Source organism: Kineobactrum sediminis (assembly GCF_002868715.1).
GTDB classification, from domain to species: domain Bacteria; phylum Pseudomonadota; class Gammaproteobacteria; order Pseudomonadales; family Halieaceae; genus Kineobactrum; species Kineobactrum sediminis.
The window spans coordinates 1-57,671 of record NZ_PKLZ01000001.1 but is presented as its reverse complement, the minus strand read 5'-3'; the positions used below and the strand labels follow the sequence as shown (position 1 = coordinate 57,671).

Here is a 57,671-nt window from a genome sequence, read left to right as displayed (position 1 = left end):
GGTGTTGCTGACGGTCAACCCCGACCAACTGCCATTCAATCTCCCCCGTTTGTAGCTGTGTATGGCGCAGAAACTGGCACAGGGACTGTAGAAGGTACTGTACCGCGGGCAACAGTTCCGTATTGGCTTTAACTTCGTAACCAAACCAGTACTGGTCACTGAAACGAGTCGGCGGCTTATAGTTCGGCTGCAGGTCGGCCTCCCGGCCAAGGATCTGTCGCAGGCAGCGGACAAAGTTCTTGCCACAGCGCCTGCCCAGGGCGGCTTCCGGCAGCGCCAGAATATCGCTGAATGTATGCAGGCCGGCACTGTTGAGGTTTGCGATCTCCTGTGGGAATTCGTCCAGCAGGGTTAGCGGCAGCTGCGCCAGCCGTTCGGCCAGGTCTCCTTCCACCAGGGTTGCATGTTCCTGTTCGGCAAAAGACAGTAGCCACGCTCCCCTGGGAGTGGCCGCCAGGCCTGTTTGCACCCGATAGCCACGGTAGTTCAGGCCATGGTGTACCTCTTCCAGCAAGGCATCCAGGCCCCGGAACAAGGCCAGGGAGCCGCCGATTTCCAGCTGCAGGCAGTCCTCCCGCCAGGGATGCAGCGTGGGGGTAATGCCATAGGCCCAGCAGCACAATTGCTGCAGGCAGCGTTGCTCGGCAGCCTGGTCGCGCTGCAGTAATTGCAGGGGGCCCGAGCCTGCCAGGGCGCGTACGGTTGCAGCCGACATGCCTTCCCGGACCCCCAGGCTGGCTGCGCAGTCGTTGCCGCGCAGCACCCGTTGTTTTGCCAGCACGACCACCGGCTGCTCTTCAACCAGGGTCTGGCATTGCAGCGGCAATTGGCTGAAACGCAGGCATAGCCACAAGCTCACCGCCAGGCCTCCCGGCAGGGGACATCGGCGACGGATGCTTTTTTACTGGCAGATAAACTGTACATACATACAGTATCGCGAAGCCGTTTGAACCTGTCCAGCCTGAGAGTGTCTGAAAGTGGACCCTGCCACCCAATTACGACACAATGCCGCCGGTTTTCGGTGCCATTGCGTATCGTAATATCCCCATTTAATAGTAAAGAGGACTGAATGTTGTTGAACCTAGTAAAGATAATTGCCATTTCGGGACTGGCTACGGGCTTGCTCACCGCCTGCTCCAATGAGCAAACCCCCACAGATACCAGTGCCGCACCCTCTGTTTCAGGCTCAGTGACAGACTCGGGGCAGGCATCCACTGATGAGGCGGTAACCGTTGCGTTTCGCACTTTTCTCAAGGAAAACTACGCGGTCGATATGGCCCGTTTCCCTTACACAGCAAGTTATCGCGGCATTAAAACCAACCATGATCAGTGGAATTCGGTAACCGAGGAATTCCAGGATGAAACCCGTGCGATTAACGAAGCCAGGCTGCAGCAGCTGGCACAGTTTGACCGCGAGTCCCTGTCCAGCAGTGATCGTCTGTCCTATGACTTGTACCAGGCTGAATTACAGCGCCTGATCGCCAGCGACGAGTTCCGCCATCACAAGTTTGTTGCACACCAGTTTCGTGGGCCACACACCCAGGTGGCCAGTAACCTGATCAACGTTCACGGAATTGCGGACGTCGCGGATGCAGAGGCTTATATTGGCCGCCTCGATAATGTCGGTACCTGGTTTGAGGGGGTGATTGAACAGCTGGCCATTCGCACCGAAAAGGGCTTGTTACTGGCGGACTGGCAGTATCCGCAGATGATTGAAGCCTCACGGAATATCATCATGGGCGTACCCTTCGATGCGGAAGGTGAAGACTCTACGCTGTGGCAGGACTTCCAGGCCAAGGTGGCTGCGCTGGAGATAGAGGATGCCACTCGCGAACGCTTGCTGGCCGATGCCCGCACAGCCCTGGTTGAAGTGGTGGAGCCCGCTTATGAAAGATTGATTGCAGCCCTGTCCGCACAGGCGGAGCAGGCTCCCGATGCAGATGGTGTCTGGAAGTTTACTGACGGCGACAAGTTTTATGCCGAGCGCCTGCGCTGGTTTACCACCACAGACTTGACTGCCGACGAAGTACACAATATTGGTTTGCAGGAAGTGGATCGTATTCACGACGCCATGCGCACCATCATGGAAGAAGTGGGTTTTGACGGCAGCCTGGCGGAATTCTTTGAATTCATGCGCAACGATCCGCAGTTTTACTACCCGAATACCGACGAAGGCCGCGCTGCCTACCTGGCTGAAGCCAATGCGGCGATTGACAGCATGCGTGCCCGGCTGGGTGAACAGTTTGGTGTTTTGCCCGAGGCAGAAATGATCGTGAAGCGGGTTGAGGCGTTCCGTGAAAAATCCGCCGGTAAAGCCTTCTACCAAGGGCCGCCCGCGGATGCTTCCCGCCCCGGTATCTACTACGCCAACCTGTATGACATGAACAGCATGCCGCGCTATCAGTTGGAGGCACTGGCTTATCATGAGGGCGTGCCCGGGCACCATATGCAAGTGGCGATCGCGGTGGAGCTGGAGGCAATTCCCGAATTCCAGCGGCACACTACCTTTACCGCTTACAGTGAAGGCTGGGCCCTGTACACCGAGGAAGTCGCCGCGGACATGGGATTTTATGAAGATCCCTATTCAGACTTTGGTCGCCTGGCGATGGAACTGTGGCGGGCCTGCCGCCTGGTGGTTGATACCGGCCTGCACAGCAAGCGCTGGACCCGGGAAGAGGCAATTGCCTACCTGATAGAGAACACGCCCAATTCCGCAGCGGATTCCACCAAGGCTATTGAGCGTTATATTGCCATGCCCGGCCAGGCGACAGCTTACCTGATCGGCAAGCTGAAGATCATGGAGCTGCGCGAGCGTGCACAGACCGCACTGGGCGAGCAGTTTGATATACGCGCTTTCCACGACGAAATACTGGGCTATGGCCGGGTACCACTGTCATTGCTGGAAGCCAATATCGACCGCCTGATTGCGGAAACCCTGGCGGCAAACGCGTAAGGATCTATGCTCCGGCGTTGATTGCTTTCTCTCTGCCGGCGTCGTTCAGACGCCGGTGTTTTCCAGCAAATAGGTGATAATGACCTTGATCAGGAAGCCGAGGATGCCCATCGCCAGGCCGATATAGAGAATCAGGGTGCCGAACCTGCCGGCATTGCTGCGTTTGGCCAGATCCCAGACGATAAAGATCATGAACACGATAAGCGCGCCCACGCCAAGGGTGACACCGTAGTCACTTAACCATTGATCCATTATCTAGCCTGTTACGCTCTTCATTGCGTTATATCGGCTCATCATGCCAATAGCTATTCCGGCTCAGCTGATCTCACCGACGGTGGCTTTCAGGTGGACAGTACTACTGAGCGAGTTGCTGATGAGGCAAACGGATTCCGCCTTCTCCAGCAGTTGCTGTGCTTTTTTCGTATCTGTGCCCGCCGCTACACTAAGGTGTGCGGTAACCGTCAGCTCGGTAAAGCGGTTAACCCGCTCAACACGCTCAAGTGTGCCTTCAGTGCTGCATTCAATGTTTATCCAGTCCAGTTTCGAGGCTCGCGCAACGGCGCGAAAGCTCAGGATAAAACAGTCGGTAACCGCACCCACCAGCATGGCCTCCGGTGACCAGTAGCCCCCGGGCCCGCCAAATTCGATGGGTGGCGCCGTTTCCAGTGGCGGCAGGCTATGACCTTCCAAAGTGACGGTGCCCTCGGCACCCGCTGTTGCCGACACCTGGTAGTGGTGGGGTAACTCCTGCATATCTGTGCTCCGTAGTGACAATGATCCTGGTGCTGTACGTTAGCCCAAGCGGTAGCCAGAATGCTATCCCTTTAGTGGTGCTGGTAATTGATCCTGCTCAATGAAGCCCCAGTGCGCTGGTTGCGACTGTAGCCGGTGGCCATGCAGGCAGTTCCCACAATTGCGGTTGGTGTGACAATTCTTCATCCGGGGACAGGTTGATATCCACCTGTTGCCTGCCGCCGCGCTGCTTGAGAATGTGTACCTTGCGGTATTCCCGCATGTGCAGGCGCAAGCCCGCAGGCGCGCTGGTAGCGGCGGCCTCGCTGGAGCGAAACAATACCGCCAGGGTATCGCTGCCTGCCGCCGCCAGTTGCAACTTACGCAATTCACCGTAACTGTAATTGCCCGCCCCCAGCCAACTGAATACGGCGCTGCAGGTGGTGCTGCGCAGGGCCTGCTCAATACTCCAGAGCAGGTCTTCACGGTTTTGCGGGTGTACCAGCAGGACCTGCCCGGTGTCGATGCCACGAGCGGCCAGTAGCGGCGCATAGGGCGTATTGGGTGGTGCAATGAAAGCCTGCCAGCGGCCCTGGGCGCTCAGTTTTTCCATGGCCGGTAAAAACAGCCCCATGGCGCCCATACCGCAACTGTCGCTCAACACCTCAATAGTGGTGGCTTCGGGCCAGCCACCCTGCTGCAGTGCAGCATCCAGCGGCCGATAACCGGTGCCCAGGCCACCCTTGTGAGAGTCGCTGTTGGCTGACGAATGTGAGCCATTGAAGTGCCGTGATGTGCCGCGCCAGGTGTCGTGACGAAGAATAACCTGTTCCAGTGCCTTGTTCATGATGCTGTGCCTCCGGATATTGCCTGTGCTTTTTGCTGTATGTATATACAGTATTCGCGTCGGTGGCGGAATGCAAGTGGATATAGGCATGGGCAAAGCGGAGTCGTCAATAACCTGTCTGTCCAGGCGACATATCTTCCGGGGAGTCGCCGGTATCACCAGTATCACGAGCTGTCACCGGTATTTTTTCCAGTACCAGGTCCATCCATACCAGGCGGTGATCCGATGAACTGTGCCGGTCTTTGGCCAATCGCGCCAGGGGATCGCCGGCGGCGGGCCAGAAGACCCCGGCAGCCGTTGCCCGCAGGCCGGTGACAGACGGCAGTACGTAGTCTACCCGCAACTTGAAGTCGGCCGTATGGCTGGCGGCATGCGGATTATCCGGCTGGTTTTCCCGACCGCCTGCGCTGGTTGGTACCACTGTGGCATTAACTTGTGGGTGATTCAGCAAACTGTCGATGGCGGCAGGCCAGGCATCCCCCTCCACCGGTGACGCATTGAGGTCACCCAGGATGATAAAGCGATTCCCGCGCAGGCCGCCAGCCCCACCCGCGTCGTCGCGGATGTAATTGGCACTGACGCCGCCGTCCAGGTAGTCCACCCAGAAACGGATTTCATCGTGGTTACGCTTGCCGTTACGGTTCTCCGGCCCGTCGAACACCGGCGGTGTGGGGTGGCTGGCAAGAATGCGCAGCAGCTGCCCGTTAACGCGCACCGGAATGTCCCAGTGGGATTTTGAGGACAGCCTGAGTACCTGCTGCATGGCCTCGGTGTACCAGGGCGAGCCCTCGCTGTCCCTGATATCCACCAGCAGGTTGCCTGGCATATCCCGCCACAGGAGCTGCTGGAATGTGCGCGCGGCGCCGTGCTCTATCGGGTAGCGGCTTAGCAGGAGCATGCCGTATTGGCCGGGATACAGGCCATAGCCAAGCGCATCCTGGCCGCGGCCCGAGGCAATGCCGTCACCGTCCAGGTCAAACCCTGAATCAATACCGGCATTAACCGGGGCCAAGTAATAATAAGGGTAATCAATCGCATCAGCGCCCTGCCGGGATTGCAGCAGAAAGCGCCGGCGGAAGGCATCAACGCCCCGCGCGGGATCGGCGCTGAAGTCGAATTCATTGAGCAGGAGGATATCCGGTCGCACCCGCTGGATGGTCTCCGCGATGGTTCGAATCTGCTGGTGTGTGCCGGTCGCCAGTTGTTCAAACAGTTCATTACCGGTGACGGCCTCGCCGGGTGCAGTATAGTTGTCGCCGGTCATGCTGACGTTAAACGTGGCCACACGCAAAGACATTTCGGTATTGCTCCACACGGTATTGGAGGTACTTAATACCAGTATGAACAATAACCGGTTTACAGTGTTGCGCATCGTGAATTTATCCTCGATAAAAAAGCCGGCACATGGCCGGCTTCAACTGTTCCATGCGCTACGGTTTAGAAGTCGTAGCTTACGCCGATACGCACCTGCCACAGGGAAGCGCTGGCAACCCGACTTTGCTGTGCCGGCTCGAAGAAACGCTCAAACACATACTGCCCCTGGTCATTGATAGACGCGTCCACCAACTGTTGCGAGCGGGGAAAGCTGGCCTCGTTCATCACGCCCCAGTCGTCGTTGAGCAGGTTGCCCAGGTTCTCTACGACAACAAACGCCTTGCCGCGATGTTCGGCCATAAACCCGGGCACTTCCTGCTCAACCTTGAGGTCAAACTTGACCCACCAGTCGCTGTTGATACTGTTGCGGTCCATGATGGAGCCGCGTGAAAGCTCCTCGCTACTGACCAGTGCATCAAAGGCCGCCTTGTCGAAACCATCGGCATAGACCACCAGCGGGTCATTTGCAGTGGGGATGTAGACCAGGTTCTGGTCGATAAAGCCTATTGAACTACCCAGGGCGCCACCGAGGTCACCGTTGAAGACATAGCTGTATGGGCGGCCTTCATTGGCGCTACCGAACAGGGTAAAGCGCGTGCTGTAGCCGGGCACAAAATCACGGGCATAGGACATGCGTAGTGTGAAACGGTGCGGAACTTCGTAGTTGGATGTTGCGGCACCGGGATTCTCGGAGTCGGCCACTGCGGCGTTGGCATAATTCGAGAAGGCTACCGAACTGGTCATCGGGTTGACATCTTCCGCCTGGGTGTAAGCATAGGCCAGGGTCCAGTCGAGCCCGAAGTCATGCGATTTACTCAATGCCATGGACAGGGTAGTGGACTGGCCGGAATCCCCGCTGACATTGGTGAGCATGAAGTCCTGCGAACGTCCATTGGCGCTGGTGTAAATGGGGCGACCATCCGGTGCGGTAGCGCCACTGGGCACACGCGTCAGGTCACGAATAATGGCTGCATCTTTTTTCTCCGAGTGCAGCAGGTCGCCCATGACTATGTAGTCCATGGGCAGGGTATAGGTGAACCCCAGTGCATACTTCCACTCCGAGGGGATATCGAAGTCCGGATCCAGGACGTTAATGCCCCCGAGCCTGCCTTCGCCACGTGCAACCGCGTCAAACAGGTCCTGGGGCACATCGTAGACCGGCCTGCCTTCGCCGGTGAACGGCATATCAAAAACCGAGGTGCCGGAGCGGTCCTGCACTTCCTGGAGAATGATGCCGTTGTTCTGGTAATTATTGCCGATCCAGACATTGGGGTTGCCACCGGAGTACAGGCCAAAGCCGCCGCGTACTTCCAGATCGTCGTTTACGCCCCAGTTAAAGCCGACCCGCGGTTGCAACAGGTCCTTGCCGTCCAGGTTCTGCTGATTGGAAAACCCGTAGAGCTCTTCAATCAATGGGTTTTCCACTGGCTTGTCACTGCTGGTATACCAGTCATAACGTACACCAAAGGTAAGACTCGCGTTCAAGCCCGCATGGTAGTACTCATCTTGCAGGTACGCGGTGTTGGTGCGGTAGGAAAACTCGGCCGCGCCATCATTGGGATTGTTGCTGCCGCTGGCGTTTTCATAAATGATCCGCGACGGCGTACCGGCGCGGAAATCATCAATGGAGTCGAAGCGGTATTCACCTTCGGCTTCCTGCACGAACAAGTTGAAAACATCCAGTTCTTCAAATTCAAAGCCGCCGGTAATCACGTGATCACCGGCAACCCAGGTACCCGCCAGCTTGAAAGTGTCGGTGGTGTACTTCAGCTTGTTGGCATGGCGAGAATCATCAGCACCCAGGTATACGGTTGCCTCGGACCCGTTATTTTCGGTGGTAATCTGGACCTCGCCAAACTCGGTGCCACCCAGCGGATCAACGCTGGCTTCGAAATCTGAAGTGCCGATGCGCAGCTCGGTCGAGAAGGTGTCACTCCAGTCAGAAAATACTGAAGCTACGTAAGACTCGAGCTCACCACTTTGGTCATAGTAGTGGTTGGAGAATTCAAATTCGTCGGCATCACCGTCCGATTGGCGAATAACATTGCCATCGTTGTAATTATAGATAAAGGACGCGCGGTGGTAATCATTGATCTGCCAGTCCAGGCGCGCGAGAATTTTTTCGTCTTCCACCGGCAAGCTGCTTACCAGTTCACCCGGCTCATAGTTGTACAGGTTACGCGCGATGTCGATGATTTCATCGGACTGGGCCTGGGAGAAACCCAGTACCGGTACTGCCGCATTGGAGTCCGAGGGGCCGCGATCAAACAGCGAGGCGCCTTCGAGTTTTTCGTAGGCTGTGAAGAAGAACAGTTTATCGGCAATCAGCGGACCGCCGACGTTGAAACCGTACCGCTTTTCTTCAAATTCACCGACCAGGATGTCGTCGCCTTCGAGGGTGTCACCGCGCAGCGAGTCATCAGTGTAATCGTAGAAGACGCTACCACTGAACTCATTGTCGCCGGACTTGGTTACTGCGTTGATGTTACAGGCAGTAAAGCCGCCGTACTGCACATCGAAGGGCGCCAGTTCAACGGATACCTGGGATATCGCATCATAGGAAAACGGCATGCGTACGGTAGGGTAGCCATTGCTGTTGAGACCGAAGTTGTCGTTGGTACGAATCCCATCCACGGTGAGACTGTTAAAGCGCGAGTTGGCGCCGGCACATTGAATGGAGTCGGCAAAGGCTTCGTCAATGTAGACGCGCGGATCAATGCGGATCAGATCCTTGATGTCGCGGTTGACCGCGGGCGCTGATTCAAGGTCATTGAGGTTGAAATTGGCGGTTGGGCCCATGGCGCCATAGGTACCGGCGGCATCCCGGCTGGCGGTTACCAGCACTGATTCCATCGCGCGTTGTCCATCAAGGCTGATGGTGATGTTGGCCGTCTCACCCAGGTTCAGGTACACATCCTCGAGTGTGCTTGTACCTGTAGTATCGCGTACGGTAATTGTGTAGGGGCCGCCCACCTGCAGCCCGCGCAGGGAAAAGCTGCCCGTTGTGCCCGCGGTAAGTTCCCGGGTGGCGCCGGTACGGTTATCCAGCACTGTCACTTTTGCTCCGGGAACCAGCTCTCCGGCTGCGGTGGTAACGCTGCCCCTGATTGCCGATGACGTTTCTTGCGCCAGTGCAGATGCCGACAGACCTATGGTCATTGCAACTGCCAGTGCCAGTTGTTTGCGTGTAGACAATAAAGCCATGATTATTTCCCCAGAGAATTAAAAACCGGGGGTGAGGCTAGAGCTGATGTGTTACAGGTATGTTGCGACCGTGAGTAAGATTTATGACCGTTGCGGTCAATCAATCGCTACAGTTTTGGGTGTAACGATGCTCGCACCCTGCTCGATTGATGAAGGACTGGGTGGAATATTCGCTATAGACAGGCTTTGACAGTGATTTACCGATCTCATAAAGCGCGCTTGTGTAAGTGATAAAAGCCTGTGCGTATTCAGTGAAGGTATCCGTGTACTGATTGTTGTCGTACTTTTGACCAAGTGTATGGTAGCCATCCTTACCCGAGGCAATAAAATCATTGGTCACCACACGGTAACGCTGCGTTGCCTCAAGTGGCAGCCACTGCCGATTCAGCCCCGCATTCACTTCCAGCCCTGATACCCGGTTGCCGGCAGTTCTTGAAGCATCGACATGGAAGCGCAGGCCAGACGCATAGGGGTAGGCGCCACTGGTGGCGGGATTGTCGAGTGACTGCGCTACCGCTTCCTCGATAACCGCGGCAACTTCGGCGCCGGTCAGCTCGAGAGTAACCAGCGTATTGTTAAAGGGCAGTACACTGAATACGTCGGCCACGCTGATGGCACCAGCAGCGAGGTCACTGCGTACGCCACCCGCATTCTGCAGCGCAATATCTGCGGTGGGGGTGGCGGCGAGAAAGCTGCGAGCGACCAGTTGTGCCATGTCGCTGCCGTGAAGCCATGTGTCTGCAGTGGCGCACAATAATGAGCGGCCCTGCCCTGGAAGGTATTCCCGACACAGGTGATCCCGGGTGTGGCCGATAAGCTGCTCACCCAGTAGGCCCAGCTGGGCCTGAAAGCCACCGACAAGTGCGCCAGCGGCGGGGTCTGGTGCTACTGCCAATGCCGGTTCGGATTTCAGCGCAGCGGTGACTTGTGCCGCCGTCGCAGCGTCCAGCGTGCGTTCCTGTCCGCCTGTATCGCGATAGTAATAGTCGCCGGTGAAGGGTAGTACCGGGCCGCCAGTGCATCCGGTCACCACACCCTGTTCATCAAACCCGATACTGAGCTTGCCCAGCAGACGGCCATACTCCCATGCCTGGACCACGCACACCGGTTGTCCCAGGGCATCGGTGGTGCGCGCCGGGTAGTCTGCCACTGGCTTCAACCCCAGCCGGGTGAGACTTTGGGGACCCAGCAGGGTGTGGGAGTCGCCGCCCACAATCACATCAACATTACGCAGTGCCCCGGCCAGGGCCATATCGTTGCGATAGCCGAGATGGGTCAGCAGTACGATCTTGTTTACTCCCTGCCGGGAAATCTCATCAATATAGCGCTGCGCTGATGCCTGTTCGTCCAGTAACCGGGTCTGGGGGTCAGGCCGGGACGAGTTGCGGGTTTTGCCGGCTATGTTGATACCTACAATGCCGATCCGTTCCCCGCTGCGCTCGACAATGGTGTAGGGCTGCAGATAGCCGTTACGCAAGGGCGATACTGGCCCTGGTATCACATTGGCGGCCAGCACCGGCGTTGCGCAATCGCTGGCCATGAGGGCGTCAATAAAGTGTGCGAGGCCGGCATCGCCATTGTCGAACTCGTGGTTACCCGTAGTAAAGGCATCAAAGCAGATGGTGTTCATCAGGGCTGCATCGGCAACGCCCTTTAGCAGGCTGTAATAGGCCGTGCCGCTGACGGCATCCCCGGCATGCAGCTTGAGTACATTGGGTGCCTCTGCAGTGAGTTGCCTGAAGGCCGCGGCCAGCAGGGCAAAGCCGCCATACTCTATTGCGACCTGGTCAACGTCGAGATCCGCGCTGCCGATGTTGATTGCCAGGCGAGTCGGCTCAAGGTGAGAGTGGTGGTCGTTGATATGCAGGAGGGTAAGTTCGAAATGGTCTGCTGCTATTGCAGGTGTATTGGCGGTACAGCCTCCCAGAAGAAAAAGCAGGAGGGCGGAACAGGTGAATGATCTGGTCAGGTAACGCATGAGGTCTCACTGCCGGGCAGGTGGTGTGATGCTGGTCGAAAGCAGGATAATGCCCGGGTGTGACGTTTTTATTTACCGTGACGTCACGGTGGGTCAGGCAGCGGCGTAGCCGCCAGCGCACCGGCGGTGCGGTCCGCCAGCCCCATTCCCGCCTGGTACATAGTGAGGTAGGTGTGGGTGGCGCCGGCCTCGGTAATGCGGGCAATATGGTCCTCGTGCAGGGCATGGGAGACAATGGGACCGGTAAAGCCCCTGGCGCGCAAACCGCGTGCCGCAATCACCTTTGCCTCAATGTCATCCATCGCCAGAATGGCTGCCTCTATTTTTGACAGGTCGACACCGCGCCAGAAATTGGAATCCTCGGCGTCGGCAAAAAATACGTTGCGCCCGGCCTGCTGATGGGCACTCGCCTTATAGGTATCGGAATCCAGGCCCGCAATAACCTTGCCCAGGGGGCGCAGATGCTCATAAGCGGCGGTGCCGGTGCGGCCCATGCCAAAAATCAGGATCCGGGCATCGCCCAGGCTCTGCGGCTGCTCGTCCGGGTGCACGGTGCTGCGCTCAAAGCGCTGCAAATAGTTTTCCCACCGTGCAAAAAGCGGGTGTGCCAATCGATTGAGCGGGGCGGCGATAACAAACGATACGGATAGCGCGATCGCCAGCGGTACCAGCCACTCAGGCAGCACTATGGCGGCGACGATAAGACCGAACTCACTGTAGGCGGTAAGGCTTAACGCGGCCAGGAATGAGGTGCGTGCCCGCAGGTGGAATGCGGTTAACAGGAAGAAAAACAGCAGGCCCTTCAATGGCAGCATTGCCCCGGCAACCAGCGCAAACACCAGGGCGTTCATATCCGGCAGGCCGGACATGCCGATTTGCAGGAAAAACCCGACCAGGAAAATCTCCCGCAGTGACCACAGTGACTCTGCCAATTCCACTGCTCGCCGGTGGTTGGATAGCAGCACGCCCATCAGCAGGGCGCCGATTTCAGAACTCAGGCCCATGGCCTCGAAGCCCATGCCGCCAACCACCAGCGCCAGCATCATGCCCATCAACACCAGCAGTTCATCGTGGCCGGCAAAGTCCAGCAGCCAGTAGATTGCCGGGCGCAGCAGTGGCAGTGTGAATACCGCAAGAGCCCAGATATTGGGTGTCTGCCCGCTCCAGATGGCCAATACCACCAGTGCGATAACGTCCTGCACAATCAGGATGCCGATGGCGGTGCGACCGTGAAAAGCTCCAAGCTCGCGTTTGGCTTCCAGTAACTTTGCCGCCAGGACGGTGGAGGAAAAGGACAGCGCGATAGCCACCAGTAATGCGGTATTCCAGTCAAGCTCGGCAAAATAGCGTATGCCCGGCGCAAAGACGGACACACTGATGGCGAAATGGAGCAGCGCGCCACCCACTACCTGGGGCTGGGCCAGCTGCTTCAGCTTGAGCTTCAGTCCCACCGTGAACAGCAGGATCAACACCCCGAGATGGGCGATATGGTGCAGGATTTCGCCACTTTCCGTGGGGAGACCCAGTTGCGCGCCAAAGATATTGATGGCAAATCCGGCGGCGAGAAAGCCGACCAGTGGTGGCAATCCTACCTGACGTACCGCGAGGCCAAAAAAGAACGCAAAGGTAATGGAGATAACTTCGAACACGCAGCAGCCTTGTTGAACGGGGGTTACAGGAACGCAGGACGTGATCTTACCCCACTTTCAGCAGGCCGCGCTCCTCCAGGTCCAGAAGTAGCAGTTGCTGGATAATAAAATCCTTGCTGCTGTCCGGGTGCACCAGGTGGATGCGCTCAAGATAGGGGCGCGCGGCTTCCTTGTCGCCGTGATGAAACAGGGCCCGGACAGCCTGGCGCAGGAACTGGGCCGGTTCCTTGCTCAGCGCCTTGATCTTGCGCAGGCTGGCGGCCAGGGCCTGTTCTTCCGCGGTCAGGTCCGTACCAAAGGGGTAGCTCGGTAACAGGCCGTCGGCAATATGCCTGCCGAGCGTGGAGGCAATACGGTAGGGCGTATTGTCCCGCGCCTCGGCCGGAACTTCGTAGTCTGCCGGCAGCTTGCCGTTGTCCTTGGCAAAAGTGACCAGCTCCTCCTGGAAGCGGCTGTCCGCAATGGCGATCAACCGTTTGATGACCTCGGCATCACTGCGACCGCGCAGGTCCGCAACGCCGTACTCGGTAACAATAATGTCGCGCAGGTGGCGGGGAATGGTGGTGTGCCCGTAAAAGGGCACAATATTGGATTTGAGTTGCTTGCCGCTGCCCCGGGTGCTGCGAATACAGAGTATGGAGCGCGCACCGGGCAAATCGTGGGCCATGGCGACAAAGTTGTACTGTCCGCCCACACCGCTGATGACGGTGCCATTCTCCAGGGCATCGGACGCTACGGCACCACTGAGGCTGACGATCATTCCCGTGTTGATGAAACGGGCGTGTTGGCGTTGGGCGCAATACAGGGGGTAATCCTGCAGCAGCTGGTTGGTGCGCAACACGCTGGTCATGCAGATTTTTTCCTGGCCGGCGGCATCCAGGTCTCGCAGCTTCTGGTAGAAATCCCGCGGGCCCAGGAAAAAACCGCCATGCAGTATGCGGCCATTGCGCAGGTGGGTGCCGGCGGTGGCGCTGACCAGTGCGGCCCGGGTAGCACTGTCGTCCATATCGTTGGGCAATAGCTCGCCATCGATTCGCACGGATTCACCCGCCAGCTCAAGTTCCGCGGGCAGTAGACCCCAATAGCGCAGTTCGCTGATTGCAGCGGCGTCCAGCGCCGCCGGTAGCAGGCCGCAGCTGCGCAGATGGCGGAACATGGTTTCATCAATGGCGGTGGTAATGGCGCCGCTGTTGAGCCCCTGTTGCAGCATCAGGTTATCGAATACCTGCCGCTTGATGACACCCGCTTCCATCAACTGCATCATGCCGTTCACAAACATCTCGGTGGATGCGTAAAGGCCCTGCTCAAACACACCGGGTTCAGCAGCGCAGTCGCTGTCCCCGCGGGTGAGTTTCTGCAGCATGCTGCACCAGGCATCGTAGTGTCGGTGACGCAGGATGCAGGCGTGGGCCACGGCATCGCCCAGCGAACCGATGCCAATCTGCAGGGTGCCGCCGTCGACCACGAGGCTGCTGACATGCAGGGCGGTGGCGTAGTCGGTTAGCGGCACGGCCGCATTGGGCACCGCAAACAGTGAGCGGTTATAGTCGGGGTTTTGCAGTACCCCATCAAACATCGTAACCGGCACTTCGGCATCGTGTTCCATGAAAGGCAGGTCATCGTGTATCTGGGCGAAACACAGGAAGCTTCCTGGCCGGGTCTCGCGCATCTCCCGAACCACATCCAGTGCCACATCCGGATTACAGGACAGGCTCAGGGACTGGCCCTCGCCGGATTCCCTGGCCGCGACCATCTGTACCAATACATTTACGCCGAGCGCGCACAGGTCGCGCCCGATATGGGTGTAATTGCTGGAGATATAATTTTGTTGGGCCGATGCCACGCCCTTCATTGAGCCAGCCTTGAAATACAGTTCGCTGACCTGTACGTTGCGCGGCAAGGTGCCTGCCCGCAGGGCTTCCAGGTAGCGCAATGGTTCGTAATCACCGAACAGCCGGGCGATGATCGGGCCGGCAAGCTCCGCCTCAAGGTCGCTGGCCGGAGCGGGTTTCTCCAATGACAGGGCGGTATAAATGTGAAGTTCCAGAGAGGGGTCATCCACCGCTCGCTGGAAAAACGCGTTCATCAGCTGCACCGGTTTGCCCAGCCCGAGGGGAGCCCCGAGTTTGATCTGTTTGCCGAGGGTGGCGATAGCGTGGTCAACACACGCCTCGGCGAATTCGAATCTCAACGTCATGTTATCCCCTACTGTATCGCCCTGCTGATTTCATCCTGCCCCTATACAACCACAGTACAAAGCAGGTTGCGTTGATCTGGCGCAATCGAGCTATTGCAGCTCAGTTATCGCCATCCAGTATGCCGTCGTTATTGCGGTCAATAGCCATGCGCAGGCCTGCGCCCGGGGGCACACAGGTGAAAGTCAGTTCCTGTCCTGGCTGGCCGGCGAGAGTCAACAATTGCTCCAGACTCACGCTGTCTTCTGCCGTGCGATCAGTCCGGAAGCGGCCGTCGGCCAGGCGCAGGGCACCGCGTGCGTTGCCATCCAGCACCCCTTTGGCGATAAGGTCGCATTCCTCACGTGGACTGGTGACTGCGGCACGTGTCACCAGCAAGTCCAGGCGTGCCAGTGCAGCGGCAGAGGGCTCGGCGCCAACGGTGAGCTGCTGGCCTACAATCGGTGCCAGATTACCATCGAAGGCAAACATGAAATCCACCACTTGCTCGCGCTGGGCGTCACTGGTGAAGCCGAACACGCTACTGCCCAGGAAGTTACTGATGGTGTCGATGCCACCGTCGTGAAGCACACCGAAGCCGCGCACCTGGTCGCCCATGAATTGCGCTTGCTGGCCCGGTCGCGGAACGCTCGCTCCGAACATGCCGACCTTGGTGTAGAGATTACGCAGGTGTACCACTTTGAAGTCCTCGGTAATCCCGGGGCCTTCATTGGTCATCAGACCGGCGGTGCCGAAGTGGCGCGCCTCCACATCCAGCACATGGCAGTGGTTGCAGGTGAGCGCGCCGCCGGTGGTGTTGTCCTCGAAAAAAACCCGTCGACCCTCGGCCTGGTCCGCGCTCAGGCTATTGTCCAGGGCACGAATGGCGTTGGGAGGCGGCGTCATGGCCAGGGAAAAATCGGTAAAGTCCTGCAACATGGCGGCCGGTAGCTCACTCTCCCGGCCCAGTAGTTCCACGAACGCAGGGTTGAACTCTTTGAATGCAGCGGCCTCAAGGGTTTCCCGTTCGCCGTTTACCAGGGCGCGGTCCTGGCCGCCGCGATCTCCGCGCCAGTGCATGGGGCCGCTGTCGGCAATGCCACGCAGGGTCTGGGTGGTCATGGGGCCTTTCATGGGGTGGAATACACCCTGGGTCGGGCTGCGCAGGGGGACAAATTCATTACGATTCGCAATACTGTTGCCATCGGGGTTACCCAGGTCCCAGGCCAGGCCGTCGAGATCGCCGAAGATGTGGCAGGAACCACAGCTGGCGGTGCCATTGGCGGAGGTGAGATCGGCGTCATAGAGCAGTCGTCGTCCGCGCTGCAGCGCGGCTGGCTCCGGGTTGAACAGGGTACGGGTAATCCGGGTTTCGCCGTTGACGAGATCAATGGCGCTGACCGAATTGGCATAGCGGGACACGGTGTAGAGCGTGTCTCCATCGGCACTGAGGACCAGTCCACTGGGGCCACCGCCCGGCACAGGGATATGCACCGTGGCGGCTGGGTCATACTGACCGGCTTCCAGCGCGGCGGTGGCTGTGGCCGCAATACGATTGGAACCGAAGGCGGCTACGTAGAGTGTGTCACCGTTGGCACTGACCACCATATCCTGTGGTTGCGCGAGGCTCTTTGCTTTATCTGCGGATGCAATGGCGGCGCCCTCGGGTAGCGAAAAGTCCACGTGGGGGTTCAGGTGGTTACCGATGACAGCATCGCCCAGCAAAACGCTGATACGATTTTCGGCGATATGGCCGCGTACCGTGCTGGCATTTTCCCCCGGGCCCTCAAAGCGCACCCGGTTGCGCGCATCGGTGTTGCTGACATACACGGCACCGGTCACCGGATTGACGACGGCATTGAACAGGATGGTGCCAAGGCCGCTGTGGCTGCGCACCAGTTGTGGCGGGCTCGCGGTTGCGTCAATCTCAAACAGGTCCCGGTCCGGCAGGTTGAAGTGTACTTTTGCCGACCAGTCGCGGCCGGTTTCATCCACCCAATGTTCCCCATCGTAGCCGACAATCAGGCCCGTGTCCGGCTGCCGGACACCCTCGTGATTGCTGGTGGGAAGTGGCTTGGCATCGGCAACAGCGGACTCATTGAGCAAGGTGGTAGTCTGGTTGCCTGACATGAATGCCGCTGCATACACCCGGCTGCCGTCAGCGCTGGCCGCCAGCCCGCGGGCACTGTCGGCAAACAGGTTGATAATGGTGATGGGTTCGCCTCCCGCTGCCGCGCCGGTATCAGCGACATCAAATACCCAGACATCGGCCCGGCCCAGTCCCGGTGTTTTCAGGTCTGCCGGTTTAAAGCGCGGATGGTTCTGGCCGCGGAACGCGGCGCTGATAAAGGCCCGGCCACGGGAGTCGCCGGCGAATACGATATCCCTGGGCTCGTCACCGGTCAGCAGGGTGCGCACGACCCTTGGCGCCGCTCCCTCCAGGCGCACGATACTGACACTGTCGGAGAGGTGATTGACAACCCATACTTCCTCATTGGACAGCGCAGCAACCGCCACCGGCTCGAGGCCTACGGCAACACTGCCCGTGGGGGTGAGGCCCCCGTCGCTGATATCAAACAGCTCCAGGTGATTGTCCGTGGTGTTGACCACAAACAGGCGCTGGCCATCCGGTGAACGCGCGATTGGCCGTACCTGCCCGCTTTCAAACAGGGTGTAGGGGCCTGCCCCGGCGGGTGATGGTTCTTCCTGGGGTGATTCCGGCTCCTCCAGCGGCGGCTCCTGCGGGATGCCCAGCTCGGGCTCTTCTTCCTGGGGTTGCTGTGGCACCTCCGGAAAGCCGTCCGCGGTATCGCCACCAGCGCCGCCACAAGCCACGATATGAGTTAAAATCAGAGCAGCCAGTGCGTAGCGACATAGGTGCATGAGGTCGTACTCCCTGTTCAGGCCGCCAGACTAAACAGCAGCCGATCCAGCCTGTCCCAGGGGTCTCCCCGGGCATAGCCCTTGAGGCAGCCATCCACCTCCAGCGCAAGTTGCAGCAGCTCGCCCAGGGACTGACTGCTGTGGCGCTTCAGCGCCGCCTGTACCAGCGCCGTTCTGCTGGACCACACGCGGTGCGCACTGAGCACTCTTGCCGCGGGCTGCCCGGCCTCGCAGTCCACTTGCATGGCGTACAGGCTGCGCAGCTCGCGGGTAACCCCCCATAGCAGCGGAATCAGCTCGGTACCCTCGGCGCGCAGGCCGTGCACCATGCGCAGACTGGTGGCGGCATCGCCACGTAGTGCGGTATCGACCATATCAAACAGGTTATAGCGGGCGTTGTCCAGCACGGCCATGGTGACAGTATCAATAGTGACTCGCTGGTCACTGGCCAGCAGCTTGAGCTTTTCGACTTCCTGTACGGCGGCCAGCAAGTTGCCTTCCAGACGCTCGGAGAGCAACTCCAGGGCATCGTCGTCAATGCCCAGCCCGGCAGCTTCCAGCCGCCGACGCAACCAGCGGGGCAACTCCTGTGCCTTGACCGGCCAGATCTGCAGGGTGGCACCCGCCTGATCCAGGGTTTTGTACCATTTGCTGGACTGGGATTGTTTATCGATCTTGCCGCTGATTACCAGCAGCACATCATCACCGCTGGCCCGCGCCACATACTCACACAGCGCCTTGCTACCCTCGGCACCGGGCTTGCCGCCAGGCAGATGCAATTCAATCAACCTGCGGTCGCCAAACAGGGACATCTCCGCCGCGCAGTTGAGCAATGCCTGCCAGCTGAAATCCTTGGGTGAGGTGTCGATGATTTCCCGCTCGCTACAGCCCGTACGCCGGGCCGCGGCGCGGATCTGGTCGGCACACTCCTGCACCAGCAGGGTTTCCTCGCCGTGCAAAAGATAGACTGGCAGGCACTGCTGTTGCAAATGCTGGCGCAGTTGCTCGGGCTTGAGTTGCATTACTGTGCCGCGGCGTGAAAACCGATCCGGCGCAGAATTTGCCGGGACAGTTCCTCGCGCATTTCGTTCTGGATAAGGCGGATTTCCTCCGCCTTGCCCACCACGTTGCGAGGGTCGTTTTCCATTTGCTTGACCACCACGGCGTCCGCGGGTTCAATCACATAGTTGCCCTCCTTGTCGCGTACCGCAAACTGCGCCTGCATGGTCAGCTCGAATTCAGCCGCCCGCGCCTGGCTGTTGATGGACAGGTTGCGCTGGCTAAAGCGCTCCGGACCCAGTACGAGGATGTATGCGGCCTCGCTTCGCTCGACCCACTCAATGCCATTGGCGGAAAATCGTGATTGCAGGTCGCGGCTGAATTCGCTGTTGGGGTTGCCGGTTGCCAGGTACAACTGGCGCCAGCCTTCCGGCAGGCCGGTGGCACTGGCGGCGCCCCGCAGGTGGAAGCCACAGGCGCTCAGCATGGCCGGCAAGGCCAGCGCCAGCAGCAGGGTGGTAACAGAGCGTAACATCCGGTCTCTCCAGATCATCAGTTGGCCACTATATTAACCAGTTTACCCGGCACCACAATCACCTTGCGCAGGGTGACGCCCTCGAGGAAGCGCTGCACATTGTCCTGTGCCAGGGCCAGCGCTTCAATGGCCGGCTTGTCGGCGTCAACCGCTACCGAGATTTGCGCGCGCACCTTGCCATTAACCTGTACGGCCATATCAATGGTGTCTCTCACCAGGGCCGCGCTATCTACTTGCGGCCAGGCGGTATCCAGCAATTCACCGCGGCCACCCAATAGTGGCCACAGGTGATGGCAGATGTGGGGCACGATCGGGCTCAGCATCCGGATCACGGCCAGCAGGGCTTCGCGCACCACCGCCCGGCCGGCGGCATCAGCCTGGCTTAGCCGGGCGACATCATTGCTCAGCTCCATGATCGCGGCAATGGCGGTGTTGAAGGTCTGCCTGCGGCCGAAGTCATCGCTGACCTTGGCAATAGTCTCGTGGGTTTTGCGTCGCAATTGGCGCTGCTCTTCATCCAGGGAGTCCTGTTCCAGGACGACGGCAGGCTCGCCGGCTTCCAGATGGCTGTGAACGGCCTTCCAGAGCTTACGCAGGAAGCGACTGGCGCCCTCGACACCGGCCTCGTGCCACTCCAGAGTCTGTTCCGGTGGTGCGGCAAACATGGTGAACAGGCGCACGGTATCGGCGCCGTATGTCGTTACCGTGGCATGGGGGTCGATGCCGTTATTCTTCGACTTGGACATCTTGGTGACCCCGCCGGAAACCACTTCCTCGCCGGTGCTGCGTTCCACTGCGCGTATGATCCGTCCGCGTTCATCGCGTTCAACATCGACTTCGGTGGGCGCAATCCAGTGCTTGTGGCCGCTCTCGCCTTCGCGATAGAACGATTCCGCCAGCACCATGCCCTGGCACAACAGGCTCTCGAAAGGCTCGCTGCTGTTGACCAGGCCCTCATCGCGCATCAGCTTGTGGAAAAAACGGGCATAGAGCAGGTGCAGGATGGCGTGTTCAATGCCGCCTACATACTGGTCCACCGGCAGCCAGTAGTTGGCGCGCTCAGGGTCCAGCATGCCCTCGTCAAAGTCGGGACAGGTATAGCGGGCGTAGTACCAGCTGGATTCCATGAATGTGTCGAAGGTATCGGTTTCCCGCTCCACCGGCTGGCCATCCAGTTCATCCCGGCGCCAGTCGGGATCCGCCTTGAGCGGCGATATCACGCCATCCATCTGTACATCCTCGGGCAGGATGACAGGCAGTTTGTGTGCCGGCACCGGAATTTCGCCGCCCCCGGGCAGGTTGAACATGGGAATCGGTGCACCCCAGTAGCGCTGGCGCGACACACCCCAGTCGCGCAGCCGATAGTTGGTGGTAACACGGCCATTGCCCTCGGCCTGCAATTGTTCTGCAATGGCGGTGAAAGCGGCATCGGAGGTCAACCCGTCGAAGCTGCCGGAGTTGACCAGGGTACCCTTGCCGGTGATCGCTGCCTCGTTGATGTCCGCGGGTTCCTCGCTCTCCACGGCGACAACCTGGCGGATGGGCAACTGGTACTTGCGGGCGAATTCCCAGTCGCGCTGGTCGTGACCGGGCACCGCCATGATCGCGCCGGACCCGTATTCCATCAGCACGTAGTTGGCCACCCACACAGGCACTTCCTCACCGGTGAGCGGATTGAGCGCCTTCAGGCCGGTATCCAGGCCTTTCTTTTCCATGGTTGCCATGTCCGCCTCGGCGGAGGACTGGGTCTTGCAGGATTCGATGAACGCCTGCAGTTCCGGATTGCCGGTCGCCAGCGCCCGGGTGATGGGATGTTCCGCGGCCAGGCACATGTAGGTCACGCCCATCAGGGTATCCGGGCGTGTGGTATAGACCTCAATGTGGTCGTTGCCGGCGATGTGGTCGGCCAGCGCAAAGCGAACTTCCACGCCCCGGCTCTTGCCGATCCAGTTGCGCTGCATGGTGCGCACCTGCTCGGGCCAGTGTGGCAGCTGGTCGAGGTCGGCGAGCAGTTCTTCGGCGTAGGCGGTAATCTTTATGAACCACTGGGGGATTTCGCGCCGCTCCACCAGCGCACCGGAGCGCCAGCCGCGGCCATCAATCACCTGCTCGTTGGCCAGGACCGTCTGGTCTACGGGGTCCCAGTTGACGGTAGCCATTTTTTTGTAGACCAGTCCTTTTTCATACAGACGGGTAAAAAACCACTGCTCCCAGCGGTAATAGGAAGGCTGGCAGGTGGCCAGCTCCCGCGACCAGTCAAAACCAAAGCCGAGGCTTTGCAGCTGGCCTTTCATGTAGGCGATATTTTCGTAGGTCCACCTGGCCGGCGCACTCTTGTTCTGGACGGCGGCGTTTTCCGCGGGCAGGCCGAAGGCGTCCCAGCCCATGGGGTGCAGCACGTTCTTGCCCAGCATGCGCTGGTAACGTGAGATCACGTCGGTGATGGTGTAGTTGCGCACGTGGCCCATGTGTAATTTGCCGCTGGGGTAGGGGAACATGGCGAGACAATAGAACTTGTCGCGACTGTCATCCTTTTCTACGGCGAAGCTGTTGTGCTGCTGCCAGTGTGCCTGGGCGGCCTGCTCAAGGGTTTGTGGGTGATAGTGCTGGTCCATCGGCTGCGGAGTCTCATCCTGTCGGGCATGTGGTGGAGTGCCGGCCATGATGGGTTCAGGGCGGCACTGGCGAGTCGGTAAGGCGGGGATTCTACCAGCAATCGCCGCAGGCGGCGAAGGGCGGTAGGGTTACTTCTGTTCGCGCCAGAGCGTATGGCGCATCACCAGCATCAACAGCAGCAGCAGGATACAGCCGGCGAATACCGGCTTGGTCCCAAAACCGGCGGCAGGAGTACTGCCGAGCATCACCTCTGCCTCGCCGGTAATGATGGCCTCCTCGAACTGAGCGCTGCGAACCAGGATGCGACCGCGGTGGTCGATAATGGCGGAAACGCCGTTATTGGTGCCGCGAAGCATGTAGCGGCCGGTTTCCAGTGCCCGCATCTGCGCCATCTGCAAGTGTTGCAGCGGGCCGATGGAGGCCCCGAACCAGCTGTCATTGCTGATGGTGACCAGCAGGTCGGCACGCTGTGCGGCTCGGGCAACCAGTTCGGGGTACACCACTTCATAACAGATGAATGGCGCCACCCGGAAATCACCGGCGCGCAGCATGGCCTGGCCTTCGGGCCCGGCGGTAAAGCCGGACATGGGCAGGTCAAAAAAGTCGATCAGGCCCCGCAGCCAGTCTTCCAGGGGCACATATTCACCAAAAGGCACCAGGTGCTGCTTGTGGTAGACACCCTCACCGGTGCCGAGGGCGATAATACTGTTGAAATAGTCAGAGCCATTACCCGGTTCACGAAACGGTATGCCGGTGATCAGGGTCGACCCCTCCTGCTGCATACGCGTGGCCACCGGGTCGAGATAATCCCTGGCCTGCTGGTAAAAGCGCGGTAACGCCGATTCCGGCCACAGCACAATGTCATAGCCGTACATGTCGTCCAGAGCCTGGTCAAACTGGCCCAGAATGGCGGGATAATAAGCACGCTGCCATTTCAGCTGCTGGGGTATGTTGGGCTGGTAAAGGGCGACTGTCAGTGGTTGTTGCGCGGCGGGAACCACCCATTCCACCTGTCGCAGCGCAGCGCCCCCGACCCACAGGGTGAGCACCAGGCTGGTATAGACCGCCAGGGCCGCCCACTGACGGCGACGCCAGGCCAGAAACAGGCAGCTGCCGGTCAGTGCAGTAATGAACGACAGGCCGTAAACACCCAGGACCGGCGCCCAGCCGGCCAGCCAGGTATCGAGGTGGGCGTAGCCGAGGTAGAGCCAGGGAAAGCCGGTCAACAGCGAGCTGCGCAACCATTCAAACAACACCCAGAGGGCGGCGAAACCCAGCAACATCCCTCCCGGTAGAGGCCGTACAAAGCGCACATAACACCAGGCGAACAGGGCGTGGAGCAGGGCCAGCCCGGCGCAAAACAGCACCGTAAGCAACGCGGCCAGCGGCACACTGGCATAGCCGTAAACGTGGATGCTGACATAGACCCACGACGCTCCGGAGCCAAACAGCCCGAGACCGAACAGCCAGCCGCGGCGCAGAGCCTGGCCGGAATCACAGGTGCTCAGCAAATAACAGTAGAGTGCGCAGCTGAGTATGCCGGCAGGCCAGAAATCAAAGGGTGCCAGCGACAGGGTGACCAGGGCCCCGGCCAACGGCATCAGCAGCAGCACCCAAAGCGGGTGCAGGCCCAAGCGTTCAGTCACGGGTATCAGCGCCCCAGCGGGCGTACGCGCAAGCTGTGGATCTTGCGCTGGTCGGCATTGATTATCTTGAACTCGAAGGCGTCGATAGTTGTAGTATCATTGCGTGCCGGCATGTGCCCGAAGGCCTGGATGACGAGCCCACCAATGGTGTCGAATTCTTCGTCGCTAAAACCGGTTTTGAAATAATCATTGAAATCTTCAATCGGTGTCAGCGCCTTGACGAAGTAATCTTCATCGCTGATCTTGCGGATAAAGTGATCTTCGTCGACATCGGTTTCGTCTTCGATATCCCCGACAATCTCTTCCAGTACGTCTTCAATGGTGACCAGTCCGGCCACGCCGCCGTACTCGTCGATAACAATGGCCATATGATTGCGGTTTTCGCGAAATTCCCGCAACAGCACGTTGAGTCGCTTGCTCTCGGGTACCACCACGGTTGGCCGCAGCAGGCTCTGCATGCTGAAGTCACTGTGATCCTTGTTGAGGATCTCCGGCAGCAGGTCCTTGGCCAGCAGGATACCCTGGATATTATCGGGACTTTCACCTACCACCGGGTAGCGGGAGTGGGCGGAGCGGATAATCTGTGGAAGAATTTCCTCCAGCGTGGCCTCCGCCTTGATAACCACCATCTGTGCCCGCGGGATCATGATATCGCGGGCCTGCATGTCGCTGACCTTCATGGCGCCTTCCATGATACTTCTGGCATCCTGGTCGATCACTTCATTTTCGGCAGCAATGGCGAGCACGTCTTCAAGATCTGTGCGGCTGTGGGGTTCGGAAGAGAACATCAGGGCAATTTTCGCGAGCCAGGAACGGTCTCCCGGCTCACTGCCATATCGGTCTTCGCTCATTGCGCGACAGGCTCCTTGTCGGGGTGGTGATTGTAGTCGGTATAGGGGCAGGGCAGGCCGAGCTGTGCCAGGATGGTGGTCTCGAGGACTTCCATCACGGCGGCATCGTCTTCGTCGATGTGGTCGTAGCCAAGCAAATGCAGGCAGCCGTGCACCACCATATGGGCCCAGTGCGCGGCCGGGGGCTTGCCCTGGGCGATTGCTTCCCGGGCCACCACCGGGGCGCATATGACAATGTCGCCAAGCAGGGGCAGATCCAGTTCCGGAGGCAGGTCCGCCGGGAATGACAGCACATTGGTGGCACCGGCTTTGCCACGATAACCGGAATTGAGTGCGGTCATTTCTTCTTCATCAACCAGTCGCAGGCACAGCTCGGCCGTATCACTGACCTGGCTGTGGGCGAGGGCCGCGTTTATCCAGCGACATAAGTCGGGTTCCTCGGGAACGGGTTCACTGCTCGCGTTCTGGATGTCCACGTGGGCATTCATGGCTTGCTCTTGTCGAGGGGAACCGTTTTTTCTTCATAGGCATCATAGGCCTCGACGATGCGCTGCACTATCGGGTGGCGAACCACATCCTTGCTGCCGAACCAGGTAAAGCCGATGCCCTCGACGTCGGCGAGGATATTGCCGGCATGGGCGAGTCCCGAGGGTGTGCCCCGGGGCAGGTCGACCTGGGTGGCGTCACCGGTGACCACCGCAGTGGAACCGAACCCTATACGGGTCAGGAACATTTTCATCTGTTCGCGGGTGGTGTTCTGCGCTTCATCAAGAATGATGAAGGAGTTGTTCAGGGTGCGTCCGCGCATGAAGGCCAGCGGAGCTACCTCGATAATATTGCGCTCTATGTATTTATTGACCGTTTCAAAGCCCAGCATTTCATACAGGGCGTCGTAGAGGGGCCGCAGGTAAGGGTCAATCTTCTGGCTCAGGTCGCCGGGCAGGAAGCCCAGTTTTTCTCCGGCTTCCACCGCAGGGCGCACCAGCAGTATACGTTTCACCCGTTCTTCCAGCAGTGCCTCAACGGCACAGGCAACCGCCAGAAAGGTCTTGCCGGTACCGGCAGGGCCGATCCCAAAGTTGATGTCGCAGTGCTTGATCGTGCGCACATAACTCTGCTGGTTCTTGCCCCGGGGCTTGATGGAGACCCGCTTGGTGCGAATCACCTGGATGGGCTCCACCGTTGGTGGCGCAGCCGCCGTCTCTGCCAGGTTTTCCAGCCCTGCATGCTGTAACTGCAGATGCAGGGATTCGGGGCTCAGGCCCACCCCCTGGCAAATCTCCGCATAGAGGTGGGTCAGCAGCTCGCGACCGGCGGTCACGTTAACGGTGGGGCCGGTTAACAGGAACTGGTTGCCACGGGCGTTGATGGTAATGCCAAGCCGGCTCTCTATCTGCCGCAAATGACTGTCCAGCTGGCCACAAAGCATGGCCAGATGGCGCGCGTCATTCGGTTCCAGGGTGAAGCTTGTCTGTACTGATGGTTGGGTCGCAGGTTCGATGTTCAAATCGCTCTCTGTCCGCAGGGGCATGTCATGGTTAAAGGATATACCGGATTCTGGTCTAGTCAACCGCGCCGGCGGCGCGAGCGGAGCTAATCACCCCGCGCAGCGAGTTTGGCAGGGCGTCCAGGATGTCCACATCCAGGAACTGGCCGATCAGGCTGTTATCGCCGCAGCTGAAATTGACCACCCGGTTATTCTCAGTACGGCCCTGTAACTCGCCCGGATCTTTTTTGGAAACACCGGTTACCAGTACGGTTTGGGTGCTGCCGACCATACGTCGGCTGATCGCCTGTGCCTGCTGCAGAATGCGTCCCTGCAGTATCTGCAGGCGCTGCTTTTTGGTGTCTTCGTCGGTAGTGTCCGGCAGTTCGGCCGCTGGCGTCCCGGGGCGGGCGCTGTAAATAAAGCTGAACGAGGTATCAAAGCCGATATCGTCTATCAGCTTCATGGTGGCAGCAAAGTCATTGTCGGTTTCACCCGGGAAGCCAATAATGAAATCCGAGGAAATGCTGATGTCGGGGCGTATCTTGCGCAGCTGGCGAATCCTGGATTTATATTCCAGCGCAGTGTGACCGCGCTTCATCGCCATCAGGATTCGGTCCGAGCCACTCTGTACCGGCAAGTGCAGGTGATCGACCAGTTCGGGGATGTCGGCATAGGCCTGTATCAGCGCATCGCTGAATTCCACCGGGTGGGACGTGGTATAGCGGATGCGGTCAATACCGGGCACCCGCGCCACCAGATGCAGCAGTTCCGCAAAATCAATGATGTCGCCGAGGTGGTTTTCACCGCGATAGGCGTTAACGTTTTGTCCCAGCAGGTTTACTTCGCGCACGCCCGCGGCGGCAAGGTGGGCCACCTCGGCGACTACATCATCCACCGGGCGTGATACTTCCTCGCCGCGGGTGTAGGGCACCACGCAGAAGGTGCAGTATTTGCTGCAGCCCTCCATGACGGAGACGAAGGCGCTGGGGCCGTCAACACTGGGCTCCGGCAGGCGATCGAATTTTTCGATTTCGGGAAAACTGATATCCACCACCAGGGTACCGCCGGCTCCCCGCTGATTGATCATTTCCGGTAACCGGTGCAGGGTCTGGGGCCCGAAGACCAGGTCGACATAGGATGCCCGCTTGCCGATTTCAGCGCCTTCCTGGCTGGCCACGCAGCCGCCGACCCCAATGACGAGGTTAGGGTTCTTCTGCTTGAGCTGTTTCCAGCGACCCAGTTGGTGAAAGACTTTCTCCTGGGCTTTTTCCCGTATGGAACAGGTGTTCAGCAGCAGGACATCGGCGTCCTCGGGATTGTCAGTGGCCACCAGGCCATGGCTTTCCTGCAACAGATCCCGCATGCGCGCGGAATCGTACTCGTTCATCTGGCAACCGTGGGTCTTGATGTAAAGCTTCTTGCTCACCGGTCCTCATTGATGCGTTACACGCACCGTTTAGCGGGGTTACTGGCAAAGGGCTGCAGATTATACAGATTTGGCTCGCTGAAACCTAGGAGTCTGCGGGACTTTCCCTCGCTGCGACCGCTTAAGTCTGACAGACTCCTGGTATCGCGCTGGAATTCTGGCCGCAGGGTGGTACCATTGCCGCCCCAAGCAGTCTACTGATGCCATAGCCCCCGGGCGCCCGGCATGCCACATGAGGAGTCAATGGCCAGCCAACCTGTCTACAAGGTGATTTTCCACAACGCGAACCAGGTGTTCGAGGTCTTTGCGCGCCAGATATACCAGAGCGACATGTGGGGCTTTATCGAGATCGAGGAACTGATTTTCGGTGAGCGCTCGCAAATCCTGGTGGATCCGGCCGAAGAAAAGCTGAAAAACGAGTTCAGTGGTGTCAAGCGCAGCTACATTCCCCTGCAGTCCATTATCCGCATTGACGAAGTGGATAAGGAAGGTGCCGGCAAGATTTCCGAAGTGACCCCCGGCTCCCGCAGCAACGTCGCCAATTTTCCCATGCCCGGAATGCATCCCCAGCAGGGCAACGACGACTGACGTCGTCGCGCCCTTTCTTTCGGCTTACCGGCCCAGTCGCTGGCGAATGCTGGCAATCTTCACACACAGCGCGAAGGCGTCGATGCTGGTCTGCAGGTCTTCCAGCGACGGGAAAGTGGGTGACAGCCTTATATTGCGATCCTCCGGATCCTTGCCGTAGGGAAAGGTCGCGCCGGCTGGGGTGAGCTTGACGCCGATTTTGTCGGCCAGGCTGATAATCTCGCTGGCAAGCCCCGGCAGTGCATCGACGGAGATGAAATAGCCGCCGCGAGGTTGGGTCCAGCTGGCCATGCCGGTACCTTCCAGTTCCCGGTCAAGGATATCCAGTACGCAATCGAAGCGCGGACGTATGTGTGCCGCGTGCTTGGCCATATGCGCGGCCAGGGTTTCCGCGTCCCTGAGAAAGCGAACGTGACGCAGCTGGTTCACCTTGTCAGGGCCGATGGTCTGGAAGGCCAGGTGCGCCTTGAAGGTGGACAGGTTGCGCTCACTGCTGCCCATGAATGCCACCCCGGCACCGGCAAAGGTGACCTTTGAGGTAGAGCCGAACTGGAAAATACCGTCCATGGTGTCGAACTGGCGCGCCCATTTGCCGATGGAGGCGAGTTCGGGTGCGTCGTCATAGAGGCTGTGTATGGCGTAGGCGTTATCCCACATAACCACAAATTCAGGCGACGCCAGTTTTGGCAGCCTGGCCATCCGCTCCACGGTGTTGTCACTGTAGACACAGCCGCTGGGGTTGGAGAACCGCGGTACACACCAGATACCCTTGATCGCCGGATCCGCCGCCACCAGGCCCTCGACCTGGTCCATGTCCGGTCCTGTCTCAAGCATCCGCACCGGCAGCATTTCAATGCCCAGGTATTCACAGATGGAGAAGTGGCGGTCATAACCGGGTACCGGGCACAGGAACTTCACCGGCTCGCGGCGGGCCCATGCGGATTCCGGGCCACGCAGGCCCTCGGTGAGGGCAAAATCGATCACCTGGTACATCAATGTGAGGCTGCTATTGCCACCCACCAGCGTTTCCTCTGGCAGAGTACCCAGAACATTGCCGAACAGGATCCTGGCCTCCGCGAGCCCGTCGAGACCGCCATAGTTGCGTACGTCAGTACCGTCGGCGGCGCGATAGTCGCCCTCCAGAATGCCATCGAGAGCATCCGAGAGTGCCACCTGGGCCGCGCCCGGCTTGCCCCGGGTAAGATCCAGCGCCAGTTTGCCGGCCGCGAGTTGATCGTAGCGATCCAGCAAATCTGCCAGCTGCTCGCGTAGTTGAGGCTCGGAGGCCTGCTCTATGTGCACCATTTAGTCCTCTTCGGCGTCCATGGGTGAACGCTTTGCTATGGTAGTAGGTACGGAAGTATAGCCCCTGGGCCGCGACAGTAGAAATGCCCGGCGGCTGTGGTCGCTTGAAATACCGCTTGCCGGGCCCATATCGGTGAGATCGAGGTAATTACCCGAGACAGGTATGTACAGCCATGAATGATGCCGATTACCAACAGGAGCCAGATCTGATGCCGGAAGACTACGAGCAGCACTCGCCCGCACTTGCGGACGATGTATTACCGGAAACATTACACCTGGTACCAATCCCCCATCGACCTTTTTTTCCTGGCCAGGTGCAGCCGGTGGCCATTAACCCGCAGGAGTGGGGAGCCACGCTGAAGGCAGTGGCCAAAGCCGGTCATGGTTTGGTCGGGTTGATTTACGTCGAACCCCACGAGCCCGACAGTACGGCTATTGGGGAGTTTCCGGAAATCGGTTGCGTGGTTCGCCTGCATCGGCCGTCCTCATCCCAGGACGGTGCCGGACATTTCCTGGCCCAGGGCATCAAGCGGTTTCGTATCGTGCGCTGGCTCAGCGACGCGCCTCCCTATCGGGCGCAGGTAGAATATCCCCGCAGCCGCGGTGACCGCGACAGCGATGAGGTCAAGGCCTACGCCATGGCCGTGATCAAGGAAATCAAGGAACTGCTGCCTTTGAGTCCGCTGTACAGCGAAGAGCTCAAGCAATACCTGGCCAATTTCAGTATCAGTGAACCCGGTAAGCTGGCGGATTTTTCCGCTGCCCTGACCACTGCCGGTGGTGACAAGTTGCAGGAAGTGCTCTCTACCCTGCCGCTGGTGGCACGGATGGACAAGGTGCTGGTGCTGTTGCGACGCGAGCGCGAACTGGCGGAGTTGCAGGGCCAGATCACCAGCCAGGTGAACGAAAAGGTGTCCGCGCAACAACGCACGTTTTTCCTGCGCGAGCAGCTCAAGGTGATCCAGAAGGAGCTGGGAATCTCCAAGGATGATCGCAGCACGGATGTCGAGTTGTTTGAGGAGCGTCTCGACGCCCTGGAACCCACGGAGGCAGTGACCAAACGCATTGATGATGAGCTGCAAAAGCTGTCGGTGCTTGAGACCGGGTCCCCGGAATACGGTGTTACCCGCAATTATCTCGATTGGGCGACACAGGTGCCGTGGGGTATTACCTCGACCGATCACCTGGATCTGAAGCACGCCCGTACGGTGCTCAATGAGCATCACGACGGTCTTGATGATGTGAAGAAACGCATTCTCGAGTTTCTTGCCGTCGGCGCGTTCAAGGGTGAAATCTCCGGTTCCATATTGTTGCTGGTAGGCCCCCCGGGGGTCGGTAAAACCAGTATCGGGCGTTCGGTGGCGGATGCCCTGGGGCGGAAGTTCTATCGTTTCAGCCTGGGCGGTATGCGCGATGAGGCGGAAATAAAGGGCCATCGGCGCACTTATATCGGGGCCATGCCCGGTAAGTTTGTCCAGGCCCTCAAGGATGTGGGCGTTTCCAATCCGGTCATCATGCTCGATGAGATCGACAAGATCGGCGCCTCGTTCCAGGGCGACCCCGCTTCGGCACTACTGGAGGTGCTGGACCCGGAACAGAATAGCGAGTTCCTGGACCACTACCTGGATTTGCGCCTGGACCTGTCCAAGGTATTGTTTGTCTGTACCGCGAACCAGTTGGATACCATTCCGGGTCCACTGCTGGACCGCATGGAGGTACTGCGCCTGTCGGGCTATGTGGCACAGGAGAAACTGGTGATTGCCAGGAACCACCTGTGGCCGAAAATGCTCGAGCGCCACGGTCTGCGTGATGACCAGCTCAAGATCAACGAAGCCGCTCTCAGGTATGTGATTGAAAGCTATTGTCGTGAAGCGGGTGTGCGTGACCTGGAAAAACAGCTGGCGCGGATCATGCGCAAGGCCGTTCTGGAATTGGTTGAGAGCGACGCGAAAAAAATCAGGGTCGGCAAAAAGGACATCGAAACACTGCTGGGGAAGCCGATTTTTCATCCCGAGAAACTCCTGCGTGGCGCAGGGGTTGCCACCGGCCTCGCCTGGACTGCCATGGGTGGCGCCACCCTGGCTATCGAGTCGTCCCAGGTGCACACCCTGAACCGTGGTTTCAAGCTCACCGGCCGTCTTGGCGAGACGATGAAGGAGTCGGCGGATATCGCCTACAGCTATGTTGTCGCGCATTTGAAGGATTATGGCTGTGACCTGGACTTCTTTGATACCAGCATGGTGCATTTGCATGTGCCCGAGGGCGCCACGCCCAAGGATGGCCCCAGTGCCGGTGTCACCATGGCGACCGCGCTCATTTCCCTGGCCCGCAATGAGCGCATCAAGCGCCCCCTGGCGATGACGGGGGAGCTTACCCTGACCGGCCAGGTGCTACCGGTGGGGGGTATTCGGGAGAAGGTCATTGCGGCGCGGCGCATCAAGATTCCTGAGCTGATCCTGCCGTTTGCGAACCGGCGTGACTTCGAGGAGCTGCCGGACTATCTGCGTGAGGGCCTGACCGTGCATTTCGCCCGCAGCTACCGCGAGGTATTCGAGTTCGCCTTCCACGAGCACCGCAACGACAAGTCCCTGCACTGACGGGGTCATGCACTGACGGGGTCAGGTCTCGCATTGTTGCATTGGTGACTCGCGAGGTCTGTTAGTTTTGGCAGGTCCGGCAGGTTCACCTGTTGCCTGTGCGGGACACGCCACGAGTACATCCGTGTAGGCTCGGCGGCGGCCTTCCATGGCCGCCGACGGTCCCGCACAGGCAACAGGCGAACCCGTGCGCGTTGACGAAAAGTGGCTCGCCGCTGCGTGCTGGTGGGGTCGTAATCAGGCGCTTATGGCGTACTGGTGGAGGCGGGCGTAGATGTCTTCGGCCCGGGCGCACATTGCTTCGTACTCGGGAGGTACGGCAATGTCGGCCAGGGGTGCTTCGTTGACTGGCTGGAAGCCGGTGGAGCTTTCTACTGCTGCGTACCAGTGGGGTGCCCAGACACCGTCGCTGTCGCGGGGGCCGGCCGGCCAGTGCAGCATGCGCTCGCTGAAGGGGATTTCCAGGCGTGCGCACAGTGCGCGCAGGATTTGTTCCGGCGCGCGCAGTGCCTGTGCCGAGTCGATCACCGGCGGTGCTTGTCCGAGCCGGTCCGCCACTCTCTGGAACAGATCCCATTGTTGGGGAAAACCCAGTTCTTCGATGGCGAACTGCGGCCGCACCCGGGCGTAGGAGGCGATAATCCGCCGTGGTTCGCGAATCAAAAAGCAGTTACTGAGGGCATCGGTCCAGTTCATCGTCATGTCCGGCAGAATATGCTGGGTCATGTGTTTCTGGTAGAACACCCGGCAGCTTGCGGGGTTCGCGGTGGCGGGTAGTTCCTCGCACAATTGCCGGGCCACGGTGCGCCAGTCGCAACTCATGCTCGCCATGACGGCGTCGCCGGCCGGGTGTTCCAGGCCGGTTGCTTGCAGGTAGTAGCCGTAGAAAGGTTCGTCCACTACCGCGCAATCTGCACGGTTCTCAAAAGCCCGCATCAGCGCGGTGCTGATGTTGCGAGGTCCGGACCACATTGCAATACGCACAATGCTCATCGTTTCAGCCCCGCGGGTGAGTGGCCCCGGGGCCGTTGATGTAGCGCGTTACGGTATCGCGGTATTGGGCTTGCAGGCGTTTAATTAGGGTGCGATCGGCTCCGGGCTCGCCAATGCTGCGCCCGTCGACTTCGGTCACCGGTACCAGGCCGGCGAAGGTGCCGGTAACGAAGGCTTCTTCTGCGTTGTAGACATCGGTCAGGGTGAAGTTTTTCTCGCGCACTACAAGGCCCAGTTCCCGACCCATTTCAAGTACTTTGCCGCGGGTGATACCGTCCAGGCAATAGTCTCCGGTAGAGGTCCACAACTCACCGCGGCGAACGATGAAAAAGTGGGTTGAGTTGCAGGTGGCTACGAATCCGTGGGGGTCCAGCATCAGGGCTTCATCGGCACCGGCTTTGCTGGCCTGGATGCAGGCGCCGATGCAGTTGAGCTTGGAATGCGTGTTCAGGGCCGGGTCCTGGACATCGCTATAACCCCGGCGTACGTAGACGGTATACAACCGGACACCCTGTTCGACGGTGCTCGGCAGCGCTTCCTTGTATTCGGGTATGATCACCACGGTGGGCGGGGTAACCGTCATTCGCGGATCCTGGTAGGGTGTAGACTTCACTCCGCGGGACACCATCATCCGGATGTGTACGCCATCGTTCATGTTGTTGGCTGCCAGCAGGGCATACAGACGTGCCGCCACTTGCTCTTTGCTGAAGTCGGGCTGGAAATCCAGTGTCTTCATGCCTTCAAACAGGCGTTCGAGATGTCGCTCCAGGAACAGCACGGTATTGCCCTCCACCCGCAGTCCTTCCCAGACCCCGTCCCCCAGAATAAAGCCTGAATCAAACACTGAAATCCGCGCTTCAGCGCGAGGCACATGTTCGCCGTTGATCTCGATAAGAATGTGCTCATTGCGGGAATCACCCGCATACTCGTGTGTGCCTTTCATGCCAAACTCCGCTGAAAACCGTGATAAACTCGCCTGCCGTTGTAACCACCGTGACCCACCCGTGACCGACAACCGCGACACAATATACGCAAATCCGGTGCCGGAACCCAGCGCCTTCCGCTTTGATGACAGTGTGGCCCGGGTTTTTCCGGATATGATCAAGCGCTCGGTGCCCGGCTATACCACCATCATCGCCATGACCGGCCTGCTCGCCGGGCGCTATGCCAGTCCCGGCAGCCATCTTTATGACCTGGGCTGTTCGCTGGGTGCATCCACCCTGGCGATGCGCCAGAATGTACAGCATCGCGATTGCCTGATTATCGGCGTGGATAACTCCACCGCGATGCTCAAGCGTTGCCAGACGGTGATCGACACCGACAGCCACGAGGTGCCGGTGAGCCTGGTGTGTGCGAATCTCCAGGACATCCCCATTGTTGATGCCTCGGTAGTAGTACTCAACTTCACCCTGCAGTTTATCGCCAGGGAGGAGCGCGAGGCCGTAATCAACCATGTTTACGCGGGTCTGCGCCCTGGCGGCATCATGGTACTGTCGGAGAAAGTGACCTTTGAAGATCCGCGTTTGGATGCGCTCAACATCGATCTGCATCATCAATTCAAGCGCGCCAACGGCTATAGTGACCTGGAGATCGCCCAGAAGCGCAACGCCATCGATAACGTGCTGTTGAGAGAAACCCTGGGACAGCATAAACAGCGTATCGCCGGGGCCGGCTTCGGCAGTTGTGATGTGTGGTTCCAGTGTTTCAATTTTGCATCGCTGATCGCTTTGAAATGACAGCCCTCAAATGATTGATTATGAACCACTGATCCAACGCTGGCAGGACACTGAGCTCGCGCCCTGGGGACAGCTGCTGGCCGAGCAGATTGCCGAGGGTATGTCCGTGCGGCGCTATGGTGACTTGCCGCGGTGGTTGGCGGCTCTCGCCGAGCTTCCCGAAATAATGCCCAGCCAGTGTCATCTGGACCGTGACCGCGTAGGGGCCGACTGCGACCCGCCCCTGGATGCTGCCGCCAGTGCTGCCCTGCGCGAAACCCTCCAGCAATTCCATCCCTGGCGCAAAGGGCCGTTTGAGCTGTTCGGTATACACATTGATACCGAGTGGCGTTCGGACTGGAAGTGGCAGCGCCTGCAACCACACATTGATTCCCTGGCCGGTCGCCGGGTGCTGGACGTGGGCTGTGGCAGTGGCTATCACTGCTGGCGCATGGCCGGGGAAGGTGCCTCGGAAGTGATCGGTATCGACCCCACGCCACTGTTTGTGACCCAGTTCTGGGCACTGCAAAAATATCTCCGTAACCCTGATGTCTGGGTGCTGCCGCTGGGAATCCAGCACATGCCGGGGAAACTGCACGCCTTTGACAGCGCGTTTTCCATGGGCGTGCTCTATCACCGCCGCTCGCCCTTTGATCACCTGCAGGAACTGAAAGATTGCTTGCGCCCCGGCGGCCAGCTGGTGCTGGAAACCCTGGTTATAGAGGGCGATTGTGGCGCCACCCTGGTGCCGGAAGGGCGCTATGCGCGGATGGGTAATGTCTGGTTTTTACCCGCCAGTGCAACCCTGCTGTCCTGGCTGCGTAAACTGGGTTTTGTCGATGTGGTGCTGGCAGATGTTGCGGTAACCACGACAGAGGAACAGCGCACCACGGATTGGATGCGGTTTCACTCGCTGGCGGACTTTCTGGACCCTGAAGACAGCACCCGCACGTTTGAAGGCTACCCCGCCCCGCGGCGGGCCCTGGTCACTGCCCGGGTCCCGGACCGCAGATCCGCTTGAGCGCGTACAATAAGCCTTGCGCCCTCACAGATCGCGCGCGTTGTTACCGCGCGGGAGGTGTGTTCTCGTACTGGTCCCAGTTCTTGAGCAGGGCCTCAATGACCTTGCTGCCAACCAGGTAAGCGTTCTCCAGTGCGGCGTCCAGGCCAGCATAGCTGTCGTGCTGCTCCTCCTGCAGGTATTCAGCAGCACCCTTGCCGGGTGGCGGCAGAGTGAAGTTGGAGGCGGTCCGCAGTACCAGCACGCGGTTTTTGTCAACCTTGCCGCCGGCGTGCAGATAGCTCAGGGACTGGAACGTGCCGGTGTCCTCCATTGCCGAACTGACAAACTCGCCCTTGCCGTCGGTCCAGTAGTCCACCCAGTCATTGGCCCAGTCATTCAGCAAAGTGCCGTGCCAGAAGGTCATCGCGGCCAGCTGGTCGCCCTTGAGTACAAAGGGGGTACGCTGCGCAACCGGATAATTAACATAGAGCTTGCGGGTGTCCTCCAGGGTTGGGTGATCCGGCAGTTCCATGCCTTTGGTCAGCTCAAAGGCCCAGTTTACCAGTTTGCTGTCTAGCTGGAATACCTCGCCCAGGTTGTAACTCTTGCGCGCGGGGTCGCCCGGCCCCTGGCTGAACAGGGGGAAATAGCCTGTGTCCCAGTCATCGGGGATTTCGCGACTATCAATTTCGTGCGCGAGATCGCCATCCACCAGATACTCGGCCCAGGCAACAGAGCCCAGCGAGGCATCCGCCGGGTCGAACCCGGAAATGCCTGCGACCAGCCAGTAGGCTTTGGTCAGGTCGAAGCGCGGATCAAGGCCAAGGGCCATAATGCTGGCCGCGGCATTGGCGGTGCCCATCCCGGTAACAACGCCCAGTACGCCGGATTCCAGATTCATATGCAGGTCGTGATGCATGTGTGGTGCGGGAAAAGGGGTGTCCAGTGGTATCCGCTCGTACCAGCGCTGGAATTCACCGGCGTCGTCGCCGCTGTCCTCGCCGGTTTCGAACATGGTGACTATGACGACCTTGACTGGTATGGGGCTAATGATGCCCGCCACGGAATCATTTTCGCCGGCGGCAAGCGCGGGCAATGTCAGCAGCGTGCATAGCAGGGTGAGCAGGGCAGAGTTCATAAGTTTCATCAATGGGTATCCACGGTTCGTTGGGCAAGGAAATCGTCTATCGCAGTCCGGGAAGGTGCACTGGCTTGTGCCCCGGGTGTCGTTACTGAAAGTGCGGCGGCCGCCTGGGCAAAGCGGATTGCCTGCTGCAGGTCCTGGCCTTCGGTCAGGGCTGCCGCCAGGCAGCCGTTGAAAACATCCCCGGCTGCAGTGGTATCTACGGCTTCAACCTTAAACCCCGCCCGGGCGCTGCGCACAGGTTCGGCTGAGCTCGAATGCTGGGATGAAAAGACCCCCAGGGCACCCCGGGTGATCAGTACGGTGTCGACACCGCGCAGGTGCAGCCAGTCCGCAGCGGTAGCAGCCGAGGCATCATCGCATACCTGAATGCCAGTCAGTAATCTCGTTTCAGTTTCGTTGGGCGTAATGACGTTAATCAGCGGATAGAGTTCGTCGGGCAGTAATTGCGCCGGTGCCGGGTTGAGGATTACCACGGCATCTGCCCCGGCCGCCAGGCGCGCGGCGGCCAGTACCGTGGTAACAGGTGTTTCCAGTTGCAGGAGCACGACGGTCGCCTTTTCCAGCAAACGGCCGGCCGCGTCAATATGGCGTGACAGCAGGCAGGCATTAGCGCCGGGGGCTACAGCGATACTGTTCTCCCCATGCGCATCCACCACAATCTGGGCCACACCGGAAGGTGCCTGTGGGTCGACAACACAGTACCCCGTATTGATACCGCTGGCTGCGAACCCGGCCAGGGCCTGCTCGCCAAAGGTATCATTGCCAACGCAGGCCACCAGGCTGACATCGCCACCGGCGCGCGCGGCAGCTACCGCCTGGTTGCCACCCTTACCCCCTTGCGCGGTGGTAAAACGGCCACCCAGCACAGTTTCACCTGGCCCCGGCAAGTGCGGCACCTGGATAACCATGTCGGTGTTGCTGGAACCGACGACTACCAGCCTGCTCACAATACCGGCTCTAGAACAGGCGGGACAGCGACAGGCCGAAAACCCGCGGTTCGTTGGTGAACCCGGTCAGGTTGTTGAAATCGATGGCACCCTGCACGTTTTCCTCATCGGTAATATTGCGACCGAACAGTGCCGCTTCCATGCTGCCGTCACGCAGGCGCCAGCCCACCCGCAAGCCGCCTTCAAACTGGCCGTCGGTCTTGAACTCCGCTGCATCGTAGAGGAAGAACTGGGTGTCACCCTGGTAGGCCCAGTCAGTGAAGGCGAAGAGTTCAGATTCACGACCTACGGGAATACTGTAGGACGCGGTGAAGTTGAAAGTGGTTTCCGGCGCATTCGGGAATGGGTTGCCGTCGACCAGCACCCGGTTGTCCGCATCTACCGGATTGTTGATGGTGCAGGCGGCGCAGGCGCCGACGCGCAGTTCGCGGTCGTTGATTTCGGTATCCGCATAGGCGCCACCCAGGGTGACGGTCAGGTTGTCCGAGATCATCCATTCAAGGTCCAGTTCCAGGCCCTGGCCGGTACCCTGGTTGGCATTGACCAGCTGGATAAAGTTAGCCGCACCACCGACAGCAGTAAACTGGATGTCGTCGACTTCGTAGTAGAACAGTGCCGCGTTCAGGCGTACGCGGTTATTCATGTATTCGGCCTTGTAGCCCACCTCGATGGAATTGATGGTTTCGGAATCGGCAATGGACGGCGCCGCACCGAAGGCGACATCGCGGCCCTGGATGGAGGGTGCGCGGAAGCCGGTACCTACCTTGGCCCAGTATGTTGAGGTGTCGTTGGCGGCATAGGAGACTGCAAGGTCGCCGCTCATCTGGTCATCGGAGACCGATTCGCTGATACCGTTGGGTGCAGCAAAATCCTTGTCGTCATCGGTCCAGCGCAGGCCGGCGGTTACCGTCCAGGCATCGGTGAGGGCGTAATCAGCCTGGCCGAATAACGCAAAGGAAGTGTTCTCATGTTCTACCGTGGTGGGCGGGATAAAGAACGGATTGGTCTCCACATCCAGCGTGCCATCGAAAAAGAACATACCCACCTGCCAGTTCAGGCGCTCGCCGGCATTGGTGGACAAACGAAACTCCTGGGTTATCTGGCGTACATCGGCCGAGTCCTGGGTCTGGGACGGGAAGGGGATGAAGCCGGGGCCCATGAAAGGCAGGAAGGAGGCGCCAAAACCGCCGTCGATATCGCCCAGGCTGCTGCCCTCGGCATCCTCCCACGCGGTGATGGAGGTTAGTGTTACAGCGTCAAAGTCATACTGCAGCTTCAGGTTAACCCCGGTATTGCGATATTTCTGTGGGTTGTTGTCGCCCTCGTCAAAGAACACCGTCTCGCGATCGTAGTTTTCGTTAAGATTATTGGTGCCGGGGGTGAAAATGTTTGCCCGGAATACGGCGGCGGTGCCGTCCAGGTCCCGGTGATGGGCACCAAGCAGGGCGCTGAAGCGGTCGTTGGGCTCGTACAGCAGGAAGCCTTTCACTGCTTTTTCAGTAAAACCGCCCAGCGCGTCGTTCTCGCCGGTGAAGTCGTTGTCGATCCAGTCACCCCGGTTTTGGTGGAGCACGGCAATACGGCCGGCCAGTGTGTCGGTGAGGCCGCCGCCCACGGCACCCTCGAAGTTGAAGGTGTCCAGCTCGCCAATATCAACCTTGGCCCGACCCTCAAACTCCTGTGTCGGTTTGCGGGAATCAAACTTGATGATTCCCGCCGTGGTGTTGCGGCCAAACAGTGAGCCCTGTGGGCCGCGCAGTACTTCTACCTGTTCAATATCAAACAGGGGGAAGCTCTTGAGTACGACATTTTCCTTGACCACTTCGTCCATGATGATGGACACGGGCTGGGAAGCTGCCAGGTCAAAATCAATATTGCCCAGGCCGCGGATATAAAAACGCGGTGCCACGCGGCCGTTGGATGATTCTACATACAAGCCGGGTACACGTGCGGACAGGCCGCGGATGTCGGCGCCGCCTTCAAAAATGGCGGACAAGCGCTCGCCGGAAAGTGTGGCGACGGAAAGAGGAACGTCCAGCAAGCTCTGTTCGCGCTTTTGCGCGGTCACGATGACTTCTTCCAACTGTGCGATCGCAGGTGCTGCAGTGCCAAGTGTTGCGACAATGGCGGTGGTCAGGGCCAACCGGGGTACGGTTATCCTCTTCATGGATGTATCTCCTGGTGAATTGCTAGCCTAATGGTCACGGAATCTTGCGATGCGCGTAGCAGGTACTCTGCCTGCAGCTGGCCTTTGACGGCTCAAGGGCGCAGAATTTACACGGGTTTCGAGGATGTCGCAGCCCCGTGCGGCAAAAGTACCAGAATTCGGCCACAGGATTCCCTGGCATCTCGTCGCCCATCGCGCTCGAGCTGTGGTTATAATTGCGCCCGGTTAACCCAGGAGGGGAGATTGCTTGTGATAAAAATAGTGACGGGAGGATTTTTTGCCCTCTGGGTTTTCTGGTCCGGGGTGGTTGCGGCCAGCGCCGGGTCCTCTGCAGATTTGATCGTGTATGCAGACTATGTGCTAACCATGAATCCGGAGCAGCCGGAACTGCGCGATGCTGCTGTTGTAGTGCGCGGTGACCGCATTGTGGCGCTGGGACCGAGGGCCGATATTGACCGCCAGTACAACGCGGCTCGCACCATCCCGGGCGATGGCCGCGTGCTGCTGCCGGGACTGATCAACGGCCATACCCATACCGCCATGACCCTGTTCCGCGGCATGGTTGATGACCTGGACCTGATGACCTGGCTGAATCACTATGTATTCCCCATGGAGGCACGATTCGTAACGCCGGAATTCGTGCGCACCGGCACTGAGCTCGCCTGCTGGGAAATGATTCGCGGTGGTACCACCACTTTTGTCGACATGTATTTCTATCCTGATGAAATTGCGGGGGTAGTTGATCGTTGCGGTCTGCGTGCAGTAGTGGCGTCACCCCATATTGATTATCCCAGCCCCGGCTTTGCCGGTTGGGAGGACTCCTTTGCCGCGGCGACGGATTTTGTCAGTCGCTGGCAGGACAGGCATCCGCGCATCACCCCGGCATTTGCCCCGCACGCGCCGTACACGGTGGCTCCTGCCCACTTGCAGGCCACCGTGGAAAAAGCCCTGGCGATGGACGCAGTGATATCAATGCACCTGGCGGAGGCGCCAGCGGAAAGTGCTTATATTGAAGAGAATTTTGCCACCACCCCGGTACGTCATGTGGCCGGGCTGGGTTTGTATGATACGCGTCTGATCGCCGCCCACATGGTGCAGCTGGACGCCGAAGATATCGCCCTTACGGCCGCCGCGAGGGTGGGCGCAGTGCACAACCCCACATCGAACATGAAGTTGGGGGCCGGTGTTTCTCCGGTGCCGGCGATGTTGGCGGCTGGCGTGAATGTCGGCCTGGGAACGGACGGTGCAGCCTCCAACAATGATCTCGACATGTGGGATGAAATCCGCATGGCGGCGTTACTGCACAAGATGGCCAGTGGCGATCCGACCGCGCTGCCTGCCGGGCAAGCCCTGGCGATGGCCACCCGGCTGGGTGCCGCCGCCATTCATATGGGGGACCGGATCGGTCGTCTTCAGGTGGGAATGCAGGCGGACATGATCCAGCTTGACGTGACCCGCACTCATCAGCTGCCGTTATACGATGTGAGTTCCCATCTGGTGTATGTACTGGGAAGCGAGAACGTGCAGACGACAATTGTGGCGGGGCAGGTGCTGATGCAGGATCGTGAAGTGCTGACCCTGGATGAGTCGGCCCTGAGAGCGTCGGTGCACAAGGCCAGTAACGCTATTCGTCGTGCCCTCGACGAGCAACAGGAGAATGAATGATGAGGCAATCAATTATTGCCATGGCGAGCGGGCTTGCGGTGATAGCCGGCAACCCGTTGCAGGCAGGGGAGACGGTTAATATGGCAGTGCCCGATAAAACCGAGATCATTGCAACGCTGGGGCTGGAGGCTCATGTGGAAGGTGGTTATTTTGCGCGGACCTTTCAGCCTGACCACAGGCCGAAAGTGGCAACGCCGGCAGGTGAACGCTACACGATGACTTCCATCCACTATCTGCTGACCGATGATTCTCCTGTTGGCCACTGGCACCGTAACCAGTCGGACATTGTTCACTTTTATCACCTGGGTGCCCCGGTTCACTACTACCTGCTGCATCCCGACGGTCGCCTGGAAACTGCCGTGCTGGGCCCGGACCTGGCGGCGGGGCAGCGGTTGCAGCTGACGGTGCGCGGTGGTGTCTGGAAGGCATCGCATCTTCCCGCCGGCAGTTACGGCCTGATCAGCGAGGCGGTGGCGCCAGGGTTTGATTATGCGGATATGGCACTGGGCGAGCGCGACGATCTGCTCGCCGAATTTCCCGAACATGCGGCAGAAATCAAGGCCTTCACCCGCGACCACTGAATTCGTGGGCGGGGCAGGGTGGTTCAGGTACCGGCTTTGAGGTGTTCGGTGAGCCGATCTACAAAACTGGCAAGCTCAGGCTTGTAGTCACGAATTTCTTCGGCGGTAAGGCCCTGCAATTCATGGGGAAACACCAGCCAGTCAGCGGTTTCGTGAACGTAGTAGTCCGGCACCCGCTCTGTCCGGTTATTGCCCGGCTTGTAATAGGGTGTGGCAATGCGGATCTCCGGCGTATTCTTCTTGCAGGCATCCTTCAGGTCGCGAATGGTCTGGTCGATCGATAGTCCGGAGTCGTGTACGTCGTCCACGATCAGCAGTGCGTCCTCCGCCTCCAGTCGCTTGATCAGGTAGGTCAGGCCGTGCACTTTCACATGACGGCTGCGTTGGCCTATGCCGGTGTAGGATGAGGTGCGGATGGCGATATGGTCTGCTTCCACGCCCAGTACCTCCAGCAATTCCTGTACTGCGATGCCTACCGGCGCGCCGCCGCGCCAGACCCCGACGATATAATCGGGGCGGTAGCCGCTTTCATAGACTTTCCAGGCCAGTTTGAAGGAGTCTTCCAGTAACTGCTGGGCGCTGATGTAGTGCTTGTGCATGTGCCGCGGGTCCTTGATAGGTACTGTTTGCCGATAGGTCGCGCAGATTAGCACAGCTTGCAGTTGACGGGTGTATGGTGCCGCTCGCGCTGATTGCGTAAACTGGCGAATTAATGACAAAGCCTGCAGAAGGACATCAGCGCACGTGGAGCAAACTGAGCAATCCGTTACGGGTCCCCTGGAGCGTCTTTTCAAATTATCCCGCCACGACACGGATGTGCGCACTGAGCTGATAGCCGGCGCCACGACCTTTGTCACCATGGCCTACATTATCTTTGTCAATCCACAGATGATGGCGGCTGCCGGTATGGATTACCAGGCCTCTTTCGTGGCCACCTGTCTGGCGTCCGCACTGGCTTGTTACCTGATGGGTTTTTACGCCAACTGGCCGGTGGGGCTGGCGCCGGGTATGGGGCTCAATGCGTTCTTTACCTATACCGTCGTCGGGGATATGGGATACAGCTGGGAAGTCGGGCTGGGCGCCGTGTTCCTGGCAGGTATCCTGTTTGTGATCATGAGCGTAACCCGTATCCGGCGCTGGATGCTCGACAGCATTCCTTTCAACCTGCGCCTGGCGATGGGGGCGGGGGTGGGCCTTTTTATCGGCTTTATTGGCCTGAAAAGCGGCGGTATTATTGTTGCCAGTGACGCGACCCTGCTGACCCTCGGCAACATTGCCCAGCCACAGCCATTCCTGGCGGCGCTGGGTTTTCTGGTGATCGCCATTTTGTCCCTTCGCAATGTGCCCGGTGCCATTATCATCGGGATTCTCAGTGTTACCGGCCTGGGCCTGCTGTCGGGATTGGTGGAATATAATGGGCTGGTGGCGGCCCCGCCGAGTATGGCGCCCACCTTCATGCAACTGGACATTGTTGGTGCCCTGGATGTGGCAATGACCAGCGTGATTATTGCGTTCCTGTTCGTCAACCTGTTTGATACGGCCGGCACCTTGCTCGGCGTGGCGAACCGCGCCGGGCTAGTCGATAGCGACGGCAAAATCCACAACCTGGACCGCGCGCTGAAGGCGGACAGCACCTCCAGCGTATTCGGGGCCTTTCTTGGCTGCGCACCTGTTACCAGCTATGTTGAAAGTGCCGCGGGCGTGGCCACGGGGGGGCGCACCGGCCTTACCGCGGTAACGGTGGGCTCGTTGTTCCTGCTGGCTATTTTCTTCGCGCCCCTGGCTGGAATGGTGCCTGCCTTTGCCACCGCCGGGGCACTCATTTATGTGGCCATGCTGATGCTGACCAATTTGCAGCAGCTGCACTGGCACGACATGAGTGAAGTCATACCGGCGCTGGTCACGGTGGTGATGATCCCACTGTCATTTTCCATTGCCAACGGCATCGCGATCGGCTTTATCAGCTTCGTCGCTATCAAGCTGGGTGTTGGCCGCCACACTGATATTTCTTTCGGCGCCTGGTTTCTGGCGCTGATCTTTATTGCCAAATTTGCCTTTATGTGAGGACCCTCCTGATGCTCGATGTACTACCCCAAATGCCTGAAGATTCGATACTCGGCCTGTCTTCAGCGTGTCGCTCAGACCCCAGCCCCAACAAGATTGACCTGACAGTCGGCATTTACATGAACGAGGAGGGCGTATGCCCCGTATTTGATGCCGTGCGCCTGGCGCAGCAGTCGCTGGTGGCCGAGGAGACGACCAAGGCCTACATGGCACCTGCCGGTGACGCCGCTTTCAATCAGGGTTTGCAACGACTGGTGCTGGGTTCCGGTAGCGCCGCACTGGCGGATGCCAGGGTGAGCAGCATCCAGACACCGGGCGGCTGTGGTGCCTTGCGCATTGGCGCCGAGATCATCAACGCCGCGGCACCGGGCGCCCGGGTGTGGGTGTCCGACCCCACCTGGCCGGTACATATTCCGCTACTGGGCAGTGTTGGTCTCAGGTTTGAAACCTACCGCTATTACGAGCCGGTCAGCCATGGTGTTAATTTTGATGGCATGGTGGAGGACCTGGGTCGGGCCGGGCGTGGCGATGTGGTGCTGTTGCACGGCTGCTGCCACAATCCCTGTGGTGCCGACCTCACTCTCGAGCAGTGGTCAGTCATAGCGGATATGGCCGAGCGCCAGGGTTTTATGCCGTTTGTGGATATTGCCTACCAGGGGCTGGGCGATGGCCTGGAGCAGGACGTTGCCGGCTTGCGGCTGTTGGTGGAACGCCTGCCTGAGGTGATTATTGCCGCGTCGTGTTCCAAGAATATGGGCTTGTACCGGGAGCGCACTGGCGCTGCCCTGTTTGTTTCGTCCAGCGCCGAAAATGCTCGCGCGCTGCTGAGCCAGGCCCAGGTGGCGGCGCGTCGGATCTATTCGATGCCGCCTGCCCACGGTGCCCTGCTCGCGGGCAGGGTGTTGGCGGATGCCGAACTCAAGACCAACTGGGAAGACGAGTTGCAGGCCATGTGCTGGCGCATTAACGGGTTGCGCACCAGCCTGGTGAGCAAGCTGGAACAGAATACCGATCGCGACTTTGGCTTTATCGAGCGTGAGAAAGGCATGTTTTCGTTTCTGGGGCTGACCAGGGCGGAGGCCATTGCCCTGCGCGAGAAACACAGCATTTACATGCTGGAGTCTTCGCGCATCAATGTCGCCGGCGTCAACGGCGCCAACATCGATTACCTGGCGGAGGCGGTAGGTGCGGTACTGCGCGGCTAACTGTCGCGGCCACTGAGTGCAGCGGTCAGGTATGCCCTGCGGTCAGTCCTCTTCCAGTTCTGCCCAGCGCTCGATAGCTGCCTCAAGCTCAGCCTGTACGGTCAGCAGGTCCGCCAGTACCCTGTCGATCGTGTCCCGATCCTGTTGGTAAAAGGTCGGGTCCGCCGCGGCCGCTTCCAGCTCTGACTGGGCCAGCTCCAGCGCTTCGATGCGCCCGGGCAGGGTATCCAGTTCGCGCTGTTCCTTGTAGGAGCGTTTGCGCGGAGCCTTGGGTACGGCAGCGGTGGTTGCAGTCGTGCTTGTCGCCGGCATTTGCTGGCCGCGGCTGTTTGGATCCGTCAGCCGGCCACCCCGGGCTTCCCAGTCCGTGTAACCGCCGGCCTGTTCTTCCACAGTGCCATCGCCGCGCATGATCAGGGTTTGGGTAACCACATGATCCATGAAGTCGCGATCGTGACTGACCAGGATTACAGTGCCGTCAAAGGACAGCAAAATATCTTCCAGTAGTTCCAGGGTTTCGATATCAAGGTCATTGGTGGGTTCGTCCAGCACCAGCAGGTTGGCCGGCTTGCTGAACAGGCGCGCCAGAATGGCCCGGTTCTGTTCCCCGCCCGACAGCGCCTTGACCGGGGTGCGCACTCGTTCCGGGCTGAACAGGAAATCCCCGAGGTAGGAAATGGCATGGCGCCGCTTGCCGTTGATCTCGATGAACTCCTGGCCGCCGCATATATTGTCGATCAGGTTCAGCTCGGGCTCGAGTTTACCGCGCAGCTGGTCGGAATAGGCCACTTCCAGTTTGGTGCCGAGTTTTATGACCCCACTGTCGGGCTCCAGCTGCCCCAGGATGAGTTTAACCAGGGTTGATTTGCCGGCGCCGTTGGCGCCGACAATACCCACACGATCGCCGCGCTGGATGATGGTGGAGAAATCGTTGATCACCTGTTTGCCGTCAAAATGCTTACTGACGTGCTCCAGCTCTGCCACGATTTTACCGGAGCGACTGGCCTCCTCGATATTGAATTTGGCGGTGCCGACTTTTTCCCGGCGCTGCTGGCGGTCATTGCGCATGGACTCCAGCGCGCGCACCCGACCTTCGTTGCGGGTGCGCCGGGCCTTGATGCCCTGGCGAATCCACACCTCTTCCTGGGCCAGTTTTTTGTCGAACAGGGCGTTGGCGCGTTCTTCCGCCACCAGTTCCTGCTCCCGGTGGTTCAGGAAACCCTGGTAACTGCCTTCCCACGTGGTGAGGTGGCCACGATCAAGCTCGGCAATACTGGTGGCGACGTTCTGCAGGAAGCGGCGGTCGTGGGTGATGAGCACGATAGCACCGCGAAATTGCTGCAGCTGGCTTTCCAGCCAGACAATGGCGGGAATATCGAGATGGTTGGTGGGCTCGTCCAGCAACAGTATATCGGGGTCTGCCACCAATGCCTGGGCCAGCGCGACGCGGCGGCGCCAGCCACCCGAGAGCTCGCCCATCCTGGCGTCCTGGGGTAACTGTAGCTGGGTGATGGTGGTTTCAACTCGCTGCTGCAGGGTCCAGCCGTCGGCGGCCTCGAGTTGCTGCTGCACGCGCGCCAGGCGGTCGAAGTCGAGATCGGGGTCCTGCAGCAGATGGTGGTATTCCGCCAGCAGCTTGCCGGCCTCGGCCAGGCCTTCGGCGACCACGTCATAAACGCTGCTGTCATCCGCATCCGGCAGGGTCTGTTGCAACCGCGCAATGCGCACGCCCGGGCGCAACCAGCGCTCCCCTGCATCCGGCTGCAATTCGCCATCCAGAATTTTCAGCAGGGTGGTCTTGCCCGTACCATTGCGCCCGAGCAGCCCCCAGCGCTCACCTTTGCGGATAGTGAGGTCCACACTGTCCAGCAGCACCTGGGTGCCATAGTGCAATTGGATGGATTCGAGGCGCAGTAAGGGCATAACAACTCAGCTGTAAAATGTTGGGCGCCGTATTCTACGCCAGTGTAGGGGGTCAGGTCTCGCATTGTAGCATTTGGCCGTACAAGGTGGATGGCTGGGGTCAGGTCTCGCATTGTTGCATGCGCCCATTGGGGCGCATGCAACAATGCGAGACCTGACCCCAGCCCTTTAAGCCTCACCACCAAATGCTACAATGCGAGACCTGACCCCCGATAGTGCGCATCAAGGATGGTGACCAGGGCTTTGGCTGGTCCGGATAAAGGATAGCGGCGACGGGTGACTATTCCGACCCGGCGTTCGATGACCGGTGCCGTCAGTGGGCGGGAACGAACACCGAGTTCGCGCAGCTGTTGCTTGCACAGCGTGGGTACCGCGCTGATCCCAAGCCCGGCTGCCACCATGCGCCCGATGGTGACGAGGTGGTTGGTCTCCACTTCGACCCGCAATGCCAGATTACTGGCAGCCAGGGACTGCTCCAGCAATGAGCGGATACTGGAAGGGTGCTGCAGAGCGATAAAGGGCTCGTCGGCCAGGGCACTCCAGTGGAGTTGGCGGTGCGCCAGCAATGGATGACCGGGGGGTAGCGCAGCCACAAAGCGGTCGCTGAACAGCGGGGTGAACTGGAGATCTTCGGCCATGCCGGGGTCGAAGGCGATGCCGGTTTCCACTCGACCACTGCGTACCATGGCGACCACATCCTCGGCGATCACATCGTGCACGGTGATGTTGATCTCCGGGTAAAGCTTGCGAAACTGCTGCAATAGCGCCGGCAGCTCGGTACTGGCGAAGGAGGGCATGGCGGCGACCGCCAACCTGCCCCGCCGCAGGGCAAAAGTGTCGTGAAGGTCCTCGAGGGCAGCACTCCAGTCTCCCAGCAGGCGCTGGGCCACGGGCAGGAACTGGCTGCCCTCGGGGGTCAGCGCCAGGGTGCGGGTAGTTCGGGCCAGCAGGCGGCCACCCACGGCCTCTTCCAGGTTGCGAATCGTGACACTCAGGGCAGGCTGAGACAGGTTCAGCAGGCCGCAGGCCTCGGCAAAACTGCGACTGCGTGCCACCGCGACAAAGGCCCGCAGCTGTTTGATGGTAATATCCATGACATTTCCTGCGCGTAATTGATAAATATTTTAGATTAATTCGTAAAATAAATATATTTGTTAAATATAACAGACTGTAGGAAGCTGGCGGTTCAGCATCCGTGATGATGGAGAATACAAATGGCCGGTTTTGACAAGGTCGTAGCAAATTATGCCGAGGCCATGGTGGGCCTTGAGGACGGTATGACCGTGCTTGCGGGGGGCTTTGGTCTGTGCGGCATTCCAGAGAACCTGATCAACGAGATCAGGCGCAAGGGTACCCGCGACCTGACAGTGGTATCCAATAACTGTGGTGTCGACGGTTTTGGCCTGGGTGTACTGCTGGAAGACCGGCAGATCCGCAAAATGGTGTCCTCCTACGTTGGCGAGAACAAGCTGTTCGAGGAACAGCTGCTGGCCGGTATCCTCGAGGTGGAACTCACTCCGCAGGGTACGCTGGCGGAAAAAATGCGCGCCGGTGGTGCCGGCATTCCCGCCTTTTTCACTGCAACCGGTTATGGCACCCCGGTGGGTGAGGGCAAGGAGTCCCGGGTGTTCAATGGCCGCCACTATATTATGGAAGAGGCGATTGTGGGTGACTTCGCCATCGTCAAGGCCTGGAAGGGCGACCGCTTCGGTAATCTCATATATCGCCATGCGGCACAAAACTTCAATCCCATGGTGGCAACCGCCGGCAAAATCACGGTGGCTGAAGTTGAGGAGATTGTCGAGCCGGGCGAACTGGAGCCGAGCCAGGTGCATACCCCCGGGATCTACATTGACCGGTTGATCCAGGGACATTTCGAAAAACGCATTGAAAAACGCACCGTACGCGAAGGCTGAAGGGAGCACAGACCATGGCATTATCCCGTGAACAACTGGCTCAGCGCGTTGCGCGCGAGCTTGAGGATGGCTACTACGTTAACCTGGGGATTGGCATTCCGACCCTGGTGGCGAACTACATTCCCGAGGGTGTGGAGGTCATGCTGCAATCGGAGAATGGCCTGCTGGGGATGGGGCCCTTTCCCACCGAAGAGCAGGTAGACGCGGATATGGTGAATGCCGGCAAGCAGACTGTTACCGCCATCAAGGGCGCATCGATTTTCTCTTCCGCGGAGTCTTTCGCCATGATTCGTGGCGGCCATGTGGATCTCACCGTACTCGGTGCCTTCGAGGTTGATGTGGAGGGCAGCATCGCCTCCTACATGATTCCGGGAAAGCTGATCAAGGGCATGGGTGGTGCCATGGACCTGGTGGCAGGGGCAGATAACATCATTGTGACCATGACTCACGCCTCCAAGCATGGGGAATCAAAACTTCTACCCCGGTGCACATTGCCACTCACCGGCTTTGGCTGTATCCGCAAGGTCGTCACTGATCTCGCCTACATCGAGATCGCCGACGGCAGGTTCTGGCTCAGGGAGCGCGCCCCCGGCGTTAGCGTCGACGAGATTGTGCGACTTACTGCCGGTGAGATGGTGGTGCCCGAAGTGGTGCCGGAGATGGTTTTTTAGCCCCACACGCTTGCGCAGCCACACCATTGCGCCCGGATTCGGTTATCATTGCGCCCTCTTTTTTACATGGGCCGTTGTAGCGATATGGCAATTCTCAGACAGACCAATTACGACCGCCAGGTAGCCACCTGGCTGATTTTGTGCGCCGTTGTTATTTTTGGGATGATTATCCTGGGCGGGGTCACCCGGCTGACCGATTCCGGACTTTCGATGGTTGAATGGCGCCCGCTGATGGGCATCATTCCGCCCCTGACGGAAGAGGCCTGGCTGGAGGTGTTCGAGAAATACCGCCAATCACCCGAGTACCTGCAGATCAATCGCGGCATGTCGCTGGATGCGTTCAAGACCATCTTCATGTATGAATACCTGCACCGTGTGCTGGGACGTCTTATTGGCGTGCTGTTCTTTTTCCCCATGCTTTATTTTGGCCTGCGGGGACGGGTGCGCAGTGGCCTCATGCCCAAGTTGTGGCTGTTGTTTCTACTCGGCGCTTGCCAGGGACTTCTCGGCTGGTACATGGTCAAGAGCGGCCTGGTGGACGTTCCCTATGTCAGTCAGTACCGGTTGGCCGCGCACCTTGGGCTTGCAGCCCTGATCTTTGCCTTCATGCTTTGGTTGATTTTTGAGCTGCTGGCAGGCCGTCCCGCCAAGGGCTCGACGCCGCACCCATTGGCCCGTTGGGGACTGGTCATGCTCGGGCTGGTATATCTGATGATCCTCTCGGGCGCCCTCGTCGCTGGCACCAATGCCGGGTTTGCCTACAGCACCTGGCCCCTAATGGGACCCTCCTTTATCCCTCCCGGGCTCTACTCCGGCGACCCGGCCTGGCTTGATGCCTTCGAGGATATTACTACCATCCAGTTCAATCATCGTATTTTCGCGTACTTATTGTTTGTGTTGTTACACATATTCGCGATAAAACTGTGGCGTACCGGCCTTGGTAACCGGGCCCGGGTAACGGCGGTATTATTGCTGGTAGTGCTTTGGCTGCAGGTGATTATCGGCATCAATACCTTGTTGCACCACGTGCCCGTCATTCTGGGAGCTGCGCATCAGGGGGGCGCGATGCTGCTGCTGGCAGTGACCTTATATGCCGTGTTTTTGCTGCGGCGGGGCACTCCGGGGCGGTCATAAAGCGAGATGATGTGACGTGGCGCACACTCCCTGCATGGTATTTTGCGGGCTTCTGGCGTACCCTCTCGCTTAGATAAATGTGACGTTATTCAGTAGCTTAGCCACTGTGTACGTATAACGTGCCTGAAACAAGGCACAGGGGTTATCGCCTGAAATGAGTGTCAGCACCAACGATTCACTTTTGCAAAGTCTGCTGGCTCTGTGCCGCTACCATGGCAGTGCCTCCACAGCCGAGGCGCTCTCCGGTGGGTTGCCCCTGGAGAACGGGCTGTTAACACCGGCTTTATTTGAGCGCGCAGCGCGTCGCGCCGGACTGGTGAGCCGGATCCTGCCACGCAGTGCACGCGAGGCCGAGCCGGCCCTGTTGCCCGCGGTAGTGCTGCTCAAGGGCGATCGCTCCTGCCTCCTGATGGCGTGGAGCGATGATGGCAAAACCGGCACCGTTATCTATCCCGAGCTCAATGAGGCGGCAGTTGACGTACCCATTGAGCAATTGCTGGCAGAGGAAACCGGCAGCATCATCGTCTGCCGTCCGCGTTTTCGCTTTGATAAGCGCGCCCCGCGCACCGGCACCTCCGAACGCGGCCACTGGTTCTGGGACGCCATTCGGGCCAACACACCGGTGTACCGGGATGTGCTGATTGCTGCCTTTTTTATCAACCTGTTTGCCCTGGCGCTGCCATTGTTCACCATGAATGTGTATGACCGGGTGGTACCGAATTATGCGGTAGAAACCCTGTGGATGCTGGCGGCCGGCGTCATCATTATCCTGCTTGCGGATATTTCCCTGCGGACCATGCGCGGCTATTTTCTTGACCTGGCAAGCCGGCGGGTGGATATACAGCTATCGGGACAGATCATGGAGCGGGTACTGGGCTCCAGACTGGAGCATCGCGCCCTGTCGGTGGGCTCCTATGCAGTGAACCTGCGCTCCTTTGAAACCGTGCGCGACTTTATTACTTCGGCATCGGTCACCACATTGATTGATGTGCCCTTCGCACTGATTTTCATTCTGGTTATTGGCTGGATAGCGTGGCCGATCCTGATTCCACTCGGGCTGGGTCTGTGCATTGTTCTGGGTTATGCCCTCGCCACCCAGGGCAAGTTGCGCGATTTGTCCGAGAGTACCTATCGCGCCAGCGCCCTGCGTAACTCCACGCTGATCGAAAGCCTGGTGGGCCTCGACACCATCAAGGCGATGGGCGCCGAATCAAAAATGCAGCGCAAGTGGGAGGAGACTACCGCCTTCCTCGCTCATGTCGGGGTACAGCTACGCCTGGTCTCCAACTCCACTATCAACGTCACCCAGTGGGCCGCACAGATGGTGACCATGTTCGTGATCATAACCGGGGTCTACCTGATTACCGCCGGCGAGTTGAGCATGGGTGGCCTCATCGCCTGTACCATGCTCAGCGCTCGGGCGATGGCACCGTTTGGCCAGGTTGCGGGTCTTATCACGTCCTACCACAACGCCGAAATTGCCCTCAAATCACTGGATGAAGTGATGGAAAAGCCCATGGAGCGGCCCGAGGGTGCGCAGTTGCTGTCCCGGGAGATGTTCGAGGGGGATATTGAGTTCCGTCAGGTCTCCTTTGCCTACCCTGGCAGTGAAATGGAGTCACTCAGTAATGTCTCTTTCCGGATCAAGCCGGGAGAGAAGGTGGCAATCCTGGGCCGTGTAGGCTCTGGCAAGTCCACGCTGCAAAAACTGATTATGGGGCTTTACCAACCGACCTCCGGTGCCATCATGATAGATGGTATTGACCTGCGCCAGCTGGATCCCAGCGAACTTCGCTCAAGGGTCGGCTACGTCCCCCAGGATGTGACCCTCTTCTACGGCAGCCTGCGCGACAATATCACCCTGGCACACGCCAATGTCAGTGACGCCGCACTGGTGCGTGCGGCGGAGATCGCCAGCCTGTCGGACTACATAAACCGCCACCCGAAAGGCTTCGACATGCTGGTGGGTGAGCGCGGCGACTCTCTCTCTGGGGGCCAGCGCAAGTGCGTGGCCCTGGCCCGGGCGGTGGTGAGCGACCCGCCTATTTTATTGATGGATGAACCCACCGGTTCCATGGACCACTCCACTGAGGTGGCTGTAAAAAAACAGCTCCAGGAATATGTTCAGGGGCGTACCTGGCTGGTGGTGACCCACCGTAACTCACTTCTGGAGATGGTCGATCGCATTATTGTTATCGACAACGGCAAGCTGGTTGCCGACGGTCCCCGCGACAGCGTCGTCCAGGCGCTGCAACAGGGCAAGATAGGGGCTGTTAAATGAGCGACTATCCGGTGGTCGCAAGCGAGCCCGAGGCGCCGGCAAATGAGCCACGGAAGCGGCACCTGGCAGACTTCATCTTTGCGCCCTGGCTCAAGGACACGGCGGATACGCCGGGCAACTGGGAGCACAATGCCCACAGCGCGTATCTGGAACAACAGCCCCTGCGGGCCCGAAAGCTGCTTTATATAGTCGGTGTAATAGTTCTGGCGCTACTGATATGGGCTGCGCTGGCAACAGTTGACGAGGTAACTCGCGGGGACGGCAGGGTAATTCCCTCGCAGCAGATTCAGATCATGCAGTCCCAGGACGGTGGCGTGGTAACGGAAATCAATGTCCGTGCCGGCGACATCGTGGAAGCCGGACAATTGCTGGTAAGGCTCGACCAGACCCGTTCGGAATCCAACTTGCGCGAAAACCAGGCTGAATTCCAGGCGCTGTCGGTTCGCGCCGAGCGCCTGGGTGCAATGCTGGCGGGGGTTGAATTTATACCGGCCCCCGAATGGCTGGAGCAGGTAGGACAGATTGTTGACCAGGAAAAGGCCCTGTTTGAATCGAGCAAGGCCCAGCTCCTGTTGCAGCAGCAGATTGCCGGCGAACAACTGGAACAGCGCCAGCAGGAACTGGCGGAAATGAATGCGCGCTCGCGGCAGATGTCGGTCTCCCTGGATCTTACCCGACAGGAACTGGGCGTAACCCGGCCGATGGTCTCCTCGGGCGCAGTCTCCAGAGTTGAAATTCTGCGTCTGGAGCGCGAGGTCAATCAACTCAGTGGTGAGTATGACCAAACCCAGGCCCAGATCCAGCGCCTGAAATCGGCCATTCAGGAGGCTCGTGGGAAGCTCAGCGAAGTCGAGGTGGATTTCGAGAACGAAGTGCGCGGCGAATTGACCGATACCATCGCCCGCATGAACGGTTTGCGCGAGGCGGGCATAGGGCTCAGTGATCGTGTCCAGCAAACCGAACTGCGTTCACCGGTGAAAGGCACTGTCAAACGCCTGTATTACAACACTATTGGTGGCGTGGTACTGCCCGGCAAGGAGATCGTTGAAGTGGTGCCGCTGGATGATACCTTGCTGGTAGAGGTGCGAATCCGTCCCCAGGATATTGCCTTCCTGATACCGGGGCAAAAGGCCATGGTGAAGCTAACTGCTTACGATTTTGTGGTTTATGGCGGCATGGAGGGCACAGTCGAACATATCGGTGCCGATACCATCATGGACGACGAAGGTAATCCCTTCTACGAAGTGCACGTGCGTACCAAGGAAGTCGGCTTTGGCAAGGATATGCCGATTATTCCCGGCATGACGGTGCAGGTGGATATTCTTACCGGCAAAAAAACCGTTCTCGCCTACCTGATGAAGCCGGTATTGCGCGCCAAGCAATACGCGCTGACGGAGCGCTGATGGAGCAACTGTTTTTAGCGTCCGGAGGCAAGCTGCGTGCACGCTGGCGGGAAGCGTTTCCAGCCGCACGGGTATTTTCGCTGATTGGGGACATCCCCGATGAGGCGGCCCGGCTTCAGCAGGTGGTTTGGCTTGATATTACCGGGCTGGATGTCGCCCAGCGTCTCTCTCGTCTGCGTGAGGTAGTGGCATCCGGCTATCGGGTCGTGGTGATGTCGGCCACGCCCGCTGAGGCAGAGGCCTTTGAAGCACTCAATGCAGGTGCTGTTGGTTATTGTCACGTGGAAGCTGCGCCTGAACAGCTACGCGAGGTTGCCTTGGTAGTTGCCCATGGTGGGCTATGGATGTTGCCTGAACTGGTGCAGCGCCTGATGTCGGTTTCTTTAAGGGTAATGTCCAGGCTGGCACCTGAACACCCTGAGTTGGACGCGCTCACGGCGCGCGAGTTAATGGTGGCAGAGCAGGTGGCCCTGGGTGCCAGTAACCGTGAAATCGCCGGGACCCTCGATATTACCGAGCGCACCGTCAAGGCTCATCTTTCGGTCATCTTTGAGAAGCTACATCTGCGTGACCGTGTACAGCTGGCTTTGGTCATGAATAATGTTCCAACCGCCACATCTGTGAACTGACTCACAGTCCTGCACCTTTCCTGTCCTTAAGTACAATACCGTTGCTTTGAAGCAAGGGTATTATTGCGTCTGAAAATTTTGTGCTGAGGCCTTAGAAAATGTGTCTCAGGCGTTAAATAACAAGGGCGGACAAGATGGCTGATACAGCAATAGCAACAGTAGTGGCAATAACCGGTACAGCCTATGCGCGCAGCGCAAACGGTGAATTGCGTCAAATCAAACCGGGAGATGTGTTGCTGGAAGGCGAAACCGTGGTTACGCCGAACGGCGGCTCCGTGGAATTGTCTCTTGCGGACGGTAATCCATTCGAGATCAGCGGTGTTCCCGAAATGACGCTAACCCGCGATATTGTCGCGGAGCGTGCGGCCGGTCGTGAAGAAAGCGCAGTGGAAGACGAAACCGTGGAGGCCCTGCTTGCTGCACTTGAGGGTGACGGTGATATCGGTGATGTGCTTGATGCTACCGCCGCCGGCGGACAAGAAGGCGGTGGCGGCGAGGGCTCTTCTTTCGTACGCCTTGGGCGTGTTGTTGAAGAGACCGATGAGTTTAGTACTCTCACAGCAGAAACATCAGCAGCAGAGACGACACAGGTCGTAGATGGCGATACGATTCTCTCTGTTGACGCCGTTGATGACGCGGTAACGATAGAGGTAGACCAAAGCACTATTATCAATGTGCTTGCCAATGACATCTTCGCAGATGGTGTCACTGTCACAGCAGTGAGCGGTCCCGCCAATGGCTCGGTGACAGTGAATGCCGATAACACGATAACGTATACCCCGAATGAAGGTTTTTCAGGAGAAGATTCCTTTAGCTATACCGCGACATCGCCCGATGGCAACAGCCAGGATGCTGCGGTTGTCAGGGTTACGGTTGCAAGCGAAGCGGTGGCCCCGATAATTATCAGTGCCAATACCCAGGATGTGGTCGAAGGTGGAATTGCGGAAGTGGTATTCACATTGTCCGAGCCCTCCACAACGCCAATAACCGTCGATTTCGAGACGGTTGACGGCACCGCTACAGGAGCGGACGGAGACTTTGATGCTCTGGCCGGTACTGTCACTTTTGCTCCCGGCGAGACGACAGCCAGTATTTTCATACAAGTCAACGAAGATGACGCACTGGAAGGCACCGAGCAGTTCTCCGTAAACCTGTCAAACCCCGTTGGCGCGGATCTGCAGGCAGAGCAGATTGATATCACCATCATCGATGATTTTGTACCCACTGTGTCCATCAATGATGCCACAGTAACCGAAGGCGGCATCGCAGAGCTGACTCTTTCTTTGTCCGCGGCGGTTAACAGTCCGGTGACTGTTCAGTTTGGCTCGTTTGATGGCACGGCTACCGTGGTTGGTGGTGACTATGATCCGGTAACCGGTACGGTGGCCTTTGGCCCTGGCCAAACCAGCGCAACCATTCTCGTACAAACCAATACCGATACTCTTGCCGAGGGCAGCGAAGAATTCACCGTTGATCTGGTTAATGCCAGCGGCGCCACAATTGCCAACGGACAAGGTACCGTGACGATAGTTGATGGAACGGTTGAGCAGCCCCCAACTAATGCGGATGTACTTGTGGGAGCAGGTGCAGGTGGCCAGGTTTCCGAGTCCGGCCTGGCGGAGGGCTCTGCGCCAGAGCCCGGCGGCGCAACAATGAACGGTGTGATAACTTATATTGCTCCGGATACACCTGTCACAATCAATATCGAAGGGCAGCAAGTAACAGCGGTCGGCCAGACGTTTACCGGCACCTTTGGTTCATTGACCATTACCAGTATCAGCGCCAACAATATTGGGTATACCTATACGCTGGAGCAAAGCACGTCAGGCGATTCTGCTGCGGAACGTTTTGGGGTTCAGGTCACTGATGTTGATGGTGATTCAGCACAGGGTAACCTGGTAATCGACATTGTTGATGATGTTCCCACTGCTGCCGACGATGTGGCTTTGGTGCCTGCTGACTCCTTCGATTCCGTTTCCGGCAATGTCCTGGATAACGACATCCAGGGCGCCGATGGCGCAGCGGTAGCCGGTGTCGCGCTTGGCGATACTGGCACTGCACTGAACGATGCCGCCACCGTTGGCACGGACATCCAGGGTCAATATGGTGTACTCACCATCGACGCCGATGGCACTTACAGCTACGTGCGTGATCCCGGCACCCCGGGTGGCGTAGATGACACCTTCACCTACCCTCTGCGTGATGCCGATGGCGACAGTTCTACAGCCACTTTGGTAGTCAGCCTAGGCAACAGCGACGTCACTGTTAACCTGGCCAGTGTTGAAGACAGTGGCACAATCGTTTCCGAAGCCGGTCTGGCCGCGGGCTCGGATGCTGCCGCCGATAGTGAAACTACCACGGGCAGCTTTAGCTTCGCAGCT

General features: G+C 59.1%; 43 protein-coding genes (1 of these 43 running past the window's edge). 16 read left to right on the top strand and 27 right to left on the bottom strand.

The window, feature by feature from the left end; all coding sequences use genetic code 11:
- Positions 1–859, bottom strand: partial view of a Y-family DNA polymerase gene (locus tag CWI75_RS00220; RefSeq protein ID WP_101519465.1) — the 5' portion only. 569 nt of this gene lie to the left of the window's left edge; only the first 859 of its 1,428 coding nucleotides appear in the window; the start codon lies at positions 857–859; its stop codon lies off the left edge, out of view.
- Between the two features lie 210 nt (positions 860–1,069).
- On the opposite strand from CWI75_RS00220, the gene CWI75_RS00215 reads away from it, so the two are divergent.
- Positions 1,070–2,953 (top strand): DUF885 domain-containing protein, encoded by a 1,884-nt coding sequence (locus CWI75_RS00215; RefSeq protein ID WP_101519464.1) that lies wholly within the window; start codon positions 1,070–1,072, stop codon positions 2,951–2,953.
- A 45-nt stretch (positions 2,954–2,998) separates the two neighbouring features.
- Here the strand turns inward: CWI75_RS00215 and CWI75_RS00210 are convergent, their stop codons facing one another.
- From CWI75_RS00210 to miaB, 17 genes are all read right to left on the bottom strand, one after another.
- Positions 2,999–3,205 (bottom strand): DUF2788 domain-containing protein, encoded by a 207-nt coding sequence (locus CWI75_RS00210; protein ID WP_101519463.1) that lies wholly within the window; start codon positions 3,203–3,205, stop codon positions 2,999–3,001.
- A gap of 63 nt (positions 3,206–3,268) precedes the next feature.
- Positions 3,269–3,706, bottom strand: a complete 438-nt coding sequence (locus CWI75_RS00205; RefSeq protein WP_101519462.1) for an OsmC family protein — start codon at positions 3,704–3,706, stop codon at positions 3,269–3,271.
- Between the two features lie 97 nt (positions 3,707–3,803).
- Positions 3,804–4,532: a translesion DNA synthesis-associated protein ImuA gene (gene imuA, locus CWI75_RS00200; RefSeq protein ID WP_101519461.1), complete on the bottom strand. Its 729-nt coding sequence runs from the start codon at positions 4,530–4,532 to the stop codon at positions 3,804–3,806.
- A 106-nt stretch (positions 4,533–4,638) separates the two neighbouring features.
- Positions 4,639–5,904, bottom strand: coding sequence for an endonuclease/exonuclease/phosphatase family protein (locus CWI75_RS00195; RefSeq protein WP_101519460.1), 1,266 nt, complete (start codon positions 5,902–5,904; stop codon positions 4,639–4,641).
- 65 nt (positions 5,905–5,969) lie between these two features.
- Positions 5,970–9,110, bottom strand: a complete 3,141-nt coding sequence (locus CWI75_RS00190; protein WP_101519459.1) for a TonB-dependent receptor — start codon at positions 9,108–9,110, stop codon at positions 5,970–5,972.
- A gap of 100 nt (positions 9,111–9,210) precedes the next feature.
- A complete protein-coding gene (locus tag CWI75_RS00185) occupies positions 9,211–11,088 on the bottom strand; it encodes a bifunctional metallophosphatase/5'-nucleotidase (RefSeq protein WP_101519458.1) in 1,878 nt (625 codons plus the stop codon).
- Positions 11,089–11,171: 83 nt separating this feature from the next.
- Complete coding sequence (locus tag CWI75_RS00180) at positions 11,172–12,737, bottom strand: cation:proton antiporter domain-containing protein (RefSeq protein ID WP_101519457.1); 1,566 nt, start codon at positions 12,735–12,737, stop codon at positions 11,172–11,174.
- 46 nt (positions 12,738–12,783) lie between these two features.
- A complete protein-coding gene (locus tag CWI75_RS00175; RefSeq protein WP_101519456.1) occupies positions 12,784–14,934 on the bottom strand; it encodes an acetyl-CoA hydrolase/transferase C-terminal domain-containing protein in 2,151 nt (716 codons plus the stop codon).
- Positions 14,935–15,034: 100 nt separating this feature from the next.
- Positions 15,035–17,794 carry a hypothetical protein gene (locus tag CWI75_RS00170; protein ID WP_206604586.1) on the bottom strand — a complete coding sequence of 920 codons (2,760 nt, stop codon included), beginning with the start codon at positions 17,792–17,794 and terminating at the stop codon, positions 15,035–15,037.
- A 17-nt stretch (positions 17,795–17,811) separates the two neighbouring features.
- The gene (gene holA, locus CWI75_RS00165; protein ID WP_101519455.1) at positions 17,812–18,816 is read right to left on the bottom strand and encodes a DNA polymerase III subunit delta; all 1,005 of its coding nucleotides are present in this window, start codon (positions 18,814–18,816) and stop codon (positions 17,812–17,814) included.
- Complete coding sequence (locus CWI75_RS00160; RefSeq protein WP_101519454.1) at positions 18,816–19,328, bottom strand: LPS-assembly lipoprotein LptE; 513 nt, start codon at positions 19,326–19,328, stop codon at positions 18,816–18,818. Before CWI75_RS00160 ends, holA begins: the two co-directional genes overlap by 1 nt.
- Positions 19,329–19,345: 17 nt before the next feature.
- Positions 19,346–21,943: a leucine--tRNA ligase gene (gene leuS, locus CWI75_RS00155; protein ID WP_101519453.1), complete on the bottom strand. Its 2,598-nt coding sequence runs from the start codon at positions 21,941–21,943 to the stop codon at positions 19,346–19,348.
- 129 nt (positions 21,944–22,072) lie between these two features.
- A complete protein-coding gene (lnt, locus tag CWI75_RS00150; protein WP_241521023.1) occupies positions 22,073–23,590 on the bottom strand; it encodes an apolipoprotein N-acyltransferase in 1,518 nt (505 codons plus the stop codon).
- A gap of 5 nt (positions 23,591–23,595) precedes the next feature.
- On the bottom strand, positions 23,596–24,441 hold the full coding sequence (locus tag CWI75_RS00145) for an HlyC/CorC family transporter (RefSeq protein WP_101519451.1): 846 nt from the start codon (positions 24,439–24,441) through the stop codon (positions 23,596–23,598).
- The gene (gene ybeY / locus CWI75_RS00140; RefSeq protein ID WP_101519450.1) at positions 24,438–24,929 is read right to left on the bottom strand and encodes an rRNA maturation RNase YbeY; all 492 of its coding nucleotides are present in this window, start codon (positions 24,927–24,929) and stop codon (positions 24,438–24,440) included. The genes CWI75_RS00145 and ybeY overlap by 4 nt, the downstream gene beginning before the upstream one ends.
- The gene (locus CWI75_RS00135; RefSeq protein ID WP_101519449.1) at positions 24,926–25,972 is read right to left on the bottom strand and encodes a PhoH family protein; all 1,047 of its coding nucleotides are present in this window, start codon (positions 25,970–25,972) and stop codon (positions 24,926–24,928) included. Before CWI75_RS00135 ends, ybeY begins: the two co-directional genes overlap by 4 nt.
- 31 nt (positions 25,973–26,003) lie before the next feature.
- The gene (gene miaB, locus CWI75_RS00130) at positions 26,004–27,356 is read right to left on the bottom strand and encodes a tRNA (N6-isopentenyl adenosine(37)-C2)-methylthiotransferase MiaB (RefSeq protein ID WP_101519448.1); all 1,353 of its coding nucleotides are present in this window, start codon (positions 27,354–27,356) and stop codon (positions 26,004–26,006) included.
- 243 nt (positions 27,357–27,599) lie between these two features.
- Between miaB and CWI75_RS00125 the strand changes: the two genes are divergently transcribed.
- Positions 27,600–27,944 carry a DUF1820 family protein gene (locus CWI75_RS00125; RefSeq protein ID WP_101519447.1) on the top strand — a complete coding sequence of 115 codons (345 nt, stop codon included), beginning with the start codon at positions 27,600–27,602 and terminating at the stop codon, positions 27,942–27,944.
- 24 nt (positions 27,945–27,968) lie between these two features.
- Here CWI75_RS00125 and CWI75_RS00120 read toward each other — a convergent pair whose 3' ends face one another.
- On the bottom strand, positions 27,969–29,246 hold the full coding sequence (locus CWI75_RS00120) for an aspartate aminotransferase type Ic (RefSeq protein WP_241521061.1): 1,278 nt from the start codon (positions 29,244–29,246) through the stop codon (positions 27,969–27,971).
- A gap of 176 nt (positions 29,247–29,422) precedes the next feature.
- Here CWI75_RS00120 and lon point away from each other — a divergent pair, with 176 nt between their 5' ends.
- Positions 29,423–31,846, top strand: a complete 2,424-nt coding sequence (gene lon / locus CWI75_RS00115; protein WP_101519445.1) for an endopeptidase La — start codon at positions 29,423–29,425, stop codon at positions 31,844–31,846.
- Positions 31,847–32,083: 237 nt separating this feature from the next.
- Here lon and CWI75_RS00110 read toward each other — a convergent pair whose 3' ends face one another.
- Positions 32,084–32,839 carry a sulfotransferase-like domain-containing protein gene (locus tag CWI75_RS00110; RefSeq protein WP_101519444.1) on the bottom strand — a complete coding sequence of 252 codons (756 nt, stop codon included), beginning with the start codon at positions 32,837–32,839 and terminating at the stop codon, positions 32,084–32,086.
- 4 nt (positions 32,840–32,843) lie between these two features.
- Positions 32,844–33,782 carry an aminotransferase class IV gene (locus CWI75_RS00105; RefSeq protein WP_101519443.1) on the bottom strand — a complete coding sequence of 313 codons (939 nt, stop codon included), beginning with the start codon at positions 33,780–33,782 and terminating at the stop codon, positions 32,844–32,846.
- A gap of 61 nt (positions 33,783–33,843) precedes the next feature.
- On the opposite strand from CWI75_RS00105, the gene cmoA reads away from it, so the two are divergent.
- Complete coding sequence (cmoA, locus tag CWI75_RS00100) at positions 33,844–34,575, top strand: carboxy-S-adenosyl-L-methionine synthase CmoA (RefSeq protein ID WP_241521021.1); 732 nt, start codon at positions 33,844–33,846, stop codon at positions 34,573–34,575.
- A gap of 10 nt (positions 34,576–34,585) precedes the next feature.
- Positions 34,586–35,575 (top strand): tRNA 5-methoxyuridine(34)/uridine 5-oxyacetic acid(34) synthase CmoB, encoded by a 990-nt coding sequence (gene cmoB, locus CWI75_RS00095; protein WP_101519441.1) that lies wholly within the window; start codon positions 34,586–34,588, stop codon positions 35,573–35,575.
- Positions 35,576–35,618: 43 nt separating this feature from the next.
- On the opposite strand, the gene CWI75_RS00090 is transcribed toward cmoB, so the two are convergent.
- Genes CWI75_RS00090 through CWI75_RS00080 form a run of 3 tightly spaced genes read right to left on the bottom strand, consistent with a single transcriptional unit; the run spans position 35,619 to position 39,818 of the window.
- On the bottom strand, positions 35,619–36,704 hold the full coding sequence (locus tag CWI75_RS00090) for a purine nucleoside permease (protein ID WP_101519440.1): 1,086 nt from the start codon (positions 36,702–36,704) through the stop codon (positions 35,619–35,621).
- Complete coding sequence (gene rbsK, locus CWI75_RS00085) at positions 36,704–37,651, bottom strand: ribokinase (RefSeq protein WP_101519439.1); 948 nt, start codon at positions 37,649–37,651, stop codon at positions 36,704–36,706. The genes CWI75_RS00090 and rbsK overlap by 1 nt, the downstream gene beginning before the upstream one ends.
- A gap of 10 nt (positions 37,652–37,661) precedes the next feature.
- Complete coding sequence (locus CWI75_RS00080; RefSeq protein WP_101519438.1) at positions 37,662–39,818, bottom strand: TonB-dependent receptor; 2,157 nt, start codon at positions 39,816–39,818, stop codon at positions 37,662–37,664.
- Between the two features lie 249 nt (positions 39,819–40,067).
- Between CWI75_RS00080 and CWI75_RS00070 the strand changes: the two genes are divergently transcribed.
- Complete coding sequence (locus tag CWI75_RS00070) at positions 40,068–41,483, top strand: amidohydrolase family protein (RefSeq protein ID WP_162299957.1); 1,416 nt, start codon at positions 40,068–40,070, stop codon at positions 41,481–41,483.
- Complete coding sequence (locus CWI75_RS00065) at positions 41,480–42,064, top strand: cupin domain-containing protein (protein WP_241521020.1); 585 nt, start codon at positions 41,480–41,482, stop codon at positions 42,062–42,064. Before CWI75_RS00070 ends, CWI75_RS00065 begins: the two co-directional genes overlap by 4 nt.
- Positions 42,065–42,087: 23 nt before the next feature.
- Here the strand turns inward: CWI75_RS00065 and CWI75_RS00060 are convergent, their stop codons facing one another.
- Complete coding sequence (locus CWI75_RS00060) at positions 42,088–42,663, bottom strand: phosphoribosyltransferase (RefSeq protein ID WP_101519435.1); 576 nt, start codon at positions 42,661–42,663, stop codon at positions 42,088–42,090.
- A gap of 145 nt (positions 42,664–42,808) precedes the next feature.
- On the opposite strand from CWI75_RS00060, the gene CWI75_RS00055 reads away from it, so the two are divergent.
- Together CWI75_RS00055 and CWI75_RS00050 are read left to right on the top strand one after the other, a co-directional pair.
- Positions 42,809–44,128, top strand: a complete 1,320-nt coding sequence (locus CWI75_RS00055; protein WP_101519434.1) for an NCS2 family permease — start codon at positions 42,809–42,811, stop codon at positions 44,126–44,128.
- Between the two features lie 11 nt (positions 44,129–44,139).
- Entirely contained in the window at positions 44,140–45,333 is a 1,194-nt protein-coding gene (locus tag CWI75_RS00050) for an amino acid aminotransferase (RefSeq protein ID WP_101519433.1), read from the top strand.
- 42 nt (positions 45,334–45,375) lie between these two features.
- Here the strand turns inward: CWI75_RS00050 and CWI75_RS00045 are convergent, their stop codons facing one another.
- Together CWI75_RS00045 and CWI75_RS00040 are read right to left on the bottom strand one after the other, a co-directional pair.
- Positions 45,376–47,256, bottom strand: coding sequence for an ATP-binding cassette domain-containing protein (locus CWI75_RS00045; protein WP_101519432.1), 1,881 nt, complete (start codon positions 47,254–47,256; stop codon positions 45,376–45,378).
- Between the two features lie 188 nt (positions 47,257–47,444).
- Entirely contained in the window at positions 47,445–48,350 is a 906-nt protein-coding gene (locus tag CWI75_RS00040; protein ID WP_206604584.1) for a LysR family transcriptional regulator, read from the bottom strand.
- Positions 48,351–48,470: 120 nt separating this feature from the next.
- Between CWI75_RS00040 and CWI75_RS00035 the strand changes: the two genes are divergently transcribed.
- From CWI75_RS00035 to CWI75_RS00005, 7 genes are all read left to right on the top strand, one after another.
- The gene (locus CWI75_RS00035) at positions 48,471–49,172 is read left to right on the top strand and encodes a CoA transferase subunit A (protein WP_101519431.1); all 702 of its coding nucleotides are present in this window, start codon (positions 48,471–48,473) and stop codon (positions 49,170–49,172) included.
- A gap of 14 nt (positions 49,173–49,186) precedes the next feature.
- A complete protein-coding gene (locus CWI75_RS00030; protein ID WP_101519430.1) occupies positions 49,187–49,843 on the top strand; it encodes a 3-oxoacid CoA-transferase subunit B in 657 nt (218 codons plus the stop codon).
- A gap of 84 nt (positions 49,844–49,927) precedes the next feature.
- The gene (locus CWI75_RS00025; protein WP_101520055.1) at positions 49,928–50,977 is read left to right on the top strand and encodes a COX15/CtaA family protein; all 1,050 of its coding nucleotides are present in this window, start codon (positions 49,928–49,930) and stop codon (positions 50,975–50,977) included.
- Between the two features lie 154 nt (positions 50,978–51,131).
- A complete protein-coding gene (locus tag CWI75_RS00020) occupies positions 51,132–53,258 on the top strand; it encodes a type I secretion system permease/ATPase (protein WP_101519429.1) in 2,127 nt (708 codons plus the stop codon).
- Positions 53,255–54,661 (top strand): HlyD family type I secretion periplasmic adaptor subunit, encoded by a 1,407-nt coding sequence (locus tag CWI75_RS00015; protein WP_101519428.1) that lies wholly within the window; start codon positions 53,255–53,257, stop codon positions 54,659–54,661. The genes CWI75_RS00020 and CWI75_RS00015 overlap by 4 nt, the downstream gene beginning before the upstream one ends.
- Complete coding sequence (locus tag CWI75_RS00010; protein WP_101519427.1) at positions 54,661–55,290, top strand: LuxR C-terminal-related transcriptional regulator; 630 nt, start codon at positions 54,661–54,663, stop codon at positions 55,288–55,290. Before CWI75_RS00015 ends, CWI75_RS00010 begins: the two co-directional genes overlap by 1 nt.
- A gap of 134 nt (positions 55,291–55,424) precedes the next feature.
- A partial coding sequence (locus CWI75_RS00005; protein ID WP_146003519.1) for a retention module-containing protein occupies positions 55,425–57,671 on the top strand: 2,247 nt, incomplete at its 3' end.

Excerpts from the sequence above, each read along its gene's own strand:
- CWI75_RS00215 (WP_101519464.1), top strand. The coding sequence starts at position 1,070 with ATGTTGTTGAACCTAGTAAAGATAATTGCCATTTCGGGACTGGCTACG.
- CWI75_RS00210 (WP_101519463.1), bottom strand. The coding sequence starts at position 3,205 with ATGGATCAATGGTTAAGTGACTACGGTGTCACCCTTGGCGTGGGCGCG.
- CWI75_RS00205 (WP_101519462.1), bottom strand. The coding sequence starts at position 3,706 with ATGCAGGAGTTACCCCACCACTACCAGGTGTCGGCAACAGCGGGTGCC.
- imuA (WP_101519461.1), bottom strand. The coding sequence starts at position 4,532 with ATGAACAAGGCACTGGAACAGGTTATTCTTCGTCACGACACCTGGCGC.
- CWI75_RS00195 (WP_101519460.1), bottom strand. The coding sequence starts at position 5,904 with ATGCGCAACACTGTAAACCGGTTATTGTTCATACTGGTATTAAGTACC.
- CWI75_RS00190 (WP_101519459.1), bottom strand. The coding sequence starts at position 9,110 with ATGGCTTTATTGTCTACACGCAAACAACTGGCACTGGCAGTTGCAATG.
- CWI75_RS00185 (WP_101519458.1), bottom strand. The coding sequence starts at position 11,088 with ATGCGTTACCTGACCAGATCATTCACCTGTTCCGCCCTCCTGCTTTTT.
- CWI75_RS00175 (WP_101519456.1), bottom strand. The coding sequence starts at position 14,934 with ATGACGTTGAGATTCGAATTCGCCGAGGCGTGTGTTGACCACGCTATC.
- CWI75_RS00170 (WP_206604586.1), bottom strand. The coding sequence starts at position 17,794 with ATGCACCTATGTCGCTACGCACTGGCTGCTCTGATTTTAACTCATATC.
- holA (WP_101519455.1), bottom strand. The coding sequence starts at position 18,816 with ATGCAACTCAAGCCCGAGCAACTGCGCCAGCATTTGCAACAGCAGTGC.
- CWI75_RS00160 (WP_101519454.1), bottom strand. The coding sequence starts at position 19,328 with ATGTTACGCTCTGTTACCACCCTGCTGCTGGCGCTGGCCTTGCCGGCC.
- leuS (WP_101519453.1), bottom strand. The coding sequence starts at position 21,943 with ATGGACCAGCACTATCACCCACAAACCCTTGAGCAGGCCGCCCAGGCA.
- CWI75_RS00145 (WP_101519451.1), bottom strand. The coding sequence starts at position 24,441 with ATGAGCGAAGACCGATATGGCAGTGAGCCGGGAGACCGTTCCTGGCTC.
- ybeY (WP_101519450.1), bottom strand. The coding sequence starts at position 24,929 with ATGAATGCCCACGTGGACATCCAGAACGCGAGCAGTGAACCCGTTCCC.
- CWI75_RS00135 (WP_101519449.1), bottom strand. The coding sequence starts at position 25,972 with ATGCCCCTGCGGACAGAGAGCGATTTGAACATCGAACCTGCGACCCAA.
- CWI75_RS00125 (WP_101519447.1), top strand. The coding sequence starts at position 27,600 with ATGGCCAGCCAACCTGTCTACAAGGTGATTTTCCACAACGCGAACCAG.
- lon (WP_101519445.1), top strand. The coding sequence starts at position 29,423 with ATGAATGATGCCGATTACCAACAGGAGCCAGATCTGATGCCGGAAGAC.
- CWI75_RS00110 (WP_101519444.1), bottom strand. The coding sequence starts at position 32,839 with ATGAGCATTGTGCGTATTGCAATGTGGTCCGGACCTCGCAACATCAGC.
- CWI75_RS00105 (WP_101519443.1), bottom strand. The coding sequence starts at position 33,782 with ATGAAAGGCACACACGAGTATGCGGGTGATTCCCGCAATGAGCACATT.
- cmoB (WP_101519441.1), top strand. The coding sequence starts at position 34,586 with ATGATTGATTATGAACCACTGATCCAACGCTGGCAGGACACTGAGCTC.
- CWI75_RS00090 (WP_101519440.1), bottom strand. The coding sequence starts at position 36,704 with ATGAAACTTATGAACTCTGCCCTGCTCACCCTGCTATGCACGCTGCTG.
- CWI75_RS00080 (WP_101519438.1), bottom strand. The coding sequence starts at position 39,818 with ATGAAGAGGATAACCGTACCCCGGTTGGCCCTGACCACCGCCATTGTC.
- CWI75_RS00065 (WP_241521020.1), top strand. The coding sequence starts at position 41,480 with ATGATGAGGCAATCAATTATTGCCATGGCGAGCGGGCTTGCGGTGATA.
- CWI75_RS00060 (WP_101519435.1), bottom strand. The coding sequence starts at position 42,663 with ATGCACAAGCACTACATCAGCGCCCAGCAGTTACTGGAAGACTCCTTC.
- CWI75_RS00050 (WP_101519433.1), top strand. The coding sequence starts at position 44,140 with ATGCTCGATGTACTACCCCAAATGCCTGAAGATTCGATACTCGGCCTG.
- CWI75_RS00045 (WP_101519432.1), bottom strand. The coding sequence starts at position 47,256 with ATGCCCTTACTGCGCCTCGAATCCATCCAATTGCACTATGGCACCCAG.
- CWI75_RS00040 (WP_206604584.1), bottom strand. The coding sequence starts at position 48,350 with ATGGATATTACCATCAAACAGCTGCGGGCCTTTGTCGCGGTGGCACGC.
- CWI75_RS00035 (WP_101519431.1), top strand. The coding sequence starts at position 48,471 with ATGGCCGGTTTTGACAAGGTCGTAGCAAATTATGCCGAGGCCATGGTG.
- CWI75_RS00030 (WP_101519430.1), top strand. The coding sequence starts at position 49,187 with ATGGCATTATCCCGTGAACAACTGGCTCAGCGCGTTGCGCGCGAGCTT.
- CWI75_RS00025 (WP_101520055.1), top strand. The coding sequence starts at position 49,928 with ATGGCAATTCTCAGACAGACCAATTACGACCGCCAGGTAGCCACCTGG.
- CWI75_RS00020 (WP_101519429.1), top strand. The coding sequence starts at position 51,132 with ATGAGTGTCAGCACCAACGATTCACTTTTGCAAAGTCTGCTGGCTCTG.
- CWI75_RS00015 (WP_101519428.1), top strand. The coding sequence starts at position 53,255 with ATGAGCGACTATCCGGTGGTCGCAAGCGAGCCCGAGGCGCCGGCAAAT.
- CWI75_RS00010 (WP_101519427.1), top strand. The coding sequence starts at position 54,661 with ATGGAGCAACTGTTTTTAGCGTCCGGAGGCAAGCTGCGTGCACGCTGG.